36 protein-coding genes, 1 pseudogene and 1 other annotated feature are annotated in these 41778 nt (G+C 68.8%); of the genes and pseudogenes, 19 read left to right on the plus strand and 18 right to left on the minus strand.

All coding sequences use genetic code 11. From position 1 onward, the window contains the following. Positions 1 to 228: 228 nt before the first annotated feature. Positions 229 to 1257: a replication initiator protein A gene (locus JGR78_RS17670; protein ID WP_234450994.1), complete on the plus strand. Its 1029-nt coding sequence runs from the start codon at positions 229 to 231 to the stop codon at positions 1255 to 1257. 137 nt (positions 1258 to 1394) lie between these two features. Next, complete coding sequence (locus JGR78_RS17675) at positions 1395 to 2531, plus strand: nucleotidyltransferase family protein (RefSeq protein WP_182805442.1); 1137 nt, start codon at positions 1395 to 1397, stop codon at positions 2529 to 2531. On the opposite strand, the gene JGR78_RS17680 is transcribed toward JGR78_RS17675, so the two are convergent. Continuing rightward, complete coding sequence (locus JGR78_RS17680) at positions 2520 to 3653, minus strand: glycosyltransferase family 2 protein (protein WP_182793155.1); 1134 nt, start codon at positions 3651 to 3653, stop codon at positions 2520 to 2522. The genes JGR78_RS17675 and JGR78_RS17680 overlap by 12 nt on opposite strands. A gap of 129 nt (positions 3654 to 3782) precedes the next feature. Between JGR78_RS17680 and JGR78_RS17685 the strand changes: the two genes are divergently transcribed. Together JGR78_RS17685 and JGR78_RS17690 are read left to right on the plus strand one after the other, a co-directional pair. Further along, a complete protein-coding gene (locus tag JGR78_RS17685; protein ID WP_182793154.1) occupies positions 3783 to 4580 on the plus strand; it encodes a family 16 glycosylhydrolase in 798 nt (265 codons plus the stop codon). A gap of 64 nt (positions 4581 to 4644) precedes the next feature. Further along, positions 4645 to 5949, plus strand: coding sequence for an O-antigen ligase (locus JGR78_RS17690; RefSeq protein WP_234450997.1), 1305 nt, complete (start codon positions 4645 to 4647; stop codon positions 5947 to 5949). Between the two features lie 73 nt (positions 5950 to 6022). On the opposite strand, the gene JGR78_RS17695 is transcribed toward JGR78_RS17690, so the two are convergent. Further along, entirely contained in the window at positions 6023 to 6748 is a 726-nt protein-coding gene (locus tag JGR78_RS17695) for a sugar transferase (RefSeq protein ID WP_234450995.1), read from the minus strand. Between the two features lie 317 nt (positions 6749 to 7065). Here JGR78_RS17695 and JGR78_RS17700 point away from each other — a divergent pair, with 317 nt between their 5' ends. The 6 genes from JGR78_RS17700 to JGR78_RS17725 all read left to right on the plus strand — a co-directional run bounded on the left by JGR78_RS17700 (position 7066) and on the right by JGR78_RS17725 (position 12721). Next, positions 7066 to 7203: a hypothetical protein gene (locus JGR78_RS17700; RefSeq protein ID WP_182793185.1), complete on the plus strand. Its 138-nt coding sequence runs from the start codon at positions 7066 to 7068 to the stop codon at positions 7201 to 7203. A 136-nt stretch (positions 7204 to 7339) separates the two neighbouring features. Beyond that, entirely contained in the window at positions 7340 to 7600 is a 261-nt protein-coding gene (locus JGR78_RS17705; RefSeq protein WP_182793184.1) for a PqqD family protein, read from the plus strand. A 1-nt stretch (position 7601) separates the two neighbouring features. Further along, positions 7602 to 8066, plus strand: a complete 465-nt coding sequence (locus tag JGR78_RS17710) for a lasso peptide biosynthesis B2 protein (RefSeq protein ID WP_182805472.1) — start codon at positions 7602 to 7604, stop codon at positions 8064 to 8066. Then, positions 8063 to 9961, plus strand: a complete 1899-nt coding sequence (locus JGR78_RS17715; protein WP_182805470.1) for an asparagine synthase-related protein — start codon at positions 8063 to 8065, stop codon at positions 9959 to 9961. Before JGR78_RS17710 ends, JGR78_RS17715 begins: the two co-directional genes overlap by 4 nt. Beyond that, a complete protein-coding gene (locus JGR78_RS17720) occupies positions 9958 to 10896 on the plus strand; it encodes a serine kinase (RefSeq protein ID WP_182793181.1) in 939 nt (312 codons plus the stop codon). Before JGR78_RS17715 ends, JGR78_RS17720 begins: the two co-directional genes overlap by 4 nt. Further along, a complete protein-coding gene (locus JGR78_RS17725) occupies positions 10889 to 12721 on the plus strand; it encodes an ABC transporter ATP-binding protein (RefSeq protein WP_182793180.1) in 1833 nt (610 codons plus the stop codon). Before JGR78_RS17720 ends, JGR78_RS17725 begins: the two co-directional genes overlap by 8 nt. On the opposite strand, the gene JGR78_RS17730 is transcribed toward JGR78_RS17725, so the two are convergent. The 5 genes from JGR78_RS17730 to JGR78_RS17750 form a co-directional block, all read right to left on the minus strand. Further along, a complete protein-coding gene (locus JGR78_RS17730; protein ID WP_182805468.1) occupies positions 12697 to 12924 on the minus strand; it encodes a hypothetical protein in 228 nt (75 codons plus the stop codon). The genes JGR78_RS17725 and JGR78_RS17730 overlap by 25 nt on opposite strands. A 72-nt stretch (positions 12925 to 12996) precedes the next feature. Continuing rightward, complete coding sequence (locus JGR78_RS17735; RefSeq protein WP_182793178.1) at positions 12997 to 15450, minus strand: GNVR domain-containing protein; 2454 nt, start codon at positions 15448 to 15450, stop codon at positions 12997 to 12999. Further along, a complete protein-coding gene (locus JGR78_RS17740) occupies positions 15450 to 16439 on the minus strand; it encodes a glycosyltransferase family 2 protein (RefSeq protein ID WP_182805466.1) in 990 nt (329 codons plus the stop codon). The genes JGR78_RS17735 and JGR78_RS17740 overlap by 1 nt, the downstream gene beginning before the upstream one ends. Further along, positions 16436 to 17437 carry a glycosyltransferase family 2 protein gene (locus JGR78_RS17745; RefSeq protein WP_182793176.1) on the minus strand — a complete coding sequence of 334 codons (1002 nt, stop codon included), beginning with the start codon at positions 17435 to 17437 and terminating at the stop codon, positions 16436 to 16438. The genes JGR78_RS17740 and JGR78_RS17745 overlap by 4 nt, the downstream gene beginning before the upstream one ends. Before the next feature lie 7 nt (positions 17438 to 17444). Next, a complete protein-coding gene (locus tag JGR78_RS17750) occupies positions 17445 to 18620 on the minus strand; it encodes a glycosyltransferase (RefSeq protein ID WP_182793175.1) in 1176 nt (391 codons plus the stop codon). Between the two features lie 618 nt (positions 18621 to 19238). On the opposite strand from JGR78_RS17750, the gene JGR78_RS17755 reads away from it, so the two are divergent. Together JGR78_RS17755 and JGR78_RS17760 are read left to right on the plus strand one after the other, a co-directional pair. After that, positions 19239 to 20339, plus strand: coding sequence for a cellulase family glycosylhydrolase (locus JGR78_RS17755; RefSeq protein WP_182793174.1), 1101 nt, complete (start codon positions 19239 to 19241; stop codon positions 20337 to 20339). 17 nt (positions 20340 to 20356) lie between these two features. Further along, positions 20357 to 21649 (plus strand): hypothetical protein, encoded by a 1293-nt coding sequence (locus tag JGR78_RS17760; protein ID WP_182805464.1) that lies wholly within the window; start codon positions 20357 to 20359, stop codon positions 21647 to 21649. Positions 21650 to 21945: 296 nt separating this feature from the next. On the opposite strand, the gene JGR78_RS17765 is transcribed toward JGR78_RS17760, so the two are convergent. Both JGR78_RS17765 and JGR78_RS17770 read right to left on the minus strand, forming a co-directional pair. Continuing rightward, a complete protein-coding gene (locus tag JGR78_RS17765; protein WP_182805462.1) occupies positions 21946 to 22251 on the minus strand; it encodes a chromosome partitioning protein ParB in 306 nt (101 codons plus the stop codon). Next, on the minus strand, positions 22251 to 22913 hold the full coding sequence (locus tag JGR78_RS17770) for a ParA family protein (RefSeq protein ID WP_182805460.1): 663 nt from the start codon (positions 22911 to 22913) through the stop codon (positions 22251 to 22253). Before JGR78_RS17770 ends, JGR78_RS17765 begins: the two co-directional genes overlap by 1 nt. 382 nt (positions 22914 to 23295) lie before the next feature. Here JGR78_RS17770 and JGR78_RS17775 point away from each other — a divergent pair, with 382 nt between their 5' ends. From JGR78_RS17775 to JGR78_RS17795, 5 genes and pseudogenes are all read left to right on the plus strand, one after another. Next, positions 23296 to 23934, plus strand: coding sequence for a recombinase family protein (locus JGR78_RS17775; protein WP_182805458.1), 639 nt, complete (start codon positions 23296 to 23298; stop codon positions 23932 to 23934). A 6-nt stretch (positions 23935 to 23940) separates the two neighbouring features. Further along, positions 23941 to 24383 (plus strand): annotated as a pseudogene (locus tag JGR78_RS17780) (DDE-type integrase/transposase/recombinase); the annotation flags it as partial. Positions 24384 to 24832: 449 nt separating this feature from the next. Continuing rightward, positions 24833 to 25669, plus strand: a complete 837-nt coding sequence (locus tag JGR78_RS17785; RefSeq protein ID WP_182805456.1) for a universal stress protein — start codon at positions 24833 to 24835, stop codon at positions 25667 to 25669. 230 nt (positions 25670 to 25899) lie between these two features. Further along, positions 25900 to 26976 carry a glycosyltransferase gene (locus JGR78_RS17790; RefSeq protein WP_182805454.1) on the plus strand — a complete coding sequence of 359 codons (1077 nt, stop codon included), beginning with the start codon at positions 25900 to 25902 and terminating at the stop codon, positions 26974 to 26976. 79 nt (positions 26977 to 27055) lie between these two features. Then, complete coding sequence (locus tag JGR78_RS17795; protein ID WP_182805452.1) at positions 27056 to 28069, plus strand: glycosyltransferase family 2 protein; 1014 nt, start codon at positions 27056 to 27058, stop codon at positions 28067 to 28069. Positions 28070 to 28137: 68 nt separating this feature from the next. Here JGR78_RS17795 and JGR78_RS17800 read toward each other — a convergent pair whose 3' ends face one another. The 3 genes from JGR78_RS17800 to JGR78_RS17810 form a co-directional block, all read right to left on the minus strand. After that, a complete protein-coding gene (locus tag JGR78_RS17800; protein ID WP_182805450.1) occupies positions 28138 to 29625 on the minus strand; it encodes a lipopolysaccharide biosynthesis protein in 1488 nt (495 codons plus the stop codon). A 231-nt stretch (positions 29626 to 29856) separates the two neighbouring features. Then, positions 29857 to 30903, minus strand: a complete 1047-nt coding sequence (locus tag JGR78_RS17805; RefSeq protein ID WP_182793166.1) for a phosphoribosyltransferase family protein — start codon at positions 30901 to 30903, stop codon at positions 29857 to 29859. A gap of 246 nt (positions 30904 to 31149) precedes the next feature. Continuing rightward, complete coding sequence (locus JGR78_RS17810; protein WP_182793165.1) at positions 31150 to 31332, minus strand: hypothetical protein; 183 nt, start codon at positions 31330 to 31332, stop codon at positions 31150 to 31152. 242 nt (positions 31333 to 31574) lie between these two features. Between JGR78_RS17810 and JGR78_RS17815 the strand changes: the two genes are divergently transcribed. After that, positions 31575 to 33440, plus strand: coding sequence for a nucleoside hydrolase-like domain-containing protein (locus JGR78_RS17815; RefSeq protein ID WP_182805448.1), 1866 nt, complete (start codon positions 31575 to 31577; stop codon positions 33438 to 33440). 380 nt (positions 33441 to 33820) lie between these two features. Here JGR78_RS17815 and rfbC read toward each other — a convergent pair whose 3' ends face one another. The 6 genes from rfbC to JGR78_RS17845 form a co-directional block, all read right to left on the minus strand. Next, positions 33821 to 34369 carry a dTDP-4-dehydrorhamnose 3,5-epimerase gene (gene rfbC, locus JGR78_RS17820; RefSeq protein WP_182793163.1) on the minus strand — a complete coding sequence of 183 codons (549 nt, stop codon included), beginning with the start codon at positions 34367 to 34369 and terminating at the stop codon, positions 33821 to 33823. A 10-nt stretch (positions 34370 to 34379) separates the two neighbouring features. Further along, positions 34380 to 35717, minus strand: coding sequence for an NAD(P)H-dependent oxidoreductase (locus JGR78_RS17825; protein ID WP_182805446.1), 1338 nt, complete (start codon positions 35715 to 35717; stop codon positions 34380 to 34382). Between the two features lie 4 nt (positions 35718 to 35721). After that, positions 35722 to 36495, minus strand: a complete 774-nt coding sequence (rfbF, locus tag JGR78_RS17830) for a glucose-1-phosphate cytidylyltransferase (protein WP_182793161.1) — start codon at positions 36493 to 36495, stop codon at positions 35722 to 35724. Beyond that, on the minus strand, positions 36492 to 37556 hold the full coding sequence (locus JGR78_RS17835) for an NAD(P)-dependent oxidoreductase (protein ID WP_182793187.1): 1065 nt from the start codon (positions 37554 to 37556) through the stop codon (positions 36492 to 36494). Before JGR78_RS17835 ends, rfbF begins: the two co-directional genes overlap by 4 nt. Positions 37557 to 37619: 63 nt before the next feature. After that, positions 37620 to 38588 (minus strand): glycosyltransferase family 2 protein, encoded by a 969-nt coding sequence (locus JGR78_RS17840; RefSeq protein WP_182793160.1) that lies wholly within the window; start codon positions 38586 to 38588, stop codon positions 37620 to 37622. Between the two features lie 178 nt (positions 38589 to 38766). After that, a complete protein-coding gene (locus JGR78_RS17845; protein ID WP_182805444.1) occupies positions 38767 to 39942 on the minus strand; it encodes an acyltransferase in 1176 nt (391 codons plus the stop codon). Positions 39943 to 40059: 117 nt separating this feature from the next. Continuing rightward, positions 40060 to 40115, minus strand: a sequence feature (sul1 is cis-regulatory element that is thought to sense ions involved in sulfur or methionine metabolism; They are found in Alphaproteobacteria). Positions 40116 to 40570: 455 nt separating this feature from the next. Between JGR78_RS17845 and JGR78_RS17850 the strand changes: the two genes are divergently transcribed. Next, entirely contained in the window at positions 40571 to 41551 is a 981-nt protein-coding gene (locus tag JGR78_RS17850) for a glycosyltransferase family 2 protein (protein ID WP_182793158.1), read from the plus strand. Positions 41552 to 41778 lie beyond the last annotated feature (227 nt).

The following is a 41778-nucleotide window of genomic DNA, read 5'->3' on the forward strand; positions in this document are numbered from 1 at the left end:
TAAATAGGTGTTAAATAGGTGTTAAGCGCAGACAAAAGGCTTTTTTTCTACTACTTATCAAAGCTTTGAAATGTCTGCGTCTGTGTGAAGTGTCGTTTCTTCATGTGTAAAGTGGTGATTCGTCATGTGTGAAGTGTCGTTTCTCCCCGCTTCATGGGTGAAGTGTCGTTAACCTTGATTCATGTGTGAAGTGTCGTTATGGGTGAAGTGTCGTTTCCCCGAGGCCATATGAACAGCCCGCTTCTTCCCGACCGTCATCCGCAACGTGATTTCTTCGTCTGCGACATCTTCAACGCCGCCCCCAAGGCCGATGTCGGGCCGATGGAGCATCCGATCTTCTCGCTCTCGACCAAGCCCGACCTGCGCCCCCGCCATTACGAGCACAACGGGCTGTCGGTCGAGATCAAGCCCTCCTCCGACGGCATGGCCACGGTCCACGACCGCGACATCCTGATCTTCTGCATCAGCCAGCTCATCCGGGCGCTGAACGACGGGCGCGAGGTCAGCCAGATCGTCCGCTTCCAGGCCGCGGACCTTCTGCGGGCGACCAACCGGATGACCACGGGGCGGGGCTACGACCTGCTGAAGGCGGCCATGGAGCGGCTGGCCGGCACCCGCATCTCGACCAACATCACCACCGGCGGCGAGGAAATCTTCGAAACCTTCGGCCTGATCGAAAGCGCCCGCATCGTGCGCCAGACCCGCGAGGGCCGGATGCAGGAGATCGAGATCAAGCTGTCGGACTGGGTCTTCAACGCCATCCGCGCGCAGGAGGTGCTGACCATCAGCCGCGACTATTTCCGGCTGCGCCGGCCGCTGGAACGGCGGCTTTACGAACTGGCGCGCAAGCATTGCGGCAACCAGAAGGAATGGATGGTCGGGCTGGACCTGCTGCAGAAGAAATGCGGCTCGTCCTCGTCCAGCTTCGAGTTCCGGCGGCTGGTGGCCAACGTGATCCGCGAGGACATCGCCCATTCGCACATGCCGGACTATTCGGTGCGCTTCTCGGACGACGGGGACAGGGTGGTCTTCCGCAACCGCGGCACCGCGCCCCTGGCCGAGGCCGAGATCTTCGAGGGCTTCCTGGACCCCGAGGCCTACGAGGAGGCCCGCGCCGCCGCCCCCGGCTGGGACGTGCGCCACCTGGAAGGGGAATGGCGCCGCTGGTGCGCGGCCGAGGAGATCGAGCCGAAGCACCCCGCCCGCCATTTCGTCCGCTTCTGCCAGTCCTGGCACGAGAAGCGCGGCAAGCCCTGAAGGGCGGCAAAACCCTCCCTGTGCGGGCGCCGACCCCGCTTGCCCCGGCCCGGACCTTCGGGTGAAATGCCGCGAAGGGCAGGGCCAAGGCCTTGCGGTGCCGCATCGGGCGGGCATCAGGCAGGCGGAAGGCGCGGATGGCATTCACCGAACAGTTGATCGCATCGGTCCGGGGCGACTCGGGGGCCGAGATCGCCGTGCTGACCGCTGCGGCGTGCCCGGCCAGCCCACAGGCCGCAGGTCCCGAACCGACGGGGCCGAGGCGCCCGCCCGATCCCGACCGGCTGTTCGACATCGCCCGGCTGAACAAGATGCTGGGCCAGTTGCCGGTCAGTCCCGCCGCGCTGCCCCCCGGCTGCGCCGCGCTGGCGCCCCGGCTTCTGCAGGCGCGGCTGCGGACCGCCGCCATGAACCGCGCGGCCATGGCGGTCACGGCCGAGGTTTCCCGGGCCTTCGCGGGCGCGGGGCTGCGCCATGCCGTGCTGAAGGGGCCGTTCCAGCAGATGGCCGTCCATGGCGATCCTTTCCGCCGCCCCTCGGGCGACATCGACCTGTTCGTGACCCCGCGCGACCGCAGGCGGGCGGCAGCGCTTCTACAAGGGCTGGACTTCGCCCCCATGGAGCAGGAGCAGGCGCTGTGGTGGGTCCCCTTCCTGGGCGAGCAGCATTTCCGCCGCGAACGTGACGGCGCGGTGGTCGACCTGCATCACCGGCTGCAGCAGGCGGGCCTGCCGGACTGGCGGGGCGCGGCGGGCGTCCTCGACCGCGCCGTGACGCAGGCCCATGGCGGGGACGCCATCCCGGTCCTGTCGCCCGCCGACGGCTGCCTGCTGATGGCGGTGACGCTGGCCAAGGCGCTGCTGGCGCGCGAGCCCTGCGGCTGGGCCGCGGCCGAGCTGGCGCACTGGCTGGCCCGGCTGGACCCGGCCGACCGGCGGATGCTGGACGGGATCGCCGCCGCAAGCGGGCAGGAGCGGACGCTGGCCCTGGGGATCACGCTGGCCCGCGCCTGCCACGACCATTCGGCGCTGGCAGGCGCGGGTGCGGCCCCGCTGCGCGGGCTGCCAGCCGGCCCCGCCCTGCTGCGCGACCTGGTGTTCCAGCCCTGGCAGCGCCGGGCCGAGGCGCCGCGCCGGCGGCAGATGCTGCGGATGCTGACCGAGGGCCGCCCCCATGTGCTGGCGGCCGAGGCAGCCCGCGCCGCCCTGTCCCTGCGCGTGCAGGCGGCGCTGGCGCGGCGAGAGCAGCGGGGCGCGCGGACCTCAGCCCGCTGACCCCCCGGCCGTCGCGCCTGCCAGCCAGAGCGCCCAGCCGGGCGCGCCGGGCGGGGGCGTGCCGCCAGCCGCGATCCGCGCCGCAGCGGGGGCAGGGGGGCTGTCCCAAGGCTGGCCGGGCAGCGGCAGGGCGGCAACGGGATCAGGGGAAACGGCGCCCTCTGCGTGGTCCTGCGCCTGCAGGGCGGCCTTGCGGCGGCGGCGATCGCGCAGGCTTCCGGCCAGCCGGGCGACCGTCGCCGGATCGGCCAGCCGGGGCAGGGCGCGGCTCCAGCGCCTTGCCTTGATCTCCGCGACCAGCCGTTCATAGCGCAGCGACCGGCGAAGCTGGCGGTCCACCGCCGCCGCGGCCGCCCGCGCCTCGGGGTCGGAAAGCGGCGGCAGGGCGCGGTGGGCCTGCAGCATCGCCGCGACCGTCCCGACCGACAGCCGGTGCGAGATGGAACCGGGATGCCGGCGATAGGCGTAAAGCGGGTCGGGCAGCAGCAGGAAGCGGGCGCCGTCGATCAGCAGCCGCAGCACCAGATCATAATCCTCGCCGATCCTGAGCCGCGGGTCGTAGCGGCGGCCCCCCAACACCGCACGCCGGATCACCGGCTTGAGATAGCCGAAGGAGGGCAGGGCCGGATCGCCCCCATTGGCGCGCAGGTAAGCCGGCGCCGCGAGCCACATCGGCGCGGCCAGCGCAAGCGGCTGCAGCAGGGTGCGGCCCTGCTCGGCCGGGGCGCCGAAATGCACGAGGTCATCGGCCACCAGATCCGCCCCCGCGGCTTCCGCCGCCGCGATCAGGCGCGAAAGCCGTTCCGGGTGGATCAGGTCGTCGCTGTCCACCACGGCGATCCAGTCGCCCCGCGCCGCGTCCAGCGCCCCGTTGCGGGTGGCGGCGGGGCCCTGGTTGCGGGGACTCGCGATCACCCGCACCCGGTCGTCGGTTCCGGCGATCCCGCGCGCGATCGCCACGCTGTCGTCGTCCGAGGCGTCGTCGGCGAGGATCAGCTCCAGCCGCTGCTCGGACTGTGCCAGGACCGCGCGCATGGCGGCCGCCAGATGCGGGGCGCCGCGGAAATTGGCCATGACCACCGAGACCACGGGCCGCGTGGCGGAAGCAGGGGCAGGGGTCACGGCTGCGTTCCCGCCGGATTGCACGACATGTGAACGCCTTTCCGTTGACCGACCCGCGCCGGGCTTCCATAAGCCGCGGGAGTCAAGGCGGCAACCGCCCGCCATCCCCCGCGGCCGAGAAGGTTCGAGATGCGCCATTCCCTTGCCCTGATCGCCCTGCTGACCGCCGCAGGCCAGCCGGTCCTGGCGCAGTCCTCCGATCAGCCGACCGACAAGGCCCATCCCGAGACCGCCGGCTTCCGCGAGGATTTCACCGGCGCGCTGGACCGCGACCGCTGGTATGTCTCGGACGGCTGGACCAACGGCGACTGGCAGGACTGCCACTGGTCTGAAAAGGCCGTGACGGTGCAGGACGGGATGCTGGTGCTGTCCCACATCCCCGCCTCCGGGGACGGCGGCCCGCCCCTCTGCGGCGAGGTCCAGACAAAGGCCAGGTTCCACTACGGCACGGTCGAGGCGCGCATCCGCACCCCCCGGCAGTCGGGCATGAACGCCTCGGTCTTCACCTATGCCGGCCCGGTCCACGACAGCCCGCACAGCGAGATCGACATCGAGATCCTGACCCGCGAGCCGGGCGAGATGACGGTGAACACCTATGTCGAGGGCGAGCCGGTGAACGGCGCGACCGTGCCCACCGCGCCCCCCTTCGACCAGGAGTTCCACAATGTCGCCTTTCGCTGGGAAGCGGACGGCATCACCTGGTATCTGGACGGGCAGGAGGTCCACCGCACCGAACCCGGCAGCCCGCTGCCCGACCACCCCCAGAAGATCTACATGTCCTTCTGGAGCACGACCGTGCTGACCGAATGGATGGGCGAGCAGACCCCCCGCGACGAACCGCTCGGCTACGAGATCGACTGGGTGGCCTATACGCCGCTGGAGGCCGCCTGCCTGTTCGAGGGATCGATCACATGCGCCCGCCCGTGACCGCCGCGGGTCGCGCGCATCTTCCGGTCGCGGCCATTGCGGCACGGATGGCAGGTTGATCGCCATGGGAACCGGCGCGGCACGGCGGCATGGGCACGGACACAGGCGGGCGACGCCCGCCGGGCCGGGGCTGACCATCAGCTATTCGCCCTTGGCGCTGGCGGGGTTCCTGGCGCTTTTCGGCCTTTGCTTCATCGTGCCGCTGGGGTCCAAGGGGGCGCTGCTGTTCCTGGCCGCCGGCATGGCGGTGGCGCTCAGCCGGCCGGGCGCGACGCTGGCGGCGCTGCGGCAGGAATGGATGCTGGTTCTGCTGGCGCTCTGGTGCCTGATGTCCTTTGCCTGGTCGGACTATCCGTCCCTGACGATCCGCTACGGCATCCAGTTCTGCCTGACCGTGGTGATCGCGCTGGTCCTCAGCTACCGGCTGGCGCCCATGACCTTTGTCAAGGTCCTGTTCGTGGCAAGCTCGCTTGCGGGGCTGGCCAGCCTTCTGTCGGGCCGCACCCGCGAGGACGGGATGGGATACCTCGGCATCTATGCCAGCAAGAACGCGCTGGCGAATGCAAGCGCGCTTCTTGTCATCCTGGCGCTGGCGGTGCTGATCGACCGGCGGCTGTCATGGCGCTGGCGTCTGCCGGCGCTGGCCAGCCTGCTGGTCGGGGCGCTGCTGCTGGTGATGGGGAAGTCATCGGGCGCGCTGGTCAGCACCATCGGCGTGGTCGGGGTCTTCGGCGTCATCGTGCTGCTGCAGCGCCTGACCCCCTATGCGCGGCTGGTCTTGGTGGCTCTTGCCCTGGTGCTGGCCGCGGCGGCGGGGGTGCTGCTGTCATTCGTGGTGCCCGAACTGTCGCAATGGTTCCTGAACACCACCGGAAAGGACGTCACGCTGACGGGCCGGACGGACCTGTGGGCCGTGGCTTTCCACGAGATCGCCGAACGGCCGGTCCTGGGCGTGGGGTTCCAGGCCTTCTGGGTCCATGGCCAGCCGCTGGCTGAACAACTCTGGGCGATGTTCGGGATCGGCGGCCGCAGCGGGTTCAACTTCCACAACACCCTGATCTCGAACGCGGTGGAAATCGGCCTGATCGGGGCGGCGCTGCAGGCGGTGATCTTCTTCGGGGGCCTTGCGGCGTCGCTGTCCTGGGCGATCCGCAGCCCCTCGGCCGCCTCGGTCTTCTTTGCGCTCTTCATGGTGCGGCAGTTCATGCTGATGTGGATCGAGGCCGCCTATTTCTATCAGTTCGAGCTGTCCTCGGTGATCACCATCGCCGCCGTCTGCTACGGGCGCGGCTTCCGCAGGACACAGCGCCCCCCGGTGCAGGCGGCCATCGCCCGCAGGGGGAGGCCGGGTCTGCCGGCCATCACCTGAGAACCCCTCGGAACGGCAACGGGGCGCCCTTTCACAAGGGCGCCCCGCGGCGGTCTTCCGGCAAGGGCGTGGCTCAGTGGGCGCCGCGTGACATCGCCACCGCCGGAATGGTCATGAAGACGATCCGAAGATCCTGCCACAGGTTCCAGTTGGTGACGTAGAACCGGTCCAAGCGCACCCGTTCGGCATAGGTGGTGTCGCTGCGGCCGCTGATCTGCCACAGTCCGGTCAGGCCGGGGCGGGCGGCCAGGTAATGCCGGGCCGAGGCGCCGTAATGGTCCAGTTCCGCCTGCACGATCGGACGGGGGCCGACCAGGCTCATCTCGCCCTTCAGCACGTTCAGAAGCTGCGGCAGCTCGTCCAGGCTAAGCTTGCGCAGCACCGCGCCGAGGGGGGTGACGCGGGGATCGTCGACCAGCTTGCGCTGTTCCTTCCACACCGCCTCGGCGGCGGGATTGCTGCGGAAATGCCGTTCAAGCACCGCGTCGCCATCGACGACCATGGTGCGGAACTTCCAGCACCTGAACTCGCGCCCCCCGAAGCCGATGCGGCGATGGCCGTAAAGCAGCGGCCCAGGGTCCTTGATCCTGAGAATGATGACCAGCCCGAGGATCAGCGGCAGCAGCAGCGGAATGGCAAGAATGACAAGGAAAATATCCAGGGCCCGCTTTGCCGCGCCGCCGACCGGAACCGTCCGCGGGATCTGCAGCGGCCTTGCGGCGGGGGATTGCACATGAGGAGCAACAAGCTTGGGCGAGTCGGTATCGGCAACAAGATCATGAGCACGGAGCATCTGCATCTGAACACCAGCCCTACAAAAAACAACAACAAATACCCGGCAAGGCGCCGGCAGGGCGCGTGGATGCCCCGAGCGAATACCTAGATCAAAGCAGGCAGAATTATCTAGTTAAAACTTTATCAATTAATATTGAAAGTTAAATCCGACACTCCGCCAGAGGCTCCCATACTCTAGGATTTTCACGCAAGCCGGCATCATATAAGGTTTTTTTCACCAAGGGAAGGGGACCTGTCCTTATAGATAGGTTGAAAATGCCTGCGTAAGCGGAAATCTGCTGACGGCAGCGTTGTGCTGTCGTATTTTTTCCAAGGTACATCATGGTCAAGACCTACTCCCGCCCCGTTCTTCGCGTCCAGGGCCAGCTCGAAGCGATGACCCACGGCAACAGCCGGGGCAGCGCTCTGGACAACACCTTTCAGGCCGGCACTCCGGTGAGCCAGCTTACCTTTTCGTAATGCAGGCTGGCGGGCGGCGGATCACCGCCGCCCATCTGCGCGGCCTTCCGCCACGTCAGAACGAATAACTGGAACCCCTGTTCAATTCGTACGTTGAGGCGACCATTTTCTTCTGGATTTATCAAAGTTGTCATTCATGACTTATCTCGCTTCCCCCGAATGCGTTTCCTGCGCGGTCGAAGACGGCATTGCGATCCTGGATCTGAAATCCAACACCTATTTCAGCCTCGATCCCGTCGGCGCCCGGATCTGGGACCGCATGACGGCGCCCTCCTCGCTTGAGGACCTGACCGCCGCCATCGCCGCCGAATACGAGATCGCCCCCGGAGAATGCCGGCGCGACATCGCCGATCTTCTGGACGACATGCTCAAGCACGGCCTGATCCGGGCGGTCTGACATGGGGGTCCTGCGACGCATCCGCCGTTTGCGCCGCCGCGATGCCGTGCTGCTGTGGCAGGCGCTCGGCGCGGTTCTACTGGTGCGCGGCTATCTGGGGCGCGGCGCCCATCACGACCTGCGCCGGATGATCGAGGCTCATGGGCTGACGCTTCCCGCCGCCGACCCCGGCGCGCCACGTGCCGAACTGGCCGAGATCGCCTGGTCGGTCCGGGCCGTCGCCCGGCTGGTGCCGGGGGCGAGCTGCCTCACCCAGGCCAGCGCCGGCCAGATTCTACTGGCGCGGCGCGGCCATGCAACGACCATCCGGCTGTCGGTTCCGGCGCAGACCGCCACGCCCGGCATACTGGCGCCCCATGCCTGGCTGATGGCCGGGGACACCATCGTCCTTGGCGGCACGCCCGAGGATTACAACCGCCACCGCATCCTGCACGACTTCACCCTGCCGGGCGCCGGTCCGGCATGAGCCGCTTTGCCGCCATGCTGGGCCATGGCCCGGATCACGACCCCGCCGCCTGGCGCATCGCGGCCGACTTGACCCGCCGCACCGGGGAAATCCCCGGATACCGGGGGGCCGAGGGCCTCCATCTGTGGCAGGCCGGACGGACCGGCAGCCCCGCCACGGTGCGGACCCTCGGCCCGCTGACGCTGGCCGGGGACCTGGCGCTGACCGACCTGCCCGAGCTGCGGGGCGCGCTGGCCGCCCATCCGGGCAGCGATCCCGCCGATCTGGTACTGGCCGCCTGGCGGCGCTGGGGCACGGATGCTCCCGACCGCCTGAACGGTGCCTTCGCCTTTGTCCTGTGGGATGCGCGGACCCGGCGCCTGACCGCTGTCCGCGACCGTTTCGGCATCCAGCCCCTGGCCTATGCGCTGACCCCGCGCCGCGCCGTTTTTGCCAGCGACCTGTCCACGGTGCTGGCGGGGCTGGATGCGGTCCCCGGCATCGACCGCGCCTGGGTGGCGGGGTTCCTGGCCGGGCAGCCGCTTGACGCCACCGCGACGGCCTGGGGGGACGTGTCGCGCCTGCCCCCCGGCCACCTGATGACCCTGGACCCCGACGGGACCGCCGCCCTGCGCCGCTGGTACCGGCTGGAACGGACCGCCCCGCCCGACCCGCGGGACGCGGATGCCGCCCTGCACGCGGCCTTGGCCCATGCGACGGTGCAGGCCTGCGCCGATGGTCCCACGGCCACGATGCTCAGCGGCGGGCTCGATTCCAGCACGCTGGCGCTGCTGTCGGTCGGACCGGACGCCCCCGCCCCCTGCCGCCGCCCGGCGCTGTCGCTGCGCTACCGCGATCCGGCCATGGACGAGGGGCGCCATATCCACGAGGTGCTGCGCCGGTCGGGCCGGGAACTCGCCCCCGTCTTCCTGCCCGGAGAGGCCGAGGACGACACCCTTTTCGACATCGACGCCCAGCTTGACTGGCAGGACCAGCCGGTCTTCGCCCCCGGGTTGGAACGCAACCACCGCCTTTACCGCGCCGCGCGGGAACAGGGCTGCGCGGCGGTGCTGGACGGCCATGGCGGCGACGAGGTGATCGGCGGCAGCTTCCGCGACATCGCCCTGATCGCCGGGGAAGGCCGCTGGCCACTGGCACTGGCGCTGGCCGTGCGCCACGCCCGCTTCACCGGCGAGCCGGTGTCGCAGGCGCTGGCCACCCTGCTGGCCATCCGCGGCCGGCGCGGCTTCGGCCGGCTGGGCCGCTGGGCGCTGAAGGACGCAGGTCCCGACCCCCGGGACTGGCGCGCGCTGGTCGATCCCGACCTCGCCCGCGAAACCCGGCTGGTGGAACGCGCCCGCACCGGGCAGGCCCCTACCCCCGAGGACCGCCACCTGCCCGAGGGCGTGCGCCTGCATGCCGCGATGCTGACCGGCCCGCTGGCCCCCGCCGCCTTTGAAACGATGGGCCGGGCCGCGCAGGCCGAGGGCGTGGCGCCGCGCTATCCCTTCTATGACCATCGCGTGGTCGAGCTTTGCGTCTGGCAGCCCGAACCCGCCAAGGTCGCGGGCGGCCAGCCCCGCGCCCTGCTGCGTCGGGCGATGCGGGGCATCCTGCCGGAATCGGTGCGGATGCGCGGGGACAAGACCGATTTCATCGCCGGCTTCTGGGGCGCGCTGCGGCGCGACCCGCAGGGCCGCATCGCCGCCCTGCGGGCCGATCCCGGCCCCCTGCGGGGCTGGGTGGACACGGGCATCCTGCGCGCGGATGCCGAACGCCTGGCCCGCGCGCCCGAGCCCGACCTGGAAACGGCCTTCCGGCTGTGGCGGTCGCTATGGCTTGCCGCATGGCTGGAACGGCCCGCCCTGTCCCTTTCGTCCCGCGCCCCCGGCCCGACCCTTGCGAGTGTCCGATGACCGCTGTCCCTGCCCTTTCCGCCCCGCCTCTTCAGGCCCATGCCTATGCCGCCTATGGGCTTTGCGTGGTGTCGGACGTTATCCTGCCCGAGCTTGCCCCCGGAATGCCGGGGCGTCCGGCAGACCTGCGGATCTCCGAGGCACCGCAGCCCGCGATTCCCCGCAGCCCCCTGCCCGACTGCCGTTTCGGGCCCGAGGGGACATGGTTCTGGTGGCCCGAGGTCGGGGCCTTCTCGGTCTCGGCCGACGGCAGCCGCATCGGGATCGAGCGCAGGCCGGGCATCTCGGACGACCTGCTGGCCTTCCCGCTGCTGGGGCCGGTCCTGTTCGAGGCGCTGCGGCGGAACGGCCTTTTCGTCCTGCACGCCAGCGCCGTCGTCCATCGCGGGCGCGGCATCGCCTTTCTGGCCGACAAGGGCGTGGGCAAGTCCACCACCGCCACCGGCTTTCTGCGAAACGGGGCGCGGCTGCTGGCCGACGACCTTGTGGCGATCGACGGCGAGGGGCGGATGCTGCCCGGCTTCGGTCAGGTCAAGCTATCCGAGGGCGCGGCGCGGATGCTGCCCCCCGGCGCCACCGTCCGCGGTCCTGTCCATGACGCAATCGACAAGGCCCGCGCGATGCTGGACCCTGCCCATCTGGCGGGGACGCCGGTCCCGGCGGCGCGGCTTTACCTGCTGGAACGCGCCCGCCGGGGTCAGCCGTCAGAGGTGCTGCGCCTCCCCCCATCCGAGGCGCTGGCGGCGGTACTGCGCTTTTCCTATGCGGTCCGCTTCGGCCCGGCGCTGCTGAACGGCGCGGCCGCCGCCCAGCATTTCCGCGCCGCCGCGCAGGTGGCGCTGCGCTGCCCGCCCCGGCGGCTTTTGCTGGCCGAGGGACTGGACCGCGCCCCTGACATCCGCGCGGCGATCGACCGCGACCTCGGCGATGACTGACGCCAGCCCACCCTTGACGGCCCCGGTCCCCACCGAGGAAGCCCGCGCCCGAAGCCGTGGCGCTGCGGGCCAGCTTGCCTCGTTGTGGCGGGCGCTGCGGCATCTGGAGGGGCGGCGGCTCTGGATCGGGCTGGCGCTGCTGGTGCTGGGCACGCTCAGCGAAGGCGCCGCGATCGTGACCTTTCTGCCGGTGCTGCAACTGGTCGGCGCGGGCGGCACCTCGATCGATATGTCGGGGCTGGATTTCCCCGGCGCCGGGTTGCTGCCCGCAATGGTCCCGCTGGGCGCGCTGCTGCTGGTCATCGTCGGGCTGACCGCGCTGCAGGCGATCTTCAACCGCAGCAAGGCGGTCTACCTGTCCGACCTGATCCACGACTTCACCAACCACCACCGCACCGCCCTGTTCCGCGAGGTGGCGCTGGCCCGCTGGTCCCATGTCGCCCGCATCCCCCGCACCCGCATCGAGCATGCCCTGACCGGCGAGATCGAGCGGCTGTATCTTGCCGCCTTTCTTGTCCTGTCGATCCTGCAGAACCTGGTGGGGCTGGCGCTGTATTTTGTCCTGAGCCTGGCGATCTCGGCGCCGATGACGCTGCTGTCCTATGGATTCGGGGTGGTGGCGCTGGTGCTGATGCGGCCCTTCCGCCGCCTTGCCCGGCATTACGGCGACCGGCTGCAGGCGCGGCGCGAAGGCCAGCTTGCGGCGGTGTCGGAATTCGTCGGCAGCCTCAAGATGGCCCGCAGCATGAACCTAGAGGACCGCTATCTGGGGCTTTTTTCGGCGATTCTGGGGCAAACCAAGGCCGATGCGCGGCAGTTCATCCGACAGTCCTCGATCGGGACGGGCTTGTTCCAGTTCGCCGTGGTCAGCGGCGCCGCGCTGTTCATCTGGGTGGCGCTGGCCTGGGCGCAGCTTGATGTCGCCCGGATCGTGATCCTGCTTCTGCTGTTCATGCGGACGGCGCCGCGCTTCATGGGCATCCAGGGCTCGGTGCAGCAGTTGCTGGTCGACCTGCCGGCCTGGGGGGCGATTTCCCGGCTGCGGGACGACCTGCAGGCCGAACGCGACCCGGCGATGGCGGGCCACGATCCCGCCCCCGCCCCGCGCCGGGATATCCGGCTGGACCGGGTGAGCTGGCGCTTTCCGGGCGAATCGCGCGAAGCGGTCAGCGACTGTTCCCTGACCCTGCGCGCGGGCGAGCTGACGGTGCTGGTCGGGCCGTCCGGTGCGGGCAAAAGCACGCTCGCCGACATCGTGATGGGCCTGCTGGAGCCGCAGAAGGGCACGGTGCTGGTCGATGGCAAGGCATTGCGCCCCGGCCAGTTCCGCGGCTGGCGCGACCGCACCGGCTATGTCGCGCAGGAGCCGTTCATGATCAACGGCAGCATCCGCGACAACATGGCGATCGCGGCGGCCGGTCCTGTCGATGACGACCGGATCTTCCGGGCGCTCGACCTTGCCTCGGCCGGGTTCGTGCGGGACCTGCCGGCGGGGCTGGACACGATGATGGGCGACCGCGGCACGCTTCTGTCGGGGGGCGAGCGTCAGCGGATCGCCGTCGCCCGCGCGCTGCTGCGCGAGCCCGACGTGCTGGTGCTGGACGAGGCGACAAGCGCGCTGGACTGGGAAAACGAAGAAGCCCTGATCCGGGCCATAGGCGGGCTGCGCGGCCGCATGACGATTCTGGCGATTACCCATCGCCCCGCGCTTATCCGGGTGGCGGATGCGGTCTTCGTGATGGAATCAGGGCGCGTGACCGCGTCCGAACGCCCGCGCGAACAGGGACCGCAGGCGGAAAGCTATCTGGGCAGAATGACAAGCTGATCGGGCCGCTTGCGCGCGTTGCAGGCCCGGTCCCGGCGCGCGGCCGCGAATACCACGAAAGCCAGGATTGCGGCCTGCAACGCGAGAACCGCCACAAAGGCCAGACCGGCAATCTGCCAAGCCGAATATCCGGCCGGGATTGCCCATGCCAGCAGGCCGGAAATTACCGCCACGGCAGTTATCAGGTAATGAATGACGAACATCTAAAAAACCTTCAACCTCTGGCAATAGTATACCAGAGGTTGCGCCAAGGAAGTTAAAAAATAGTTAAAGTTTTATGGTTCCCCGCGGCGACGCAGCGTGAGACGGCTCTTCGAGCGGCCGAGGTAGTTTTCCATCGCCTCGGGCATCAGGAATGACCGCAGCTTCCGCAGGTTGACCCGGTCATAGACCACGCCAAGGCAGTTCGCCTCAAGTTCGGGCTCTTCGGCCAGAACCGTTTCGACCATGCTGCGCGGGGTCCGGCCCCATTCCCCGACGATCAGGAAGCGCGGCAGCTCGTGCAGGATCGCCCGGCCCTGGGCCACGGGGTAAAGCGGCGGCACGTCCACGATCACGCGGCTGAACTCGTGGCAGGCATCCTCGACGATCTGGCCCAGCAGCTTGCCGGTCATCAGGTCGTCCGAAGCTCCGCCCGCGGTCGATCCGCAGGGCAGGACATTGACGTTGGTGTTGGCGATGCCGACCAGCATGCTTTCCCAATCGCCGCGCCCCGCCACCGCGTCGGTCAGCCCCGGCCGCTGGTCGAGGCCCAGCATCCTGCTGAGGCCGCGGCCCCGGCTGTCGGTGTCGATCAGCAGGACCGATTGCAGCCCAACCCCAAGCTGGCCGGCCAGGTTGAAGGCGACCAGAGACCGCCCCTCGTAGGGATGGAACGACGTGACCCCGGTCACCGGCATCGGGCTGCCGGATGCCTCAGTGGCCAGCCGGACATGGCGCAGGGTTTCGGCATAAACCGAGTCGGGGAAATGCAGCACCGGCACCGGCACATTGATGACCGGCGGTTTCGGCTTCGACAGGACCGGAAGCATCTCGCCCCGTTTCGCCGCCTGCGGCGCGGCCGAAATGCGGGGCACGGGCCTCGATTCAGGCAGTGCGACCTTTCCGGCGCGAAGCCGGCGGACCCGCGGCAGCACCGGCAGGTGGCCCAGGAAGCGCAGCGCCGACCGGTCGGTCACGTCGCTGGCGGTCCGCAGCATCCGCTCGCGGCCTTCTCTCAGCGCGGCAAGCGCCAGGCCCCCGAACAGCCCCAGCAGGGTCGCGGCCAGCGTCGTGCGCAGCACCGCGGGCCCCGAAGGCACCGCCGGAACCTGCGCATAGGACAGGATCCGCACGTTCGAGACCGGGAAGGACTGCTGCTGCTCGATCTCCTGCGAGCGGGTGAGCGTCTGCTGGTACAGCGCCGACAGGGTTGCGGCCTCTTCCTGCAGGGCGCGCAGGCGGACGAAATTGGCGGCCTGGGCGCTGTTCCTCTGCGAGGCCTGGTTGACGCTTTGCTGCAGGGCCTCGACCCGGGCACGGGCCACGTCGAGGGCACTCTGTGCCTCGGCGCGCATGGCCTCAAGCTCGACGAACAGGCGTTCGGCCGTGCTGGCCAGGGTCTGGCGCAGGCCCGCCACCTGCGGATGGTTCGGCCCCGACGAGGCCAGCAGGCGCTGCAGCCGGGCGCGGACGTCGTTGTAGTTGTCCAGCCGCGAGCGCAGTTCCTCGGACATGTCGCCGCCGATGGCCAGCGAGCTGCTGCTGTCGGTCAGCCCCTCGACACCCCCCGCGACCGCGCGGTCATAGGTGTCCAGCACCGCCTGGGCACGGGCGGCGTCGGTCAGGGCGACAGTCAGGCCCGAGTTCAGCTCGTTCAGCGCCTGTTCGGTCAGCAGCCCGCCCGAGGAGAACTCGACCAGCCCGTTCGCGGCGGCAAAGCGTTCGGCCGCGTTGGCGGCGGCCTGCGCCTGCGTCTGCAGCTCGTCCAGGCGGCCGCGCATCCAGGCGTTGGTCTGGCCCACCGATTCCGCGTTGGTGACCAGGATGTCCTGCACATAGGCGTCGGCATAGGCGTTGGCGGCCTCGGCCGCGATAAAGGGATCATGCGAGCTGAAGCTGACCGCCACGGCCGAGCTTTGCCCGACCCGGTAGATTTCCATTCCCCCCTGCAGCCGCATCGCGGCCAGGCGCCGCTCGGGGTCGATCGGGGCGACCGAGGGATCGCCGAAGCTGGTCGCCGAGGGCAGCGCGGCAGGGTCGATGACCGGGGTCGAGGAAGTCAGCGCCGTGATCCGGTCCTGGACCCAGGCGATCGGGGCCAGCAGCGTGCCCATGACCCGGCCGACCAGGTTCGAGAACCCCGATTCCGGCGGGTTCATGAAGGACGGATTGGCCTGCAGCCCGGTCCGGTCCAGCACGTCATAGGCCAGCTTTTCCGATTCAAGGACGACGCGCGCATTCTCGATGCGGTCGGACGGCAGCACGGCGGTGTCGATGCCGCCCGCCTGCTGGACCGATCGGTTGACGTTGCTGTCCAGCAGCAGGCTGGAGAAAGCCTCGTAGGTCGCGGGCTTGGAGGCGGCATAGGCCAGCCCCAACCCGCCCAGCAGCACGGCCGGCAGCAGGATGGTCCGGCGCTGCCGGCGCATCGCCACCATCACCCGGCGCAGGTCGATGGTCTGGACCTGCGCAGCCTGGCTTGCGCCATAGGGACTGGCCAGTTCAAACGGCTTCAGGTCGCGCGGCATCAGTTTTCCTTTGGTGCGTGTCGGGGGGCGGGATCTGTCCGACCGGGCGCCGTTCCATAGATTTCAATCTGCGGCGCCCCGCCGAGATGGGCCGCCGCGCCGACATGCAGGGCCGCCCGCATGATCTGGCGGTTGCGCCAGGCGGGCCGGGCCGCCCCCAGCAGGGCCAGCCCGCCGCAGGCCATGGCCTTGGCGGCGGCCACCCCCGCCGCGCCGAGCCGTCCCCCCCGCGAGCGGCCGCGGGCGATCAGGCTGGCATGGGTCTGACCCATGCGGTAGCGCCGCCGCAGAAGCCATGCAAGACGGGCACGGTCGGGTGGCACGTCCTCGTGAACGACGGCGTCAGGCGCAAAGCCGATCCGGCCGCCGGCGGCGAGGAAATCGGCGAAGAAGGCGCTGTCCTCCCCGCCCGAACGGCCGCGGGACAGGTCGAAGCGCAGGTCCCGGGCGGCCGGGTCGGCCAGGTCGATCAGGATGTTGCCGCTGTAGCCCGACAGGACCGCCCCGTCCTTTCCGAAGACCGGCAGCGTGTCATGGGCGCGGGCGCGGTCCATCCAGCCCGGCGCGCCGGCAGGATAATGGGCCTGCACCGGGCCCAGGACGGCGCCGGTCCCTGCCCCGGACTGCTGCCCTGCCTTCCAGGCCGCGACGAGGCGGGCGAGCCATGCGGGCTCGGCCCTTTCGTCGTCGTCCAGATAGACCAGAAACCGCGCGCCTGTGGCGTGGGCATGATCCAGCAGCGCGTTGCGGGCGATCGAGATATTCGCCTCGGGCGCGTGCAGATAGGTGATGGGCAGCGGATGGGTGGCGGCGACCTCCTGCACCCGGTCCCGCGCCGAGGGGGTGCAGTCGTTGTCGGCGATGGCGATCGACACGGGCAACCCGCAGGGGTCAAGCCGCGCCAGCGAGTCGAGCGTCGCGGCAAGCTCGGGGCGGCGGAAGGTGCAGATGCCGACCAGCACCGCGTCGCGCAGAACGGGATTGCTCATGTGGCGGCCCTTGCCGGAACGGTCTCGCGCCGGGAAAGCCATTGCCGCCAGAAACCTGCCGACCAGGCCATGTGCATCGTCCCCGCGACCAGGCCCGCCAGCAGCCCGTCGGGCCTTTTCGTCTGCATCGAGATGACCACGCCCCCGGCCAGGCAAGCCAGCACCCACAGGACAGAGGGCAGCACGAAGACCACGCTGAAGGGCGCCAGCGGCACCAGCGCCGCCGCCGGGGCCAGCATCGCCGCAAGGGCCTGCCGCGCCGCCGGCCGGGCGTTGTGCTTGATGAGGTTGCGCGCCCGGCCGCGGCCGAAATTGTAATACTGCCGCATCAGCGCCCGGATGCTCTGCCGCGGGAAATAGGTCAGGCGGGTCCGGGAGGTCAGCCAGATGCGGCGCCCCGCCGCGGACAGGCGGCGGTCCAGCTCGGCATCCTCGTTGTGGCTGAAGCTTTCGTCATAGCCGCCGACCTCGCGGAAGGCGGCGACCTGCATCAGCGCGTGATGGCCGTGATCGACCCAGGCATCGCCCCCCGCCAGCCGGTGCGCCGAGCCACCGTTGCCAAAGGGCGAGTTCTGGGCGTCGGCGATGATCCGCTGCAGGAAGCCTTGCCCTTCGGCATGCATCGAGACGACCACGCTGGCCGCGCCCGTGCGCCGGGCCTCGGCCAGCAGGACATCGCCGTAATCGGCGGGATAGGTGCTGTGGGCGTCAAGGCGCAGAAGCCATTCCGCCCCCTGGCCGAAGCGCTCGACGGCAAGGTTCACGGCCGCCGCCTGCAGCCGCCGGGGGTTGTGCAGCAGGCGGATGCGCCGGTGGTCGGCGGCGCGGCGGCGGACGATGTCGCAGGTCGCATCGCGCGAGCCGCCGTCGGCCACCACGACCAGCCCGTCGGCGCGTTCGGCGAAGGCCACGGCGAAATCGAGCACGCCCGCGATATGCGCCGCCTCGTTGAGGGTGGGGATGACGATCAGCACTTTGGGGTCGGGAAACATGGGCATGGCGATGCTATCCGGTGATCGCGGGGACGGGGGCGGTTCTGGCCGCAGGGACGGGGGAAGCGCCGCAGATGGCCGCGGTCAGGCGCCGGCATTCGGCCCTGTCCATTTCCAGCCGGTCGCGGGGAATGGCAGCCACCGCCCCGCGCAGCCTTGCAAGCCCGACCGGGTCCAGCGCCGACAGCGCCCCTGCCACGGCCTCGGGGCCGGGGTCGGCGACAACCACGCCGCAATCCCAGCCGGCGACCCGGCGCGCGACCTCGGTTCCCTCCAGCGCGACCGGGACGGCGCCGTTCAGGCAGCCCTCGTACAGCCGGTTGGGCAGCAGCCAGTCCGAGTTCTGCCCGGCCTGGTAGCGGTCGATCAGCCAGGCCACGTCGACGCCCCCGTAGATCGCGGGCAGGTCGCCGGGCCAGTCATAGGGGCCGCGGAACTCCATGTCGGGGTTGGCGCCGATGATGGCGTGGAAATCCGGCATCACGTCCAGCGCCGGGCGCCCGCGCAGCACCACGCGGAACCGCCCCGGCCGCGACCGGGTGAGCCGGTCGAGCGTCTTCAGCGACCAGTCATCGCGCAGCATCCCGAACCAGCCGATGACCAGGGGGCCGCCTTCCTCAAGCCCGCCGGGGGCGGGACCGGCCTGGCGGGGACCGGCATCGGGGCGGGCGAAGGGCTTGTTCTCGACCAGCAGGGCCGGCAGGTCGGGCTGGCCATGGGGGCGCAGGTAGCGGGCGGCGAAGGCGGGCGAGGACAGCACCACCAGCGCGGCCCGGCGCATCAGCCCGGCCTCGACCCGGCGCAGGCTGCGGGCGACGGCCCCCTGCCCCAGCATCATGCCGTGGATGTCCAGAAGCTCGTAGACCAGCCGGGCGCGGCCCTTGCGGGCGCGCACCAGCCTTGCGCCAAGAGCCAGCATCTCGAGGTTGCGGGCCAGCACGACCTCGGGTTCGCCATGGCCGTCCGGGGGCGGGACCCGCCGGGCAAGACCCGGCCATGCCGCCAGGATCGCGCGGACCCGCTGGCCCATGCGCGCGTTGACGGTGCGGCCCAGAACGATCGCGGGTTCGGCAAGCGGCCCATCCCCGCGACGGAAACCCGCGACCCGGACGCTGGCGCCGCCGCGGCGCAGCATCTCGACCCGCCGCCAGATCGACGGGTCATCGAGGTCATGGGCAAGATAGGTCACGTGCAATATCGTCTCCGGCAGAAAAAGCCGATGGAAATGGGTCAGAATATGGGCCGGGCCGGAGATCGGACTTGTCATCCCCAAGGCCCTGGCCAGTCTTCGCGCGTGATAGCGAACTGCACAACGGCGGAAAACCGCCAAACACCTCAAATTGTCTAAAGAGACAGGTGGCAGAATGGCACAGCGATCACCGGGGCGTCAGAACGGGAAAAAAGACCTGCAAGGATGCCGCCATTTCCGGTGTTGCGTTTTCCGCAGCCGCAACGCGCGCCCTGAAAGCCGGTTGTTAACGCATCATTCATAATTTCCCCCGGACGGCGCAGGAACGACCGCTTTCCGCGCGCAATCGAGGGGCAAAGATGGCCGACAACCTGCCGCCCGGGATTCCCGCAGACCCTGACAGGGGCGCTGGCCCCCGCCTGCCCGGCCATTCCCTTTCCGGCGGCCGGATGCCGCGCCCGGCGGGGGCCATGGCGGCCTGACCCCCGGCGGCACAACCACGACATCACCGCGGAAAGCGGCCGCGGGCCTTCGGGCCGGCGGCGGGCGATCCGCCACATTCCGGGGCCGCCGAACGGCAAGGCCCCTGAACCCTGCATCCACAAGGAAGAAAGACGCATGGCCTACGATCCCGACCTGAACGTGATCTTCGACGGCATGAACACACAATTCGCAGCCATCAAGGCGCGGCTGGACAAGCTGGAAAAGGGCGCGCCCGCGCCTGCCCCGGCCCCTGCACCCGCGCCTGCGCCGACCCCCGCACCGGCACCGGCCCCGACGATGAACCGGCAGGCGCTCGGCTTTGCGGTGCCGCGCAACGAGCTGGCGAAGAACCCGGCGGGGATGCTGGACCGCATCGCCGCCACCGGCGCCCGCATGATCCGCTTCGACTTCTATTGGGACCAGATCGAGCGCAGCCAGGGCGGCGCCTTCGACTGGGCCGGCGTCGAGGCGCTGGTGAACGCGGCCGGCCAGCGCGGTATCCAGGTGCTGGGCATCCTGACCGGGAAGCCCGCCTGGGGCAGCGATGAAAGCCTGAGCGATCCCGCCGACGCCGCCCGCTTCGGCCGCTTTGCCGGGGCCGCCGCCGCCAGGTTCGCGGGCCGGGTCGATCACTGGCAGATCTGGAACGAGCCCAACCTCAACCGCATGACGCCCGAGCGTTACGTGCCCGTGCTGAAGGCCGCCCATACGGAAATCAAGCGCGCCAATCCCAAGGCCTTTGTCGTGGGTGCGGGCCTGTCGGCCGTGCCCACGACCACTGGCGGCAGCATCGGCGTGCGCGACTGGGTGACGCGCTGCTATGCGCTTGGGGCCAAGGGTCATTACGACGCGCTGGCGATCCATCCTTACAGCTATCCCTTTGACCTGGAACATCCCGTGGACTGGACCGGCTGGGGCCAGACCGTGCGCGTCCTGCGCCCGCTGATGGACGCCAACGGCGAAAGCGCCAGGAAGATCTGGATCACCGAGGTCGGCCATCCGACCCGCGGCACCGCCAGCCTGACCGAGGCCGGACAGGCCAAGCTGCTGGCCGACCTGCCCGCCGCGATCCGCAAGCATCCGGGGATCGGCCCGTGCTTCTGGTATTCGCTGGACGACCGCGGCGGCGACACCGCCAACCCCGAGAACTGGTTCGGCCTTCACCGCCCCGACGGCATCGCCAAGCCGGCGCTGGCCGCGCTGCGGACGGCGGTCGCCGCCCTCGCCCAATCCTGATCCGACAGAGGACCCTGATGGCCCACGATCCCGACCTGGACCCCCTCCTCAAGGCCCTGCGCGACGCCGATGCGGCGCTGGCGCAGCGGCTCGACGGAATCGCCGCGCGGCTGGAGCGGCTGGAAGCCGCCCCGCCCGTGTCGGCGCCACCCGCGCCCGAGGCCCCGAAACCTGCCGAGCCGCTGCCCACTGAGGGCAGCCCGGCCGGCTTCAGCAAGATCGGCGAACTGAAGATCGACCGCAGGCTGACCTTCGACTGGTCCGCCTTCGACATCTACCTGCCCCAGTGGGGCGTCGGGCCGAAGTCGGTGGGCAGGCCCTCGCTTCTGGACTGGCAGGCGGACGGCTCGGTCATCGTCAATGCCGGCTTCGGCGAGCGCGACCCGGCCACCGGGCGCACCTGGCACACCGGCGCGATGCAGGGCCAGAACGGGATGCGGCACGCGCTTGGCCGCGTGGGCGCCGAGATCCACGTCACCCGGCCACATGCCGTCGCCGCCTTCTTCGGCCATGCCGACAACGCCAAGGAGATCGACTTCGAGCTGACCTTCCTTGACGGCAAGCCCGGCTGGTCGCCCGCGGTCCACATGCCCAAGGCGGGCGGCGGGCGGGTGTCGTCGTCCCGGCGGATCATGCGCCGGGCGCCGCTTGCGGACCGGGTCCAGCGGCTGGAATACGACCTGCGCCCGGATCGCTGCGACTTCTACTGCGACGGGGAAATCTTCGAGACGATCTACCCTGCCGACATGGCCGAGGGCGGCACCTGGGACACCACCACCGTGATGACGGTGTTCCTTTCGGTCGAGCATCACGAGGCTTGGGCGGGCTGGAGCGCGCAGGACTACGCCAGGGGCGCGCAGATGCGGGTCCATGCCGTGACGCCGAAGGCGGTCTGGATCGAGACCCCCGACAAGGCCCCCCTGCCCCGCCCGGTCGCCGGGGGCACGGCGGTCGATCCCGCGCCCCGCACGATCAACGGCGGGGCCTGGCTGTTCACGCAGAAGGAGGGATCGACCTCGGGCATCGCGACGGATGGCAGGACCGTCGTCATGGGCAAGACGGGGACGGGCGAGTCCAGCGCCCGGGCAACCTTTGCGGTGACGCCCGGCGTCCCGCACCGGGCCAGCTTCTCGGTGCAGGGCTACCTGTCCGTCACCGGGGCGGGCCAGGGCTGGGCCGGGTTGTCTTCGGGCAGCCATGTCCGCGACTTCGTCCCGTCAAAGGACAGCGAGACGATCACGATCTCGGCCAGCCGGGCCACGCTCAGCCAGATGACAGACCTGCGGATCGAGCCGGTCAGGGCCGCCTGATCCCACGCCCCCCGGGCATCCGGCTGACGATGCAAGACGTCCCCGCCCGGCCTGCCGGTGCGGGGACGTGGTCCTGTTCGGCGCTTGCGTCGGGCGGCAGGTTCCTGGGCGCGGGCTATCCTCGGAGGATGCGGGCGGACATGCCTGTCGGGAATCAGGCAAGTTGAAAGGCATCCGGCCATGGCACGAAGCCGGAAACCTTCAGCCAAGAAAAATCCGGTTTCAATGAATACCCGATATTTATAAAAACCAGATATTAAAAATTACCGGATTTTTTCTTAAACCCGGTCACTGCCTCAACCGGCTGTACCATCGCCTTGGCTGGCTTGGTAAAGCGCCCAGGCTTCCTCCAGCACCACGCCCTGCTGGACGCCGCGGCGGCGGGCCTCGGCCGCGATCGCTTCGGCGACATGGGGCAGCACCTTGGCATGGACCTGCCCCGTGCGCGGGCTGGGCTTGCGGCCGCGCCGCTTGACCGGATCGCGGTCGATGAAGCCCAGGTCCTCGCCGGCGCGGTCGGCACGCTCGACGGCGGCGGCGCTGCGGTCCTTTTCGCGCGACCTCAGCCGGCCCAGATCGACGCTGAAAGGCTTGCCCGTCATCACGCGCCCCCCTCGGCCAGCCGCGCATAAACCGCCTGCGCGAAGCTCTCGGCATTGCCGATGGCCGCAGTCATGTTGCCCTGCGCGGGCATCGTCCGCAGGTTGCCCCCGAACTCGAACAGGGCAGAGAATGCCGTCCGCTCCATCAGCGGCGGCTCGATCAGGTCGACGCCCTGTTCACGCAGCGAGGCCTCAATCCCGCTGTGCTGGCGCGAGCGCACCGCCCGCGTCATGGTGAAGACCACGGCATGGGGGATGCGGCGGTCCAGCGCCTCTTCTTCCTCCCGGATCAGTTGCAGGGCGCGCACGCCCACCGTCGCGTCCAGCGTGGTCGCCCGCATCGGGGTGATGACCAGGTCCGCCTGCGAGATCGCCCGGCTGACCAGCCGCGAGGCAACGCCTTCCAGATCGACGATGACGATCTGCCCGTCCAGGTCGTGGCGCTTGATGGTGCGGACGATCCCGGCCTCGTCGACATCGGACAGCACCGCGACCCGCGGCGGCAGCGGCCCGCGCCCGGCCCAGAGCGTCAGCGAACGGTTCGGGTCGCAGTCCAGCAGCGTGACGGCGGCGCCGGCATGGGCAAGCTCGGTCCCCAGAAGGACCGCGGCGGTGGATTTCCCGGCGCCGCCCTTGGGCGAGGCGATGACGACAGTGGGCATGAGGCTTATCCGATAATTTTCCTTACCGGATATATGAAGAAACCGGATATGCAATATCGCTTGGGGCAGGGCACGCCCGCCCTGTCCGGCAGGGGTATACCGTAGAAGGAGATTTACTTCGGACACCGTGGTGCGTCCGACTAGGATCGCTTTCAGTATTTTCGGACGCCAATGTGCGTGGGTCTGAACTCAAATCGTACAGGCTGGCTTTTTAATGGCCTCCTATGAGTATGCCCGTACTGTCTCCTGGGCACTGTTGCAAAGACTGGCTGTCCGGAACCGAAGGGTTGTGGACAGGTTCTGCAGGCACGTCCGTAATCTAGCCTGACCTTCTTCCGGGCGGGGGCAACGATCCGTACTCCCTTTATGGACGGAGCCGCCCATGTCGCGCACCTTCGCCTATGTCCGTGTGTCCACGGCGGGCCAAACGGCCGAGAACCAGATCCTCGAGATCGCGGCGGCGGGCTTTGCCGTCGAGCCGCAGCGGGTGGTCAGCGAGACGGTGTCGGGCTCGGAGGCGATCGCGCGACGTGCCGGCTTCTCCCGCCTCCTCAACCGCATGGAGCGTGGCGACGTGCTGGTGGTCACGCGGCTTGACCGGATGGGGCGTGACGCGATGGACGTCAGCGCCACGGTGGCGCGGCTCGCCGGCATGGGCGTGCGGGTGCACTGTCTGGCCTTGGGCGGGGTCGATCTGACCAGCTCGGCCGGCCGCATGACGATGGGGGTGATCAACGCGGTTGCGCAGTTCGAACGCGATCTCCTTGTCGAGCGCACCCAGTCGGGGCTCGCCCGGGCGCGGGCGCAGGGCAAGAGGCTGGGTCGGCCGCACGCGCTTGATCCAACGGCACGCGCAGCCGTTCTGGAGGGGCTTGCACGGGGCGAGAGCTTGTCTTCACTGGCCCGCCGGCACGGGACCAGCTGCCAGACGGTGATGCGCCTGCGCGACGCCGTGCAGGGCAAGGTCGGGGACGCGCGATGCATGGAGGTGGCACCCAGGGAGAACAGTGATGGCGGGTGACTTCAAATGGCGCCATTTCAGCGCAAGATCATCCTCTGGGCGGTACGCTGGTACTGCCGCTGCGGGATCAGTTGACGCGAACTGGAGGAGATGATGGCCGAGCGCGGCGTCACGGTCGATCACGCGACGATCTACCGCCGGGTGCAGGCCTGCGCCCCTGAGATCGAGCGCCGTCTGCGCTGGAACTGGAAGCGGCCCGGTCTGCGGCGGTCGTGGAAGGTGAACGAGACCTGCGTGAAGGCGAAGGGTCGCATCTCTACCGCGCCGTCACCGACGCCGGGCGGACCATCGACTTCTACCTTTCGCAGACGCGCAACGCGAAGACCGCCAACGCCACCCTCAAGGGCTTCGAGGTGATGCGGGCCCTCAAGAAGGGTCAGACGGCTCTATGGCAGTATCAGGACGGGGTCAGGGGCGAAGTCCGCCTCGTTGAGCGCGCCTTCGGCATCGGACCATCAGGGATCAGCAAGGCCATGCGGAAGTCCGAGGCGCAACTCACCAAGGCCGCTGCCTGAACCCGGCGATCAGGCTTCCGCTACCTCTTCCCAATCTTTGCAACAGTGTCCGCTTCAGCGCACCGTCGGCGTGAAGGCCCCTCGGCCATCGTCCGGCGGCTGAACATCGCCCGCTCATCGGTCTACAGGTTCCTGCCCGGGGCCGGACAGGAAGGGGAAAGATGATGCGGCAATCTGGCCATGGACAGCAGAGGGGTTTTCCCGCTCCATGGAACCGCGCCGGGGCCGCATGGTCCGGGCCCGCTGCGGCCATCCGGGGCAGCGGGTGCCCTTGGGTTGCCATGGTCCGCAGGCAGCCGGACAGTTGCACGGGGCCGGCGACCGGGGGCTGCGAGGTCCGGCGCGCGCCCCGAAAAGGACGAAACCGAGAAGGGAGATACTCGATGAACCGTGTCCGCACCGCCTACATGCCGCTCAACAGCTATCCCGAGGGGGCCTCGGCCGAGGCCGTGCAGGCCGCCGCCGGGCTGGCCGCGCCGCTGGGGGCGGGGCTGCATGTCACGACCTTCTCGGTGAAGATCCCGCCGATGAACGCGCGCCTGGGCAGCCGGATGCTGAACATCCCCGAGATGGCCCGCACCGCCGAGGAACAGAGCCGCGCCGAATGCCAGCGCCTTGCCGGCATCGTCCAGCAGATCGCCGCGTCGGGCGGCGCCGAGGTGAAGGAACGCCCCGCCGCGCCCGGCGAGGTTCTTGACGCCGCCGCCGACGAGGCGCGCTATTTCGACCTGTCCCTGCTGCCTTGGTCGGGCGAAAGCATGGCGCTGCAGGACCTGGCGCAGGCCGTCATCTTCGGGTCTGGCCGCCCCGCGGTCGTCGTGCCGCCGGCGGCCCGGGTGGAAAGGGTCGATCACATCGCGGTCGCCTGGGACGGCAGCCGGGCGGCCGCCCGCGCCCTGGGGGACGCGCTGGCGCTGGTCCCGCAGGGCTGCCGCATCACGGTCCTGACGGTCGAGGGCGAGAAGAAGCTTGAACGCCGGGGCCTGGCCGCGGCGCTGGCCTCCTCGCTGGAACGGCGCGGCTTTGCGGCGCAGGCGCGCGAGGTCACGCTGGGCAGGAAAGCGATCGGCGGGGCGCTGCAGGACGAGGCCCTGCAGGCGGGGGCCTCGCTGCTGGTCATGGGCGGCTTCGGCCATTCCCGCCTGCGCGACTTCATCCTGGGCGGCGCCACGCAGGGCATCTTCGTCGACCTTCGGGTTCCGGTGCTGATGTCTCATTGACGGCAGGGGGACGCTGACATCAAGGAGCAGGGGCGCGTCGCCTGCTCTGTCCCGCTCTGCGCCCTGTCGTGCCGCTGACGACCAAAAGGCAGAGTTGGCCTCACAGGCATTCCCGATGCGCGGCAAGGCGAACGGTTTGTCCTTCGCCTGTCGGCTGCATAGAACCGGACATGCGCGCGGCCACTTCGGTCGTGGGCACGATCAACTGACTCCTTTCTTCAGAGGTCCGCGTGAAGATCCTGCTTGCCAATGCCCATCCTTATCTTCCTCAAACAATGGGAGGGGCGCAATCCAGCATGCATGACCTTGCAGGCGAGTTCGCACGTCGCGGGCATGAGGTCAGCGTCTTGGGCGGGTTAACGAAACAGGGATGGGTCGGGCTGAAAAGTCGTGTTCAGCGAAAGCTTCAGCGGCGGAGATATTCACTCGATCATGGGTTGGGCTATCCCGTTTACCGCGCTTGGGATGCGGGAGAGGTTGTGGCCGATGTAGCGCGACACATGGGTGCCGATGTCGTCGTGCCGCAGTCTTGGCTTCCGATCCGGTTCGCACAGGCACTTCGTAGCGTAGACACCCGCGTCGTCATCTATCTGCGTAATGTCGAAGTTGAGGAACTGGGTGGTGACCCCCGCGATCTACAGGGCGTCTCCTATGTCGCTAATTCGCAGTTCACCGCGGCCCGCTGGAAAGAACTGCTGGGGATCGAGTCGGAAGTCGTCTATCCCCTGATCCGGCGCGAGAACTACGAGACCGAGACTACCCGCGATAATGTGACCTTCATCAATCCTTATCCTAAGAAAGGACTCGAAATTGCCTTGGGTGTTGCCGAACGATGCCCTGAAATTCCGTTTGTTTTTGTAGAATCTTGGAGGTTGCATCCCGAAAACATGAAACAGCTGAGGCTACGGCTCGCCCTGCTTCCCAATGTCACGCTAAAGCCACGTACCCGCGACATGAAATCTATCTATGGCAAGGCCAGAGTCGTACTCGCCCCCAGCCAGTGGGAGGAGGCTTTCGGCCGAATTGCGGTCGAGGCGCATTACAGTGGTATTCCGGTCGTGGCTTCTGCCCGTGGCGGGCTGCCCGAGGCGGTCGGACCCGGCGGCATCCTCATGGAACCGGTTGCGGGCGCGGATGCCTGGGCCAAGGCAGTCAGGAAGCTGTGGCACGATCAGGTGTTCTACGCCGAAAAGTCGAATGCGGCTCGGGATTACTCGATGCGCCCCGAGATGAACCGAACGGAACAGATCGATAAGCTGCTGGAAATCTTCTCCGGGGCAACCCGACTTGCTGCCGTGTCAGGGTAATAATCTCAAAAGGCATCGGATATTTGCAACGCTTGGTATCTGCATCAGAGGATCCCAACTGGGAACAGGAAGAACCCGAATGAACGTTGGTGTCGTCATCCCTTTCTATCAGCGTGAACCGGGCATCTTGCCACGCGCCCTGACCAGCATCCGCAGCCAGCGCCTGCCCCCGGACATCCAGGTCGAGGTGATCGTCGTGGACGATCATTCTCCAGTGCCTGCTGCCGAGGAAATGTCAGCCTTTGCCGATAGCGATCTCATCCGCTGGCATGTGATTTCGCAGCCGAATGCAGGCCCCGGCGCCGCCCGCAATACTGGCATCGATTGGCTGGAAAGCAAAGACATCCGTTATCTGGCGTTCTTGGATTCAGACGACGAATGGCGACCTGATCACCTGATCAATGCCCTGACTGCTCTGGAAGGAGGAGGGGATTTCTACTTCTCCGATCATAGCCGCACGGGCGACTGCGACAGCTATTTCAACGATGACAAGGACGTTCGTCCAACGATGCACGGCATCAAAGCAGCCCATGTGATGCTGGACGGGGGCGGGGCACGGATATTCGCGCCAAATGCGATCAACGATGCAATGCTGGAAAACTACCTCTCGCAGACCTCGACTGTCGTGCTGCGGCGTGCGGCCTTGGGCAATCTGCGCTTCGACCCAGAGCTACGCCACGCCGGCGAAGACTACATGTTATGGATCCAGTTGGCGCTGAACGGGGTACGCATCTGCATCTCGGACGAGATCGAGGTTGTTTGCGGGACGGGGATCAACATGTGTCATGGTTCCTATGACTGGGATTCCAAGGACGCCCTAACCCGCCTGTCCGGCGAGATCGTCTTTCACCAGAAGCTGAATAGGCTGTCGCTGGGTACGGCACGCTCAAAGGTGCGAAAAAAACTGCAGGAATGCCGCCGCATTTATGCCTATCTGCTGCTCAGGCAAATGGCAAAGCGCAACCTGCCGGCGCGAACCGGTCTGTCACAGGTGATGCGTCATGATCCGCTGCTGGCTGTACAAGCACCGCTGTTGATTGCCCGCTTTCTGTTGCAGGACCGTCGCCGACTAGCTTTATCTGACAGCCGATAGGACGCCTGTTTTCGGCCAGCCGAGATAGCCGACTTAAGGAATGAGCGTTGGTTCGGCCGAGAAGCCTTTTACCCAACCACAGCCTGCCTGCGGCGCAGCAGTTGCAGGCATTCCCGTAGCGTGGCGCGGCCCGGTGCGAACAGCGCCGCGAAGGCGATGACCATCAGGTAGGACAGAACCGTCCCCAGGACGAGGGCCGGTAAGGGGTCCTGCGGCAGATGGGGGCGCAGCGCCCAAAGGACGCCCACCGCCAGATGCGCGCCGACCACAAAAGGAAAGGCCACCCGCGTCACGTCCTTGGCCCCGACAGGCCCGCGCTTTCCGATGTAGAACCACAAAAAGGGCGTCCGCACATATTCGCTGACCGCATAGGCCAGCGCCACGCCAAAGGCCCCGTAGGGCAGGCCGATCACGAAGGCCACGATCGAGGTCAGGGCCACGAAGATGCCCCAGCGCATGAACTCGGTCGAGCGGCCCTGGCTGATGAACAGCCAACCCGAGGGATTGTTGAGCGGCTGCAGCAGCCCCGCAAAGCCAAGCGCCTGAAAGATGACGGCGCTGCCGACCCATTGCTGGCCCAGGGCAAAGGGCACCAGGATGTCGGCCAGGGCGACGGCCAGCGCCACGCCCGGCAGCGTCACCAGCAGAAGGATGGGGATGACCCGCAGGAAGGCGCTCCGGTAACGGTCAGGCTGGTCCGTCATCCGCGACAGCGCCGGCACCATGACCCTGGACAGCGGGTTGGTGACCTGCTGCAGCGGGAACAGCAGCAGCCTGTAGGCGCGGTCGTAAAGCCCCAACTCCTCGTTGCCGCGGTAGCGGCCGATCAGGATGTTGTCGAGGTTGCGGGAAAAGAAGTTGGCGAAGTTGAAGCCGGTGATCCCGGCGCCGAAATGGACAAGGCTTCCCGCCCCCGGCATCCAGCGCGGCAGGCCCGGCCGCCAGCGCGACAGCATCCACCCCCCCGCAAGGCCCACCAGCGCCGTTGCCATGCCGCCGGCATAAAGCGCCCAGAAGGTCGGATCGACCAGCGCCCAGATCACGGACACCGCCAGCCCCAGAACCGCGCTCAGGCCGTCGAGGATCGCGATGCGGCCGAATTCCATCCTGCGGTTGAGAAGGGCAAGATGCTGCCCGGTGCCGCCGACAAGGACAAGCTGCAGGCTCATCGCCGCGACCAGCACGCCGGCCCGCGGGTCGCCGTAGAACCGCGTGACAAGCGGCCATGCCAGCACCATCAGAGCCGCCAGAAGCATGCTGATGGCCAGGTTCAGCCAGAAAAGCGTGTTCACCTCGCCATGGGTGATGTTCTTCTTCTGGACCGTCGCCTGGGTCAGCCCAAGGTCCTGGAACAGCCCGATGAACGCCATCACGGGCGCGGCCATGGCGACGATGCCGAAATGCTCGGGCGTGAGCAGGCGCGACAGGACGATGACCGAGGCGAACTGGCAGGCGAGCCGGACGGCCTGCGAGCCGCCGGTCACCAGCGCCCCCCGTCCGACCGACCGGCCGAGCGATCCCGAGGGCGGATCAAAGACTGTGCTGTCGGCTGCCACGCGCCACCTTTCCGAAACGGTGCCCGCGTGCCCCGGCGTTTCCTGAACCGGGCGCGGGCCGATCACCTGACCGCGATGGCGGCCTTATCGCAAACGCGCGGGACAGGCGAGGGCGAAGGGTCGGGGCTTTCCCCGACCGCCCCCGGAAAGGTCGTCAACTCCTGCGGATGTGAACGGGGGCAGGGGCAGGAACACCCCTCGCGCCTGCATGATACGGAAAGCGGGCCGGGCTCAGCTTCTGGTCTGGCTCTTGGGCTGGGGGCGGACCAGGTTCTTCAGGGCAAGATAGGCCGCGTCCCCCATGAGGCCGCGGGCCACGCCCTTGAGCCGGCGGCCGGTCCCGTGCGCCCGCTGCTTCAGCCGGGTCGGCATGTTGCGCATCTGCTGGCGCATGGCGACCGGCGACAGGCTGTCGGGCATGCAGATCTGGTGGGTTTCGACACACAGGACCGGCTTTCCCGACAGCCGGGCGATGGTCCGGGCCTGCCGGTGCTCACTTTCGATGAACAGGGTCGCGTTCGAGTTCCGGTAGAACTCGGCCTTGAAGGTGCCATGCGCACCCAGACGCTGCCGCTCGGCCTTGGAGGGCAGGTCCAGCATGACGAGCTGCCCGTATTCGATCCCCTGGGCCTTCAGCCAGGCCTCGGTCTCGGGGCGGTATTTCTCAAGCCGGCTGGTAACCAGCCAGCCCAGCCGGCGCGAGGTCGCGTGCAGGGGCAGCGCCTCGGTCAGGAAGCGGCGATAGGCCTCGCCGTCGTCGTTCTGATCCTCGGTCGGGTCAAGGCACAGCACCCCGTCGATATCGACGCAGCTTTCCTCCAGCACGACATGGTGCATGAAGTTCCACTGGAAGATGCGGGGGCTTTTCACCCGCTCGAAGATGAAATCGGCCTCGGGGTAGCTTGCGTCGCTGCCGTAGACGGCGGCGAAGATGATCTCGGCCCCGGTCTTTTCCGCAATGCCCGCCGCCTCGACCCGCAGGCGCGCATCGCGCATTGCGTTGCCGCTGAAGATGCTGTCGTCGAGGATCAGGATGCGGCGCATGTCGGCAAGGCCGCGGTCCAGCCCCTTGTGGCGCTTGGTGGTGCCGGAGGTGTGAAGCCGTCCGTCGAGAAAGCTGTCGAGGTCGGCCAGCGGGATGTTCGTCACCAGGCTGAACAGGTTGGCGGCCAGAAGGCCACTGCGGGGGATGCCGACAACAAGGTCGATGTCCCGCGGCAACCCGTGCAGGTTGCGCAGGATCGCATCGTTCAGATCCGCCAGAGAGCGATAGTTCATGCCTTTTACCCGATCCTTCAGGTCAGCGCCGGGCCGTGGCGCGACCATGATGCCGACGATTTGCTTGCGGGATGTAAATGGCGGCAGACAGGTTGGCCACCAGCCCGTCCCGGGAAGAACTGTCTTTTCAAGTCATAAAGTCTTGATCTGTGGACGCTGCGTGTCACGGACCCCTGCCTGCGGTCAACTCCTGACCCGGCGTCCGGGTCCGGGCGCCCTTCCCGCTCGGCGATATGCCGCCCATCCTCATCCGCAGCTTGTCCGGGATTCCGCCGATCTTTGCAAGTCCATGATAAAAATAAACATTTGTGAAGTGAACTCGTGGGAACAGCCGCGTAGACCGGGCTTGCCAATGATGAAAGCCACAATGCGCCCGATGCCTGACCTTTCCGCCGAACCCTTCGGCACCGCGCTGCCCGCCAGGGTCATGCGTGGCGCCTGCAGGCCGCGGCTTCCCGGTCCGGCGAAGGGCACGGCCCGCATCCTGGCGCATCCCGCTTTGTTCAGCAGACGGGAATCGCCTTAAGGTTGTATTAACCCTGGTTTACTAAACCTCTTGTCGGCTGTGATCGACAGCGCGGCCGCCACGCCGGATCGCCGGACCGGGCGATGCCAAAGGCCGCGCGCCGTCTGCCGGCTTCGACAAGGGACAGCAAGGAGACAGATCGACCATGCCGCTGCCGAGAGTTTTCATTTCCACTGACCTCAGGCTTTCGTCCGAGGAAAAGGACGATGCCCAGTCGCTCATCCATGCCCTGCTCTACCAGGACAAGATGGACATCGTCGGCATCGCCGGGACCGCCTCCATCCACGGCCACCAGGACGGCCTGGTGCAGGACATCGACCGGATCATCGACGTCTATGGCCGCGACCATGCCAAGCTGGAAGCGCGCAGTTCCGCCTTCAAAACCGCCGACGAACTCAAGGCCGTAAGCTGGCAGGGCGCGACGAGCATCACCGGCGACAGGGGCCATTCCTCGCCCACAGATTCCTCGCGCGCGATCATCGCCGAGGCGAAGAAAGCCGCCGGTGCCGGCGAGAAGCTGAACGTCCTGACCTGGGGCGGCGAGACCGATCTGGCCCAGGCGCTGCATGACGATCCCTCGATCGCAAAGCATGTCCGGTTCTTCAACATCAACGCGCAGGACCCGAACGCCTACAACTACATCAAGAACAACTTCCGCGGCGAGCTGGACATGTGGGTGGACAACCTGACGTCCTTCCGGGGCATGTACCAGACCCCGTCCAGCTCAAGCATCATCAAGGGCTGGCATGACGAGAACGCCAAAGGCCACGGCGCCCTGGGCGATTTCTTCGCCGAGCTGTCGGGGGACATCTTCAACCAGGCCGGCGTCAAGATGGGCGACAGCCCCACCGTGCTGCGCTTTCTCAGCGGCGACCAGAACGATCCCACGAAGGAAAGCTGGGGCGGCGAGTTCATCAAGGTGTCGGACCGCTACTACACCGACAACCCCCACCCGGATCTCGACCTCGGCCGGCCCAACACGAACGGCGCCATGACGATCTACGAGGATCGCGAGGCCTGGCTGGGCGACTTCGCCCGGCGCCTCGACTGGCTCAAGGACGATGCCCCGGGGCGCGAGCCGGAACGGCCCACGGAACCGGCACGGCCGACCGAGCCGGCACGGCCGGCTGAACCGGAACCGCCGCAGCCCGCGCCGGCGCCTTCCGCCCCTTCCGGCAGCAACCTTCTTGTGAACGGCTCGTTCGAGACGGCCGAGGTGGGGTCGGACCAGTATGGCGCGTTCCAGTCGCTGCAGGGCTGGACGGCGCTGTCGGGCGGCCGCATCGAGGTCTGGAACAACCACAACGGCGTCCGGGCCACGGAGGGGACGGATTTCGTCGAGCTTGACTTCGAGGGCGCGCGCGACGGCTTCTTCCAGGATGTCGAGGCCGCTGCGGGCCAGTCCCACAGCCTCAGCTTCGACCTGCAGGCGCGGCCCGGGAAAGCCGCCTCGACCCAGGATGTCGAGGTGGTCTGGAACGACAAGGTTGTGGCGGTCGCCAAGCCGGGAACCGACTGGGGCAGCTTCACCGCCACCGTCACCGGCCAGTCGGGGACCGACCGGCTGACCATCCGCGAGGTTGCCTCGCAGGCTGGCGATGGCCATGGCGCGCTTCTGGACAACTTCCGGCTGGTCGCCAACGGCGCGGCGAACCGCCCGCCCCAGGAACAGGACAACCAGCGGGGCGAAGACAGCGTCACGGTCAAGGTCAACGGCGACGCCTTCAAGGGCGATCCGGCCTTCGCGCTCAGCGTGAACGGCAAGGCGGTTTCCGCCTCGACGGTGGTCACGGCCGACCGGGCGGCGGGCGAATGGGACAGCTTCGTCTTCCGCGGCGACTTCGGCCTCGACGGCTCGGACCGGGTGGCGATCACCTTCCTCAACGACCATTACGAAGGCTCGGCCGCGCGCGACCGCAACCTTTACGTGGACGAGGTGGTGCTGAACGGCGAGTCGAACGGCAAGGACCACAATTTCTACTGGAACGACACCGCCCACTGGGACTTCTGACAAAGGCCTGGCCCGTCCGCCTGCCGGGCGGGCCGGGGATGCCCGCGCAGCTTTCCCGTGGCGGCCGCCATCCCGGCCCTGAAAGGGACGGGGCGCCTCATGCCCGCAGCAGGGCAACCCGGACCAGACCGGCCGCCGTCCCCGCAGGGGGCTGGCGGCCGGTTCGATTCAGGCGTGGTTCAGGACAGCCGGCAAACGGGGACAGGCCACAGGAAGCGAAGGGCATCGAGCGGCACCCCCGTCCGCGTTCTGGCTGGAAAGCGGTCGGGCGCCCTGCGGTGCCCTGCAAGCTTCCGCAGGGTGCCCGACCGCGCCGCCGAGCCCTGCGCCGCGCCTCGGCGGGCAGGCAAGCGGGCGGCCCTGCCGGGGCGCCTTGCGGCTTAGATCGACAGCGGCGCGGCGGGGTCCAGAAGCGGCCAGGCGGCGTCCTTGGGCGAGATCACCGTGGCGGCCATAGGCCAGGCGATCCCCAGCAGGGGGTCGTCATGGCGCAGGCCACCCTCGGCCGCCGGGGCATAGGCAGCGGAAACGAGGTAGGACACCTCGACGTCATCCGTCAGCGTCTGGAAGCCATGGGCGAAGCCGGGCGGCACGTAAAGCTGGTGGCGGTTTTCGGCGGAAAGCTCGAAGCCCTGGTGGCGCAGGTAGCTGGGCGAATCCGCCCGCAGGTCCACGATCACGTCGAGGATCGCGCCGCGCAGGCAGCGGATCAGCTTGGCCTCGGTATGGGGGGCGCGCTGGAAATGCATCCCCCGGACCGTGCCCTTGCGGGCGGAGGCCGACATGTTCTGCTGGACATAGACCGAGGCCATGCCGGCCTCGGCGAATTCATCCTGCGAGAAGGTGCGGGCAAAGGCGCCGCGGTCGTCGCCCAGAAGCCGCAGCTCAATCAGGCGGGCGTCCTTCAGTTCGGTGTCGTGGAAGATCATGGGGAAACCCTCAGGCGGCGGAAGACAGGCCGGCAAAGCGCTGGCGCTGCTCGGCGTAAAGGCGGTCGACGAGCCGCCCCGGCGGCAGGGTCACGTCGTCGAAGGTCAGCGCCCGGTCCTTCGAGACGGGCCGCCGCAGCGTGGCGCCCAAGGCAAGGCCGAGGGGCAGCAGGTTCTCGCGGTCGATGACCTCCTGGCTCTCGGCCACGCCGTAAGCCTCGAAGCCGCCGAACTCGGCGATGCGGGCGCCGGGGGCAAGGTCGGTCTTGGCAACCGCGATCACGCCCACCACCGGCCCGGCCTGCGGCGCCAGCACCGCGTCCCCGAAGAGCGCGGCCCGGGCGACCGAGTTCGGCACCTCGAAATGGCACAGGTGATAGGGGGTCGAGAAGCAGTAGTAAGGCCCGGTCCCGAGCTTGTAGAGGTTCAGGAAATGCCGCTGGCGCGGATCATCATGGGTGCCCAGCACGAAGACGCCCGGCCCCGGCCGCGCGCCCACGACGTAATCGACAAGGCCCGCCGTGCCGCTGCCCGCAAGCCCGTCCAGCGTTTCGGCAAAGGCCGACACCGTGTCCTCCAGCGGCACCAGCGGCGCGGTCGGATCGCCGCCCGAGAAGTCGGGACCCAGCATCCCGCGCCGCGCCACCCGGAAGCCGGTGCCGTTGGCGACCACCGCCTGCTCATAGGAAATCTTGGTGCCATCGGCGAAGGAGGCCACCATGGCGGGCTTCTGGCCCCATTTCTCGGCGAAGCCCCGCTGCGTCTCGGGGTTGCGGTAAAGGTCGTGCAGCCCCTTGATGTTGCCGCACAGCACCGGGGTCACGCCGAGGCCCTTCACGAAGCGGTAAAGGTTCATCTGCACGCCCGGCTGGTCGCCGTCCGAGAAGCTGTAGATCAGCCCCGCGGCCTCGGCCCGCGCCTTGAGGATCGGGCCGATGGTGCCGTCAAGCTCGGCATTCATCTGGACGACGTGCTTGCCCGCCTCGATGGCGGCCAGCACCACGCCCGCGGCATAGTCGACCGAGCCGGTGACCTCGACCACCACGTCGACGCCGTCCGACTGGACCAGCGAGATCGCGTCCTCGGTGGCGACCGGCCGCCCGGCGGCAATGGCGGCCCCGATGGCGGCCGGGCCGTCGCAGATGGCGGGCTCGACCCCGAGATCCTCAAGCGCGCGGCGGGCGGGGTCCAGATGGCGGTTGGCGACGCCCGCCACCCGCATCCCCGGCACGGCGGTCACGATCTGGCGGACGATGGCCGCGCCCTGGAAGCCCGCGCCCACCACGGCCACGCGGATCGGTCTGCCCTCGGCTTCCCGGCGGGCCAGCGCGCTGTCGACAAGGATCATGCTTTCAGCTCCAGACCTTCCAGGGCGCGCCGCGGCGCCACTGTTCTTCCAGGATGTGGCGGTCGCGCAAGGAATCCATGCTCTGCCAGTAGCCCTCGTGGACGAAGCTCGCGAGCTTGCCGCGCTCGATCAGCCGATGCATCGGCTCTTCCTCCAGCACGGTGGCGTCGTCGTCGATCAGGTCCAGCATCTCGGGCTCGCAGACAAAGAAGCCGCCGTTGATCAGCCCGCCGTCATGCTTGCCCTTTTCGCGGAAGCCCTCGACCTGGGTGTTGTCCTCGCTCAGCCGCAGGGCGCCGTAGCGGCCCGGCTGGACCACCGCCGTCATCGTGCACCAGGCGCCCGAGGCGCGATGCGCGGCGATCAGCTCGGGCAGGTCCACGTTGCTGAGACCGTCGCCATAGGTCAGGCAGAAGGTGCCATCGCCCAGCAGGTGCCGCGCCCGGCGCACCCGCCCGCCAGTCATGGACTCTCCGCCGGTGTCCAGCACGGTCACCCGCCAGTCCTCGGCCACCTCGCGCGCCCATTCGATGCTCCCGGTCCGAAGGTCGATGGTGAAATCGCATTCATTGGCACGGTAATTCAGGAAATAGTCGCGGATGAACTCGACCTTGTAGCCGCCCAGCACCACGAAGTCGCGCAACCCGTAATGGGCGTAGAACTTCATGATGTGCCACATGATCGGGCGGCCGCCGATCTCGACCATGGGCTTAGGCCGGACCGAGGTTTCCTCGCTGAGACGGGTGCCGAAGCCGCCGGCGAGCAGGGCGACCTTCATGCCGCGGCCCTCCGCAGCCCGTCGGTCCAGACCAGCCGGTCGGTCAGCCGCCCCGCCGCCATGTGGTCCTGCAGCACCCGCAGCCGGATCATGGGCGAGTTGCGGAAGTCGGGATCGGCAAAGCCCATGCCGCGCAGCCCCTCGACCAGACCGGCGATCGACTGGTCCAGCGTGACCTGCGGCTGGTGGCGGGGGGCGAGCGAAGCGTAAAGGCCGAAGTCCACCTGATAGGACCGGCTGTCGGCCGGAGCCTCGGTGTTGATCGAGACCTGCGTGCCGGGCAGGGAGCGGGCCACGGCCTGCGCCAGATCGCGGACCTGGTAGTTGGCGGAGTCAGTCCCCGCGTTGACCACCAGATGCGGGCCGCCCGCATCCTCGGGGCGCTGCGCGGCCCAGGCGATGGCACGGGCCATGTCGGCGGTGTCGATCAAGGGCCGCCAGGGCGAGCCGTCGCTGAGGACCGTGATGACGCCGGTGGACAGCGCGCAGGCCACGAAGTCGTTCAGCACAAGGTCCAGCCGCAGCCGCGGGGACATCCCGCAGGCGGTGGCAAACCGCAGGCAGGTCGTGACCATGGGGCCGTCGAGGGCCGCCAAGGCCTCCTCGGTCCCGACCTTCGAGCGGGCATAGGCGGTGACCGGGTTCAGCGCGTCCTGCTCGCGCCGGGGGCGGGCGTCGGCCACGCCGTAGACGCTGCAGCTTGAGGCAAAGACGAAATGGCCGACCCCGGCCGCGGCCGCGGCACGCGCCAGGGCCACCGAGGCCTCCTGGTTGATGTCGCGGGTCACGGCGGCGAAGCGGTCGCCCATGGGGTCGTTCGAGACGGCGGCAAGGTGGATCACCACGTCGATGCCCTGCAGCAGGGCCGGGTCGAGGCTGCGCACGTCGCCGAAGCTCTGCCGGTCGATCCGCCATTCGGGCAGGATTTCGGCGCCGGTCAGGCAATGCGCGAAAAAGGCGCTGTCATAGCCATGGATCCAGGCGTCGGGGTATTCCTCCCGAAGCTGGCGCAGGACGGCCGGGCCGACATAGCCCAGGTTGCCCGTCACGAGTATCCGCAAGCCCATTCCATCTCCTTGGCTGCTTGTCATCTCCGGCGGAAGGCTCGGGGGCCGGACCCCCCGTCAGGCCCCGTGCGGCGGGGCCGCCGCCGGTTCCGCCAGAACCCGCGTGTCCGGCGCTTCGGCGCGCGGCAGCGGCTGGACATCCGGGTTGAAGGTGAAGCCCCTGACGATGCCCTCGGCTACCATCAGCGCCTTGCGGGGCTCGCCCCGCAGCAGCAGGCCCAGGGCAAGCCGGCACTTGAGGCGGGCATAGTTGAGCGCCTTCCTGCGCCCCGCATAGCGGCGTTCCACATAGATCGAGTTGCGGACATGGAAGCGGTGCCAGCCGATCCGGGTGGCGTTCTGTTCGGTGCGGATGTCGGGCGTGCCGGGCACCGCGCGGACATGCTCGACCCGGCTGCGGCTGACCAGATAGCCGGGGGTGTCGCGGGTGACGCGGCGGGTGTATTCGGTGTCCTCGCCCCAGATGAACATGGCCGCGATCGGCAGGCCGTGGCGTTCCAGCGTTTCGCGCCGGAACAGGGCCGATACGAAGGTCGACCGGGTCACCGGCATCAGCCCGTGCTCCAGCAGGTGCGGCCAGTTCTCGTAGGCCAGCGCATTCGTCCGCCGGTCCACCTCGGGGACATTGGTCAGGACCCCGTTCGGGTCATGGGCACAGGAGACCACGAAGGGCGCGGCGATGCCCTGCCCGTCCAGCAGGTCCAAGGCGCGCAGCAGCTCGGACAGAGCGTCGGGCGCGGGGATCACGTCGTCGTCCATGACCCAGACGAAATCCGCCCCCGAGACATGGCCGAGCCGCATGGCCTCGTGAAAGCCGCCGGCCGCGCCGACATTCTCGGGCAGCCTGCGGACCGCCAGCCTGTCGGAGGCGAAGCCCCCCAGAACCTCGGCGGTGTCGTCGGTGCTGGCATTGTCGACCACGATGATCCGGTCGACCGGCCGGGACTGCGCCAGAAGCGCCTGGAGGCACTGCTGCACGAGGTCGCGCCGATTGTAGGTCAGAACCACCGCCGTCACGCTCAGCATGCCAAATCCCGCAAACATCCGGCCACAACATCCAGCCTGAACGGCCGCCGCCGGCACCATGCCACCGGGGAGAAAGCCGCTCAAGCCCATCTTTGTTGTCCGTTCACCGTCCGGGCCTTCGCGTCAAGCCCTTCGCGGGAAATTCCGCCGCCTGTGCGCCTTGCAGCACCCGGTTCGCTCAGGAGGTCCGGCGGAGCGCCGCGCCTTGCCTGCGCCCGACGATCCAGCGCCGGATGGCGGCATCGACCGGGGCGGCCGCCCAGGCGATGGCGATGATGGCCCCCAGATAGACCACGGCGCCGGCGCGTTCCCCGAAACCCGCCCGTTCCGCCAGGGCCAGCAGCCCCCCCCTCAGCGGCTCGTGCAGGACGTAAAGCGGGAACGAGATCGCCCCCAGGGTCAGGAAGAAGGGGCGCGCCGCCGGCGAGGGCGAGGCCCGGGTGCCGGCGGCCACCAGGAGGGGCGCGATCACGGCCACGAAGGCCAGGTCGTAAAGCCCGGTCCAGGGGGCGGGCACCGTGGGCAGGCACAGCGCGAACAGGATCGCCAAGAGCGGCCAGGGGCCCAAGGCCCCGAGGGCAGGAGGGATATGCGCCCGCCCCCGGCAGAGCAGCACCCCCAGCGGGAAGGAAAAGCACAGCCGCGCCAGGCCGGCATCAAGGCTGGTCCAGCGGACGCCGCCGTCGATGGTGCCGGCGGTCACCGCATTGAAGCACAGCACCGCCCCGGCACCGCCGACCATGGCGATCAGGACGCGCGTCGACAGCCAGCGGTGCGCCAGACCGAAGGCCAGGCTGGCCAGCACCTCCAGAAACAGCGACCAGGCCGGGGGGTTCAGCGGGAACAGGTGCGGCGGCTCCTGCATGGAGGGCCAGGGGATGAACAGGGCCCCCAGCACCAGCGCCAGAACCACCGCGTCGGGCGGCAGGCGGTAGTCGCCGGCCAGCGCCCCCGGCAGCACCAGCAGCGCCGCGATCCCCAGCCCGGCCCAGTGCAGCGGGGTCAGCCGGACCATCCTGAGCCAAAGGAACCGCCCCACGGGCAGGCCGTCCCTGAGCTTGCCGTCATACGCGTGGGCCACGACGAAGCCGCTGAGGACGAAGAAGAAATCCACCGCCAGATAGGCGCTGCGCGCCAGCCCCGGCCACAAAAGGAAACTGCTGGTGTGCAGCAGCAGCACGGCGAGCGCGGCCACCCCGCGCAGCGCGTCCAGCGTCTCGTAGTAGCGCGCGGCAGGGCGCGGGGGCGGGACATCGCGGAGCGGCTCCGGTGCCACAAGGCTGTGCGCCCCGGCCTTTGCGCCCTTGCTGTCGAAGTTGATCGTCATGTCGCCACCTTGAAGATCAAGGTTCACGCCGGGTCATGCTGCAGGCGCCGAGGCTTCCGGTTCCAGAGCCATCCAGTGAAATCACGGGAGGTCCGTCAGCCTGCTGACCGATTGTTCGAGCTTGCGGCGGAACTGATCGTTGCAAGTTGTCCGGCGGATCGGCGGCCGGAAGAGCCACCCGGAATTTCACCGGGTCCTGACGGATGAATCATGGTTAACGCGCACCCGGCCAGGTAGCAACCCCGGCACTCCGCCCCGGTCTGCCCGGCGCGGTCCCCTGTCCCACCCGAAGGCGGCATCGGCATCGGCCGCGGCGACAGTGCCGGGAAGACGCCGGGCGGGCGGTGAAACCGGTGGTTCGGCATGGGGTTGCGCGAATGGCGGCCGGTATGCGCAGCCCAGCCGGTCCGTCGGCAAACAAGGATCACACGGATGCCGCCGCGTTGCCCGCTTCCTTCCGTGGTAATCTTCCCGTGAACGGCAGGCTCAAGCCGGCTGCGGCGGTTCGGGCCGAGCTTCTGGGGGCAACCGGGGCGAGGGCAGCAGGCAGCGCCGTGGCCGGTGCCCCATCCGGCGCCGGGCACCGCCCCGGATCACCCGGACCCGGCCGCCGGCAGGCTGGACTTTCGTCCCGACGCTTGCCACGGAAAGACCCATGAGCGCCGACATCCCTGCCTCCGTTTCCGTTGTCATCACCGCCCGCGACGCCGCCGCGACCATCGCCGACGCGGTGCGCACGGCCCTGGACGAGCCGGAAACCGCCGAGGTGATCGTGGTCGACGACGCCTCGCGCGACGCCACAGCCGAGGTCGCCCGCGCGGCCGCCCAGGGGGACGGGCGGCTGCGGGTGATCCGCTGCGAGGTGAACATCGGCCCCGCCGCCGCCCGCAACCGGGCGCTGGCGGTGGCAACGGGCGAGTTCGTGGCGGTGCTGGACGCCGACGACTTCATCCTGCCCGGCCGCTTCGCCCGGCTGCTGGCGGTGCCGGGCTGGGACATGGTGGCCGACAACATCCTGTTCGTGGCCGAAAGCGCATCCCCCGCCGACCTGCCGCCGCTGCCCGCCATCGCGCCGGCGCTGATCGACATCGACCTTGCGGGCTTCGTGCGCGCCAACCGTTCGGGCCGCGGCGCGAACCGGCATGAATGGGGCTTCCTCAAGCCGATCATGCGACGCGATTTCCTCCAGGCGCAGGGGCTGCGCTACGACGAGACGCTGCGGCTCGGCGAGGACTACGACCTTTACGTGCGGATGCTTCAGAAGGGCGCACGCTTCCGCGTCAGCACCGAGACCGGCTATGCCGCCCGCTGGCGGGCACAGTCGCTGAGCTCGCGCCACCGCACGGCCGATCTGGCGGCCCTGCTGACGGCCGTCCGCGCGCATCTGGCGGCACCCGGCCTCGACAGGGCAGCGCGCGAGGCGCTGCGGGCGCACCTGGCCGAACAGCGCCGGCGGTTCCTGCTGCGCGACTTCCTCGACCGCCGCGCCAAGGCGGGCCGGGCAGGGGCGGTGCTGTCCGCCCTGCGCCGCCCCGCCACTCTGGTCCCGATCGCGCGCGGCATCCTCGCGGACAAGCTGGCGGCCCGGCGTCCCGCCACCCCGGCGCGGATCGGGCGGCTGCTGATCGAGGGCTGAACCTTCCTCCAGGCCGGAAGGCCATGGACAGGCGCTGCCGGAAGCCCCGCAGGGAACCGTGGCATGCCCCCCGATCAGGCTGCCCGTCGGCGAAGGGCGGGACCATGCAAGAGGCGCCTTCACGCATCTCCGCCAGCCCTGCTTCCCGTCCCGGCACCGCCGGCCCCACTTCCAATTCCCCAGCCATCTTCGTGCTTGACGCGACTTATCCACAGGGGGCCCTGTGT

Origin of the sequence: Paracoccus sp. MC1862 (assembly GCF_016617715.1) — a bacterium.
Lineage (GTDB): Bacteria > Pseudomonadota > Alphaproteobacteria > Rhodobacterales > Rhodobacteraceae > Paracoccus.

Bases quoted from the DNA above. Each gene is read 5' to 3' on its own strand.
- JGR78_RS17670 (WP_234450994.1), top strand. From the start codon at position 229: ATGAACAGCCCGCTTCTTCCCGACCGTCATCCGCAACGTGATTTCTTC.
- JGR78_RS17675 (WP_182805442.1), top strand. From the start codon at position 1,395: ATGGCATTCACCGAACAGTTGATCGCATCGGTCCGGGGCGACTCGGGG.
- JGR78_RS17685 (WP_182793154.1), top strand. From the start codon at position 3,783: ATGCGCCATTCCCTTGCCCTGATCGCCCTGCTGACCGCCGCAGGCCAG.
- JGR78_RS17690 (WP_234450997.1), top strand. From the start codon at position 4,645: ATGGGAACCGGCGCGGCACGGCGGCATGGGCACGGACACAGGCGGGCG.
- JGR78_RS17695 (WP_234450995.1), bottom strand. From the start codon at position 6,748: ATGCAGATGCTCCGTGCTCATGATCTTGTTGCCGATACCGACTCGCCC.
- JGR78_RS17700 (WP_182793185.1), top strand. From the start codon at position 7,066: ATGGTCAAGACCTACTCCCGCCCCGTTCTTCGCGTCCAGGGCCAGCTC.
- JGR78_RS17705 (WP_182793184.1), top strand. From the start codon at position 7,340: ATGACTTATCTCGCTTCCCCCGAATGCGTTTCCTGCGCGGTCGAAGAC.
- JGR78_RS17710 (WP_182805472.1), top strand. From the start codon at position 7,602: ATGGGGGTCCTGCGACGCATCCGCCGTTTGCGCCGCCGCGATGCCGTG.
- JGR78_RS17715 (WP_182805470.1), top strand. From the start codon at position 8,063: ATGAGCCGCTTTGCCGCCATGCTGGGCCATGGCCCGGATCACGACCCC.
- JGR78_RS17720 (WP_182793181.1), top strand. From the start codon at position 9,958: ATGACCGCTGTCCCTGCCCTTTCCGCCCCGCCTCTTCAGGCCCATGCC.
- JGR78_RS17725 (WP_182793180.1), top strand. From the start codon at position 10,889: ATGACTGACGCCAGCCCACCCTTGACGGCCCCGGTCCCCACCGAGGAA.
- JGR78_RS17730 (WP_182805468.1), bottom strand. From the start codon at position 12,924: ATGTTCGTCATTCATTACCTGATAACTGCCGTGGCGGTAATTTCCGGC.
- JGR78_RS17735 (WP_182793178.1), bottom strand. From the start codon at position 15,450: ATGCCGCGCGACCTGAAGCCGTTTGAACTGGCCAGTCCCTATGGCGCA.
- JGR78_RS17740 (WP_182805466.1), bottom strand. From the start codon at position 16,439: ATGAGCAATCCCGTTCTGCGCGACGCGGTGCTGGTCGGCATCTGCACC.
- JGR78_RS17745 (WP_182793176.1), bottom strand. From the start codon at position 17,437: ATGCCCATGTTTCCCGACCCCAAAGTGCTGATCGTCATCCCCACCCTC.
- JGR78_RS17755 (WP_182793174.1), top strand. From the start codon at position 19,239: ATGGCCTACGATCCCGACCTGAACGTGATCTTCGACGGCATGAACACA.
- JGR78_RS17760 (WP_182805464.1), top strand. From the start codon at position 20,357: ATGGCCCACGATCCCGACCTGGACCCCCTCCTCAAGGCCCTGCGCGAC.
- JGR78_RS17765 (WP_182805462.1), bottom strand. From the start codon at position 22,251: ATGACGGGCAAGCCTTTCAGCGTCGATCTGGGCCGGCTGAGGTCGCGC.
- JGR78_RS17770 (WP_182805460.1), bottom strand. From the start codon at position 22,913: ATGCCCACTGTCGTCATCGCCTCGCCCAAGGGCGGCGCCGGGAAATCC.
- JGR78_RS17775 (WP_182805458.1), top strand. From the start codon at position 23,296: ATGTCGCGCACCTTCGCCTATGTCCGTGTGTCCACGGCGGGCCAAACG.
- JGR78_RS17785 (WP_182805456.1), top strand. From the start codon at position 24,833: ATGAACCGTGTCCGCACCGCCTACATGCCGCTCAACAGCTATCCCGAG.
- JGR78_RS17795 (WP_182805452.1), top strand. From the start codon at position 27,056: ATGAACGTTGGTGTCGTCATCCCTTTCTATCAGCGTGAACCGGGCATC.
- JGR78_RS17805 (WP_182793166.1), bottom strand. From the start codon at position 30,903: ATGAACTATCGCTCTCTGGCGGATCTGAACGATGCGATCCTGCGCAAC.
- JGR78_RS17810 (WP_182793165.1), bottom strand. From the start codon at position 31,332: ATGACCCTGGCGGGCAGCGCGGTGCCGAAGGGTTCGGCGGAAAGGTCA.
- JGR78_RS17815 (WP_182805448.1), top strand. From the start codon at position 31,575: ATGCCGCTGCCGAGAGTTTTCATTTCCACTGACCTCAGGCTTTCGTCC.
- rfbC (WP_182793163.1), bottom strand. From the start codon at position 34,369: ATGATCTTCCACGACACCGAACTGAAGGACGCCCGCCTGATTGAGCTG.
- JGR78_RS17825 (WP_182805446.1), bottom strand. From the start codon at position 35,717: ATGATCCTTGTCGACAGCGCGCTGGCCCGCCGGGAAGCCGAGGGCAGA.
- rfbF (WP_182793161.1), bottom strand. From the start codon at position 36,495: ATGAAGGTCGCCCTGCTCGCCGGCGGCTTCGGCACCCGTCTCAGCGAG.
- JGR78_RS17840 (WP_182793160.1), bottom strand. From the start codon at position 38,588: ATGCTGAGCGTGACGGCGGTGGTTCTGACCTACAATCGGCGCGACCTC.
- JGR78_RS17850 (WP_182793158.1), top strand. From the start codon at position 40,571: ATGAGCGCCGACATCCCTGCCTCCGTTTCCGTTGTCATCACCGCCCGC.